This is a genomic window from Leisingera sp. XS_AS12, from assembly GCF_041224635.1.
Classification (GTDB): Bacteria; Pseudomonadota; Alphaproteobacteria; order Rhodobacterales; family Rhodobacteraceae; genus Leisingera.
Genome location: NZ_JBGFGM010000121.1, coordinates 1 through 56827 on the forward strand (window position 1 = coordinate 1; position 56827 = coordinate 56827).

General features: G+C 63.6%; 51 protein-coding genes, 2 tRNA genes, 1 pseudogene and 1 riboswitch (1 of these 55 cut by a window edge). Of the genes and pseudogenes, 24 read left to right on the plus strand and 30 right to left on the minus strand.

All coding sequences use genetic code 11. The annotated features are described in order from the left end of the window. Nucleotides 1-112, minus strand: a pseudogene (locus tag AB9K35_RS19350) (EamA/RhaT family transporter); the annotation flags it as partial. Between the two features lie 86 nt (nucleotides 113-198). Next, nucleotides 199-759, minus strand: coding sequence for a helix-turn-helix domain-containing protein (locus tag AB9K35_RS19355; RefSeq protein ID WP_369928652.1), 561 nt, complete (start codon nucleotides 757-759; stop codon nucleotides 199-201). Between the two features lie 121 nt (nucleotides 760-880). On the opposite strand from AB9K35_RS19355, the gene AB9K35_RS19360 reads away from it, so the two are divergent. Together AB9K35_RS19360 and ilvD are read left to right on the plus strand one after the other, a co-directional pair. Further along, nucleotides 881-2059: a benzoate/H(+) symporter BenE family transporter gene (locus tag AB9K35_RS19360; protein WP_369928654.1), complete on the plus strand. Its 1179-nt coding sequence runs from the start codon at nucleotides 881-883 to the stop codon at nucleotides 2057-2059. Between the two features lie 145 nt (nucleotides 2060-2204). Next, nucleotides 2205-4049 (plus strand): dihydroxy-acid dehydratase, encoded by a 1845-nt coding sequence (gene ilvD, locus AB9K35_RS19365; protein WP_369928656.1) that lies wholly within the window; start codon nucleotides 2205-2207, stop codon nucleotides 4047-4049. Between the two features lie 451 nt (nucleotides 4050-4500). Here the strand turns inward: ilvD and AB9K35_RS19370 are convergent, their stop codons facing one another. Then, entirely contained in the window at nucleotides 4501-5319 is an 819-nt protein-coding gene (locus tag AB9K35_RS19370) for a sulfotransferase family protein (RefSeq protein ID WP_369928658.1), read from the minus strand. Nucleotides 5320-5461: 142 nt separating this feature from the next. Between AB9K35_RS19370 and AB9K35_RS19375 the strand changes: the two genes are divergently transcribed. Further along, nucleotides 5462-7039 (plus strand): DUF5928 domain-containing protein, encoded by a 1578-nt coding sequence (locus tag AB9K35_RS19375; RefSeq protein WP_369928660.1) that lies wholly within the window; start codon nucleotides 5462-5464, stop codon nucleotides 7037-7039. 69 nt (nucleotides 7040-7108) lie between these two features. On the opposite strand, the gene AB9K35_RS19380 is transcribed toward AB9K35_RS19375, so the two are convergent. Together AB9K35_RS19380 and AB9K35_RS19385 are read right to left on the minus strand one after the other, a co-directional pair. Further along, nucleotides 7109-8194 carry a 2Fe-2S iron-sulfur cluster-binding protein gene (locus tag AB9K35_RS19380; RefSeq protein ID WP_369928662.1) on the minus strand — a complete coding sequence of 362 codons (1086 nt, stop codon included), beginning with the start codon at nucleotides 8192-8194 and terminating at the stop codon, nucleotides 7109-7111. Nucleotides 8195-8198: 4 nt separating this feature from the next. Further along, nucleotides 8199-9434 (minus strand): aromatic ring-hydroxylating dioxygenase subunit alpha, encoded by a 1236-nt coding sequence (locus tag AB9K35_RS19385; RefSeq protein ID WP_369928664.1) that lies wholly within the window; start codon nucleotides 9432-9434, stop codon nucleotides 8199-8201. A 103-nt stretch (nucleotides 9435-9537) separates the two neighbouring features. After that, nucleotides 9538-9736: riboswitch (cobalamin riboswitch) on the minus strand. Between AB9K35_RS19385 and AB9K35_RS19390 the strand changes: the two genes are divergently transcribed. After that, nucleotides 9719-9991: a hypothetical protein gene (locus tag AB9K35_RS19390; RefSeq protein WP_369928666.1), complete on the plus strand. Its 273-nt coding sequence runs from the start codon at nucleotides 9719-9721 to the stop codon at nucleotides 9989-9991. (Overlaps the previous riboswitch by 18 nt.) On the opposite strand, the gene AB9K35_RS19395 is transcribed toward AB9K35_RS19390, so the two are convergent. From AB9K35_RS19395 to AB9K35_RS19410, 4 genes are all read right to left on the minus strand, one after another. Next, a complete protein-coding gene (locus AB9K35_RS19395) occupies nucleotides 9983-10627 on the minus strand; it encodes a DUF1523 family protein (RefSeq protein ID WP_369928668.1) in 645 nt (214 codons plus the stop codon). The two genes, AB9K35_RS19390 and AB9K35_RS19395, sit on opposite strands and share 9 nt — an antisense overlap. A 10-nt stretch (nucleotides 10628-10637) precedes the next feature. After that, a complete protein-coding gene (locus tag AB9K35_RS19400) occupies nucleotides 10638-10904 on the minus strand; it encodes a hypothetical protein (RefSeq protein ID WP_222454820.1) in 267 nt (88 codons plus the stop codon). Nucleotides 10905-11188: 284 nt separating this feature from the next. Beyond that, complete coding sequence (locus tag AB9K35_RS19405) at nucleotides 11189-11812, minus strand: methyltransferase domain-containing protein (RefSeq protein WP_222454819.1); 624 nt, start codon at nucleotides 11810-11812, stop codon at nucleotides 11189-11191. 21 nt (nucleotides 11813-11833) lie between these two features. Then, nucleotides 11834-12574, minus strand: a complete 741-nt coding sequence (locus tag AB9K35_RS19410; RefSeq protein ID WP_222454818.1) for a phosphatidylcholine/phosphatidylserine synthase — start codon at nucleotides 12572-12574, stop codon at nucleotides 11834-11836. A gap of 232 nt (nucleotides 12575-12806) precedes the next feature. On the opposite strand from AB9K35_RS19410, the gene AB9K35_RS19415 reads away from it, so the two are divergent. Then, on the plus strand, nucleotides 12807-14018 hold the full coding sequence (locus tag AB9K35_RS19415) for a 50S ribosomal protein L11 methyltransferase (RefSeq protein ID WP_369928672.1): 1212 nt from the start codon (nucleotides 12807-12809) through the stop codon (nucleotides 14016-14018). Between the two features lie 73 nt (nucleotides 14019-14091). Here the strand turns inward: AB9K35_RS19415 and AB9K35_RS19420 are convergent, their stop codons facing one another. Beyond that, on the minus strand, nucleotides 14092-15300 hold the full coding sequence (locus tag AB9K35_RS19420) for a M24 family metallopeptidase (RefSeq protein WP_369928674.1): 1209 nt from the start codon (nucleotides 15298-15300) through the stop codon (nucleotides 14092-14094). A gap of 269 nt (nucleotides 15301-15569) precedes the next feature. Further along, nucleotides 15570-16355, minus strand: a complete 786-nt coding sequence (locus tag AB9K35_RS19425; RefSeq protein WP_369928676.1) for an alpha/beta hydrolase — start codon at nucleotides 16353-16355, stop codon at nucleotides 15570-15572. Between the two features lie 181 nt (nucleotides 16356-16536). Here AB9K35_RS19425 and AB9K35_RS19430 point away from each other — a divergent pair, with 181 nt between their 5' ends. Then, complete coding sequence (locus AB9K35_RS19430) at nucleotides 16537-18009, plus strand: NAD-dependent succinate-semialdehyde dehydrogenase (RefSeq protein WP_222454815.1); 1473 nt, start codon at nucleotides 16537-16539, stop codon at nucleotides 18007-18009. Nucleotides 18010-18138: 129 nt separating this feature from the next. After that, nucleotides 18139-20322 (plus strand): esterase-like activity of phytase family protein, encoded by a 2184-nt coding sequence (locus AB9K35_RS19435; RefSeq protein ID WP_369928678.1) that lies wholly within the window; start codon nucleotides 18139-18141, stop codon nucleotides 20320-20322. A 73-nt stretch (nucleotides 20323-20395) separates the two neighbouring features. Here AB9K35_RS19435 and AB9K35_RS19440 read toward each other — a convergent pair whose 3' ends face one another. The 6 genes from AB9K35_RS19440 to AB9K35_RS19465 all read right to left on the minus strand — a co-directional run bounded on the left by AB9K35_RS19440 (nucleotide 20396) and on the right by AB9K35_RS19465 (nucleotide 26651). Beyond that, nucleotides 20396-20863, minus strand: coding sequence for an Hsp20 family protein (locus AB9K35_RS19440; RefSeq protein ID WP_222454813.1), 468 nt, complete (start codon nucleotides 20861-20863; stop codon nucleotides 20396-20398). 134 nt (nucleotides 20864-20997) lie between these two features. Further along, complete coding sequence (locus AB9K35_RS19445) at nucleotides 20998-21798, minus strand: serine protease (RefSeq protein WP_369928680.1); 801 nt, start codon at nucleotides 21796-21798, stop codon at nucleotides 20998-21000. A 14-nt stretch (nucleotides 21799-21812) separates the two neighbouring features. Next, entirely contained in the window at nucleotides 21813-22622 is an 810-nt protein-coding gene (locus AB9K35_RS19450; RefSeq protein ID WP_222454811.1) for a trypsin-like serine protease, read from the minus strand. 108 nt (nucleotides 22623-22730) lie between these two features. Continuing rightward, the gene (glcF, locus tag AB9K35_RS19455) at nucleotides 22731-24053 is read right to left on the minus strand and encodes a glycolate oxidase subunit GlcF (RefSeq protein ID WP_369928682.1); all 1323 of its coding nucleotides are present in this window, start codon (nucleotides 24051-24053) and stop codon (nucleotides 22731-22733) included. A gap of 3 nt (nucleotides 24054-24056) precedes the next feature. Next, nucleotides 24057-25154, minus strand: coding sequence for an FAD-binding protein (locus AB9K35_RS19460; RefSeq protein ID WP_369928684.1), 1098 nt, complete (start codon nucleotides 25152-25154; stop codon nucleotides 24057-24059). A 48-nt stretch (nucleotides 25155-25202) separates the two neighbouring features. Beyond that, complete coding sequence (locus AB9K35_RS19465) at nucleotides 25203-26651, minus strand: FAD-linked oxidase C-terminal domain-containing protein (protein ID WP_369928686.1); 1449 nt, start codon at nucleotides 26649-26651, stop codon at nucleotides 25203-25205. An 80-nt stretch (nucleotides 26652-26731) separates the two neighbouring features. On the opposite strand from AB9K35_RS19465, the gene AB9K35_RS19470 reads away from it, so the two are divergent. Then, nucleotides 26732-27454, plus strand: coding sequence for a DUF599 domain-containing protein (locus tag AB9K35_RS19470; RefSeq protein ID WP_369928688.1), 723 nt, complete (start codon nucleotides 26732-26734; stop codon nucleotides 27452-27454). Nucleotides 27455-27491: 37 nt separating this feature from the next. After that, nucleotides 27492-27857 carry a hypothetical protein gene (locus AB9K35_RS19475; protein WP_369928865.1) on the plus strand — a complete coding sequence of 122 codons (366 nt, stop codon included), beginning with the start codon at nucleotides 27492-27494 and terminating at the stop codon, nucleotides 27855-27857. 51 nt (nucleotides 27858-27908) lie between these two features. Here the strand turns inward: AB9K35_RS19475 and rlmH are convergent, their stop codons facing one another. The 3 genes from rlmH to AB9K35_RS19490 all read right to left on the minus strand — a co-directional run bounded on the left by rlmH (nucleotide 27909) and on the right by AB9K35_RS19490 (nucleotide 30362). Continuing rightward, nucleotides 27909-28379 (minus strand): 23S rRNA (pseudouridine(1915)-N(3))-methyltransferase RlmH, encoded by a 471-nt coding sequence (gene rlmH, locus AB9K35_RS19480; RefSeq protein ID WP_369928690.1) that lies wholly within the window; start codon nucleotides 28377-28379, stop codon nucleotides 27909-27911. A 65-nt stretch (nucleotides 28380-28444) separates the two neighbouring features. Continuing rightward, nucleotides 28445-28819 carry a ribosome silencing factor gene (gene rsfS, locus AB9K35_RS19485; protein WP_222454804.1) on the minus strand — a complete coding sequence of 125 codons (375 nt, stop codon included), beginning with the start codon at nucleotides 28817-28819 and terminating at the stop codon, nucleotides 28445-28447. A gap of 166 nt (nucleotides 28820-28985) precedes the next feature. Next, complete coding sequence (locus AB9K35_RS19490) at nucleotides 28986-30362, minus strand: mechanosensitive ion channel family protein (protein ID WP_369928867.1); 1377 nt, start codon at nucleotides 30360-30362, stop codon at nucleotides 28986-28988. A gap of 300 nt (nucleotides 30363-30662) precedes the next feature. Between AB9K35_RS19490 and leuC the strand changes: the two genes are divergently transcribed. The 7 genes from leuC to AB9K35_RS19525 all read left to right on the plus strand — a co-directional run bounded on the left by leuC (nucleotide 30663) and on the right by AB9K35_RS19525 (nucleotide 37238). Continuing rightward, nucleotides 30663-32066 (plus strand): 3-isopropylmalate dehydratase large subunit, encoded by a 1404-nt coding sequence (gene leuC / locus AB9K35_RS19495; protein ID WP_369928692.1) that lies wholly within the window; start codon nucleotides 30663-30665, stop codon nucleotides 32064-32066. Between the two features lie 17 nt (nucleotides 32067-32083). Next, nucleotides 32084-32911: a hypothetical protein gene (locus AB9K35_RS19500; protein ID WP_369928694.1), complete on the plus strand. Its 828-nt coding sequence runs from the start codon at nucleotides 32084-32086 to the stop codon at nucleotides 32909-32911. After that, nucleotides 32911-33516, plus strand: coding sequence for a 3-isopropylmalate dehydratase small subunit (gene leuD / locus AB9K35_RS19505; RefSeq protein WP_222454800.1), 606 nt, complete (start codon nucleotides 32911-32913; stop codon nucleotides 33514-33516). The genes AB9K35_RS19500 and leuD overlap by 1 nt, the downstream gene beginning before the upstream one ends. A gap of 364 nt (nucleotides 33517-33880) precedes the next feature. Next, nucleotides 33881-34723 (plus strand): hypothetical protein, encoded by an 843-nt coding sequence (locus AB9K35_RS19510; protein ID WP_369928695.1) that lies wholly within the window; start codon nucleotides 33881-33883, stop codon nucleotides 34721-34723. Further along, nucleotides 34720-35763, plus strand: coding sequence for an endonuclease/exonuclease/phosphatase family protein (locus tag AB9K35_RS19515; protein ID WP_369928697.1), 1044 nt, complete (start codon nucleotides 34720-34722; stop codon nucleotides 35761-35763). The genes AB9K35_RS19510 and AB9K35_RS19515 overlap by 4 nt, the downstream gene beginning before the upstream one ends. Before the next feature lie 120 nt (nucleotides 35764-35883). Then, nucleotides 35884-36987, plus strand: a complete 1104-nt coding sequence (gene leuB, locus AB9K35_RS19520; RefSeq protein WP_369928699.1) for a 3-isopropylmalate dehydrogenase — start codon at nucleotides 35884-35886, stop codon at nucleotides 36985-36987. A 174-nt stretch (nucleotides 36988-37161) separates the two neighbouring features. Further along, a tRNA-Pro gene (locus tag AB9K35_RS19525) sits at nucleotides 37162-37238 on the plus strand. Between the two features lie 96 nt (nucleotides 37239-37334). On the opposite strand, the gene AB9K35_RS19530 is transcribed toward AB9K35_RS19525, so the two are convergent. The 8 genes from AB9K35_RS19530 to AB9K35_RS19565 all read right to left on the minus strand — a co-directional run bounded on the left by AB9K35_RS19530 (nucleotide 37335) and on the right by AB9K35_RS19565 (nucleotide 45722). After that, entirely contained in the window at nucleotides 37335-38543 is a 1209-nt protein-coding gene (locus AB9K35_RS19530; protein WP_369928701.1) for an ATP-binding protein, read from the minus strand. A gap of 188 nt (nucleotides 38544-38731) precedes the next feature. Then, nucleotides 38732-39652 (minus strand): LysR family transcriptional regulator, encoded by a 921-nt coding sequence (locus AB9K35_RS19535; protein ID WP_222454795.1) that lies wholly within the window; start codon nucleotides 39650-39652, stop codon nucleotides 38732-38734. 14 nt (nucleotides 39653-39666) lie between these two features. Then, nucleotides 39667-40710: an ABC transporter ATP-binding protein gene (locus tag AB9K35_RS19540; protein WP_369928703.1), complete on the minus strand. Its 1044-nt coding sequence runs from the start codon at nucleotides 40708-40710 to the stop codon at nucleotides 39667-39669. Beyond that, on the minus strand, nucleotides 40707-41702 hold the full coding sequence (locus AB9K35_RS19545) for an ABC transporter ATP-binding protein (RefSeq protein WP_222454793.1): 996 nt from the start codon (nucleotides 41700-41702) through the stop codon (nucleotides 40707-40709). The genes AB9K35_RS19540 and AB9K35_RS19545 overlap by 4 nt, the downstream gene beginning before the upstream one ends. 4 nt (nucleotides 41703-41706) lie before the next feature. Continuing rightward, a complete protein-coding gene (locus AB9K35_RS19550; RefSeq protein WP_222454792.1) occupies nucleotides 41707-42654 on the minus strand; it encodes an ABC transporter permease in 948 nt (315 codons plus the stop codon). Next, on the minus strand, nucleotides 42651-43631 hold the full coding sequence (locus AB9K35_RS19555) for an ABC transporter permease (RefSeq protein WP_222454791.1): 981 nt from the start codon (nucleotides 43629-43631) through the stop codon (nucleotides 42651-42653). The genes AB9K35_RS19550 and AB9K35_RS19555 overlap by 4 nt, the downstream gene beginning before the upstream one ends. Nucleotides 43632-43778: 147 nt before the next feature. Next, nucleotides 43779-45341 carry an ABC transporter substrate-binding protein gene (locus AB9K35_RS19560; protein WP_222454790.1) on the minus strand — a complete coding sequence of 521 codons (1563 nt, stop codon included), beginning with the start codon at nucleotides 45339-45341 and terminating at the stop codon, nucleotides 43779-43781. A gap of 304 nt (nucleotides 45342-45645) precedes the next feature. Next, nucleotides 45646-45722: transfer RNA gene (locus tag AB9K35_RS19565), tRNA-Arg, on the minus strand. A gap of 466 nt (nucleotides 45723-46188) precedes the next feature. Here AB9K35_RS19565 and AB9K35_RS19570 point away from each other — a divergent pair. The 8 genes from AB9K35_RS19570 to AB9K35_RS19605 all read left to right on the plus strand — a co-directional run bounded on the left by AB9K35_RS19570 (nucleotide 46189) and on the right by AB9K35_RS19605 (nucleotide 55576). Next, a complete protein-coding gene (locus tag AB9K35_RS19570) occupies nucleotides 46189-47235 on the plus strand; it encodes a dipeptidase (protein ID WP_369928706.1) in 1047 nt (348 codons plus the stop codon). Between the two features lie 81 nt (nucleotides 47236-47316). Further along, on the plus strand, nucleotides 47317-48912 hold the full coding sequence (locus tag AB9K35_RS19575) for an ABC transporter substrate-binding protein (RefSeq protein ID WP_369928708.1): 1596 nt from the start codon (nucleotides 47317-47319) through the stop codon (nucleotides 48910-48912). Between the two features lies 1 nt (nucleotide 48913). Beyond that, on the plus strand, nucleotides 48914-49972 hold the full coding sequence (locus tag AB9K35_RS19580; protein ID WP_369928710.1) for an ABC transporter permease: 1059 nt from the start codon (nucleotides 48914-48916) through the stop codon (nucleotides 49970-49972). Then, nucleotides 49969-50886, plus strand: coding sequence for an ABC transporter permease (locus tag AB9K35_RS19585; RefSeq protein ID WP_369928712.1), 918 nt, complete (start codon nucleotides 49969-49971; stop codon nucleotides 50884-50886). The genes AB9K35_RS19580 and AB9K35_RS19585 overlap by 4 nt, the downstream gene beginning before the upstream one ends. Further along, nucleotides 50883-51740, plus strand: a complete 858-nt coding sequence (locus AB9K35_RS19590) for an ABC transporter ATP-binding protein (protein WP_369928714.1) — start codon at nucleotides 50883-50885, stop codon at nucleotides 51738-51740. The genes AB9K35_RS19585 and AB9K35_RS19590 overlap by 4 nt, the downstream gene beginning before the upstream one ends. Continuing rightward, nucleotides 51737-52492, plus strand: coding sequence for an ABC transporter ATP-binding protein (locus AB9K35_RS19595; protein ID WP_369928716.1), 756 nt, complete (start codon nucleotides 51737-51739; stop codon nucleotides 52490-52492). Before AB9K35_RS19590 ends, AB9K35_RS19595 begins: the two co-directional genes overlap by 4 nt. A 261-nt stretch (nucleotides 52493-52753) precedes the next feature. Continuing rightward, nucleotides 52754-53713, plus strand: a complete 960-nt coding sequence (locus tag AB9K35_RS19600) for a TAXI family TRAP transporter solute-binding subunit (protein ID WP_369928718.1) — start codon at nucleotides 52754-52756, stop codon at nucleotides 53711-53713. Nucleotides 53714-53791: 78 nt separating this feature from the next. Continuing rightward, nucleotides 53792-55576 carry a TRAP transporter permease gene (locus tag AB9K35_RS19605; RefSeq protein ID WP_369928720.1) on the plus strand — a complete coding sequence of 595 codons (1785 nt, stop codon included), beginning with the start codon at nucleotides 53792-53794 and terminating at the stop codon, nucleotides 55574-55576. Nucleotides 55577-55657: 81 nt separating this feature from the next. On the opposite strand, the gene AB9K35_RS19610 is transcribed toward AB9K35_RS19605, so the two are convergent. Further along, on the minus strand, nucleotides 55658-56329 hold the full coding sequence (locus AB9K35_RS19610) for a M15 family metallopeptidase (RefSeq protein WP_369928722.1): 672 nt from the start codon (nucleotides 56327-56329) through the stop codon (nucleotides 55658-55660). Between the two features lies 1 nt (nucleotide 56330). Next, on the minus strand, nucleotides 56331-56827 hold the 3' end of the coding sequence (locus tag AB9K35_RS19615; protein ID WP_222454780.1) for a TRAP transporter large permease. The gene runs 781 nt beyond the window's last position; only the last 497 of its 1278 coding nucleotides appear in the window; its start codon lies off the right edge, out of view; the stop codon is at nucleotides 56331-56333.

Consider the following 56827-nt stretch of genomic DNA (forward strand, 5'->3'; position numbering starts at 1 on the left):
TCAGGATCTGCCCCACCGGCAGCGCGGCGGCGGCGGATTTGAGGAACATGTCCTCCAGCGCGAAGGCCCCCATCGCCAGCACCATCAACAGGCTTCCGCGCAGCGTATCCATGCAAGACCTTTCCGCAAAAATCACTTCAACTGAATGTCTGCACCGATTGGTAGGCCCCGCGCAGAAAATTCACAAGTGAAGCGATGTCAGCCCGGCTGCGGCAAACCCGCCTGGCGGTAGTGGTGCATGTTCAAAAACACCGCGCCGGTGGTTCCGCTGCGGTAGCCATGCGGCTGGTCGGCGGCAAAGCGCAGCCCCTGGCCGGTGTCCAGCGCCACCCAGGCGCCATCGCGCAGCAGTTCCATCCGGCCTTGCAGCACGAACACCTCTTCGGTGACGCCCGCGTCATGCGGCTGCGACTGGTGGCACTGGCCCGGCTTCAGCGTCACCTGAAAGGTCTCGGCCCCCAGCAAGGGGTCGAAGGGGAACACCATCTTGACCGCGATGCTGCCGGGGAACTGCACCGTCTCGTAGACCCCGTCGCCCTCGCCCGCGGGCCGGGTCGCCTGGCCGATCAGCGCGGTCAGCGGCAGGTGAAACCCCTTGGCGATCTTCCACAGGGTGGCGATGGTCGGGCTCGATTCGCCGCGCTCGATCTGGCCCAGCATCGCCTTGCTGACGCCCGTCACCTCTGCCGCCTTTGACAGGCTCAGCCCCGCTGCCGTGCGAATATCCCGCAAATTCAGGGTAATGCTGTCGTCACTCATGGTCCTTGCCTGCCCCCAACCGCCGCCGCCAGAAAACGCTTGTGCGTTATAACGCACGTGTGCCAGTGTGCGCTATAACGTACGGCCACCCTATGCCACCCGGCAGCCAAGGAAAACCCACATGCTCAAGGATCTGAAACTCTCGCATCTTGTCTCCGGCACGGTGGCGGTGCTGGTGGGATATACCGGATCTGTCGCGATCATTTTCCAGGCGATCGAGGCGGCGGGCGCCAGCCAGGCGCAGGCCAACAGCTGGATGCTCGCGCTGGGGCTGGGCATGGGGATCACCTGCCTGATCCTGTCGCTGCTCTCCCGGATGCCGATCCTGACGGCCTGGTCGACACCGGGCGCGGCGCTGCTGGCGGTCAGCCTGCCCGGAGTGCCGATGGAGCAGGCCGTGGGCGCGTTCCTGCTGTGCGCCGCGCTGCTGGTGCTGACCGGCGTGACCGGCTGGTTCGCCGCCCTGTCGCGGCTGATCCCCGACAGCCTGGCCAGCGCGATGCTGGCGGGCATCCTGTTCCAGTTCGGCCTCTCGGCCTTTACCGCGCTGCAGACCGACACGGCGCTGGTGGCGGTGATGGGTCTGACCTTTCTGGCAGGCCGCCGCCTGTTTGCCCGCTACTGCATCCCCGCCGTTCTGGCCGCGGGCGTGCTGTACTGCGCCGCCACCGGCAGCTTTGGCAGCCTGGAGGCGCTGGACCTGACGCTGGCGCGTCCCGAGTTCGTGATGCCCGCCTTTTCACTGCCGGTGCTGATCGGCATCGGGCTGCCGCTGTATATCGTCACCATGTCCTCGCAGAACATGCCCGGCGTCGTGGCGCTGCGGGCCGCGGGCTACCAGCCGCCGGTCTCGGCCTGCCTGACCGTGACCGGGCTGGCCTCGCTGCTGCTGGCACCGTTCGGGGGCTTTGCCTTCAACCTTGCCGCCATCACCGCTGCGATCTGCGCCGGGCCCGAGGCGGATGAAAACCCGCGGACGCGCTATCTGGCCGGGGTGATGACAGGGCTGGTCTACAGTCTGGTCGGGCTGGGCGGTGCCACCGTCATCAGCCTGTTCCTGATCGCGCCCGCGGCGCTGGTGGCGACGGTCGCCGGGCTGGCCCTGCTGTCGACCATCGGCAACAGCCTCTCCGCAGCACTGGCAGAGCCGGACGGGCGCGAGGCCGCGCTGGTGACCTTCATGGTCACGGTGTCCGGCATCAGCTTTGCCGGTATCGGCGCGCCGCTCTGGGCGTTGCTGCTGGGGCTGGCGGTGAATCACTGGCTACGCCGCCCCGTCCCTGCGCCAGCACGGGCCTGAGCCGCCAAAATCACCCTGAAGAGAAACCATCAGACCCTCCAAATCCGGCGCAAAATACGCCATAAATTACCCAACCCACCCCTGGCCGGTTGCCTTTATTGCGCAAATCGTGTCCCTAGGGCCAAATTCAAAGGGAAGCGCTACCATGCCGATGTACCGATCCAGAACCTCCACCCATGGCCGCAATATGGCGGGCGCGCGCGGACTGTGGCGCGCGACCGGCATGAAGGACGATGATTTCGGCAAGCCGATCATCGCCATCGTCAACTCCTTCACCCAGTTCGTACCCGGCCACGTCCACCTCAAGGACCTCGGCCAGATGGTCGCCCGCGAGGTCGAAGCCGCCGGCGGCGTGGCGAAGGAGTTCAACACCATCGCGGTGGATGACGGCATCGCCATGGGCCATGACGGCATGCTCTACTCCCTGCCCTCGCGCGAGGTGATCGCCGACAGCGTCGAATACATGGTCAACGCGCATTGTGCCGACGCGATGGTCTGCATCTCCAACTGCGACAAGATCACGCCGGGCATGCTGATGGCCGCCATGCGCCTCAACATCCCGGCGATCTTCGTCTCCGGTGGCCCGATGGAAGCGGGCAAGATCGACATCGCCGATCTCGACATGAAGAAGATCGACCTGGTGGATGCGATGGTTGCCGCCGCGGACGACAAGTTCACCGACGAGCAGGTGAAGCACATCGAGGAAAACGCCTGCCCCACCTGCGGGTCGTGCTCGGGCATGTTCACCGCCAACTCGATGAACTGCCTGGCCGAGGCGCTGGGTCTGGCGCTGCCGGGCAACGGCTCGACGCTGGCCACCCACGCCGACCGCAAGGAGCTGTTCCTGGAAGCCGGGCGCAAGATCGTCGAGATCACCAAGCGCCACTACCAGGACGAGGAAAAGGGCTTCCTGCCGCGCGAGATCGCCACGTTCGAAGCTTTCGAGAACGCGATGAGCCTGGACATCGCCATGGGCGGCTCCACCAACACCGTGCTGCACCTCCTGGCGATTGCCAACGAGGGCGAAGTCAACTTTACCATGGCCGACATGGACCGGCTGAGCCGCCGCGTGCCCTGCCTGTGCAAGGTCGCGCCGAACATCCACAACGTTCACATGGAAGACGTGCACCGTGCCGGCGGTATCTTCTCCATCCTCGGCGAGCTGAGCCGTGCGGGCCTCCTGCACGAGGACTGCCACACCGTCCACACCCCGACCATCGGCGAAGCGATCGCCAAATGGGACATCAAGGTGACCGACAACCCCAAGGCGCTGGAGCTGTTCAAGGCCGCCCCCGGCGGCGTGCGCACCACGCAGGCGTTCAGCCAGGCCAACCGCTACAAGGAGCTGGACACCGACCGCGAGAACGGCGTGATCCGCGCCAAGGAACACGCCTTCAGCCAGGACGGCGGCCTGGCGGTGCTGTTCGGCAACATTGCCCGGGACGGCTGCATCGTGAAGACCGCGGGCGTCGATGAGAACATCCTGAAGTTCACCGGCTCGGCCTATGTCTGCGAGAGCCAGGACCAAGCGGTGAACGACATCCTGACCGGCAAGGTCAAGGAAGGCGACGTGGTGGTGATCCGCTACGAAGGCCCGCGCGGCGGTCCGGGCATGCAGGAGATGCTGTATCCGACCTCCTACCTGAAGTCGAAGGGGCTGGGCAAAGCCTGCGCGCTGCTGACCGACGGCCGCTTCTCCGGCGGCACCTCGGGCCTGTCGATCGGCCACGTCTCGCCCGAGGCGGCCGAGGGCGGCGAGATCGGCCTGGTGCGCAACGGCGACACCATCGAGATCGATATCCCGAACCGCACCATCCACCTCGCGGTCTCCGACGAGGAGCTGGCGGCGCGGCGCAAGGAGCAGGACGCCAAGGGCTGGAAACCCGCCGAGCCGCGCAAGCGCAAGGTCTCCAAGGCGCTGAAAGCCTACGCCATGCTGGCCACCTCCGCCGCCAAGGGGGCCGTACGCGCGCTGCCCGACGAGGACTGAGGCCGGACACGCCCAGAAAAATGCCAAACCCGCCGCCCTCACGCGGCGGGTTTTCTTGTAGCGCCCGAGCCTGAAACCGGGTCAAGGGCCGCGCAGGGCGCGGCGGCGCAGCCGCTTGCCCTTGAGGCGGTTTCAGGCGCCATACAATGGACCAGGCGCGTTCAGGGCAGACCTGCCCCTGAACCGCTTCTCAGCAAACTTCCTTCATCTGCGCAGCTCTCCCGCCCCCGCTTCGGCCCGCTGGCTGGCGCCAGCACGCCACGCGGCGTTGGGCGTGGCGCCGTGCCGAGGCACGGCGCGCCTCCGGCGGGAGTATTTCAGGAAAGGAGAAGCTGCTCTGCCAGATGACACACCCACCCGCGCCGCGCCAGCGGCGCCCGGCCCAAGGCTTTACGCTGCATCTTTGATGCTGCGCAAAGGCGCGGGAGCTCTCCCCGGTGCGCCGATCCACCTACTCCCCCAGTTTGGCGTGGACCTCGTCCAGGTCGATCTCTCCGACCGGCATCTTGTTGCCCGGGTTTTCGAAATCATATTTGAACAGCTCGAAATCGCGCTTGTAGATCTCATAGACCAGGTGCATCGACAGGTCGTCGAAATAGTCCTCTACGGCGTGCGCGCGCTTGGGGCCGTGGCCTTCGCTTTCGTTGAAGCGGGGGATCGCGGCCAGGTCCACCGGATGCGGCGTGTCGATGGCGTCCAGCACCTGCTGCATCCCGTCATTGAATGCCTCTGTCCAGAAGATCTTGTTGTACCGGCCGCCGTTCAGGATAAAGGTCGAAACATGTCCCGACATGGCCGACCAATGGATGTCAGGGTCCATCGGGCGGCGCCAGCGGATGGTGTCGCGCGCGAACAGCAGGAATCGACGGAAGCTGGCGATCTGGTCGAAGTCCTGCTTGCCGTCCTCGCCACCGACTTCAATGCCATAGTCATAGGCCAGCTTTGGAACCAGGTTGCCCCGATAGCGTTTGCCGTTGCGCTGGATGCCGCAGATCTTGTCGAAAAACGACGACAGGATACGGGTGTAAGGGTTGCGCACGCAGGTGAAGGCATAAGACCGTTGCGCCTGCACGTTCCGGGTGATCGGCTCCTGGCTGTGCTCCTGCGCCCATTTGTGCAACCCGGTCGTCGAGTCGTGAATGTCACCTTCGTAGAACCTGCCATGGTCCGAGTAGTAGAGGATCTGCCCGATCGTCGAGCAGGCGCATTTTGGCACCACCCGATACACCACGCTCTCACTTTCCGTCATCCAGGTGCCCGGGAACCCCATGTGCTGTCTTCTCTCTGTTGCACTGTCATCGGCCCCAGTAATGGCACAAGTTTACGAAAACCGGAACTATCTGGTTTATTCGCAGGGATTGCATGCGTATCAAGAGATACAATCAGGCAAGACAAGGCGGACCGTCACGAGTATGGCAAAAATCGCGTACATCCTGCTGTGCCATAAAGACCCGGAGGCCATCATTCAGCAGGCGGAACGGCTGACGGCCGTCGGCGACTGCGTGGCCATCCATTTTGACGGCCGCGCCGCGGCGCAGGACTATCTACAGATCCGCGCAGCCCTGGACGACAACCCCAACGTGACCTTCGCCAATCGGCGAGTCAAATGCGGCTGGGGCGAGTGGTCGCTTGTCGAAGCCACGCTACACGCCCTCCGCAGCGCTGTTGCCGCCTTCCCGCGCGCCACGCATTTCTACATGCTGTCGGGCGACTGCATGCCAATCAAAACCGCCGAATACGCCCACCGTTTTCTGGACAGCCACGACTGCGACTTCATCGAGAGTTTCGATTTCTTCGAAAGCGACTGGATCAAGACCGGCATGAAGGAAGACCGGCTGATCTACCGCCATTATTTCAACGAGCGCAAACACAAGCGTCTGTTCTACCTGTGCCACGAGGTTCAAAAGCGGCTGGGGTTGCAACGCCGACTGCCAGCCGACATCCAGGTACAGATCGGCAGCCAATGGTGGTGCCTGCGCCGCAGAACCGTCGAAACCCTTCTGAAGTTCATTCGGCAGCGCGAAGATGTGCTGCGCTTCTTTCGCACCACCTGGATACCGGACGAGACGTTTTTCCAGACCCTGGTGCGCCACCTGATCCCGGAAGCCGAGATCGAGTCTCGGACGCTTACCTTTCTGATGTTCACCGACTACGGCATGCCGGTGAATTTCTACAACGACCACTATGATCTGCTGCTCGGCCAGGATTTCCTCTTTGCCCGCAAGATCAGCCCGGAAGCCCGCGAGCTGAAATCGCGTCTGGGACGGCTTTATGCGGCCGAGGACGTGGACTTCCAGATTTCCAACGAGGGAAGCAACCTCTACAAATTCCTCACCCAGCGGGGCCGTGTCGGGCGCAGGTTTGCGCCCCGGTTCTGGGAGACCGAAAGCAGCCTGGGTCGCGAGCGCGAATTGCTGGTCGTGACCTGCAAGAAATGGCATGTCGCCAAGCGCCTGCTGGAACAAATCCGCCACGCGACGAACATCCCCGCCATCGACTACCTGTTTCACGAGGAACACACGCCGCTCCCGGACCTGGGCGGCATCGAAGCCGCGTTGTTCAAGCGCACACGCCACCGCCGGGCCCTGCTGCGCATGCTGTATGACTACTACCAGTCAGACAGGTTGCTGATCTGCCTCGACCCTTCGGCGATCGAGTTGATGCACGACTTCCATTCCGACCGCTGCACCACCCGTTTCCTGCATATCGAGTGCAATTTCAGCGACGACTATCTGGTCGGCCATGCGCAACGGGTCGGGCTTGCCGGTGAGCGCACGCCGAAATCTGCCTTGAACAATCTGCTGCCGACCATTCGCAACGACATTACATACGAGGCCGACAGCATCCGCGATGCCGGGTTCGATCATCTTTCGCAATTGAACGAGAATGCGACGACAGAGCAGAACGCTGCCCAGCTTGCCCGGTTTCTGAGTGTTCCGCAGGAACAGGCGACAGAGATACTTCGCGTCGATCACCTGTTCTGCGACTGATCGGCATCTGACAGCCACAGGCCAGGACAAGTCGACGGCGCGCAACCACTTGGATGCGCGCCGCTCAGCTCAGATGTCCACTTCGACGCGGCCGATGGGGTTGGAGCAGCACGCCAGGATATAGCCTGCCTCCACGTCCTCCTCCGAGATGCCGCCATTGTGCACCATATGCACATCGCCCGCGGTCTTCTTGACCTTGCAGGTGCCGCAGATGCCAAAGGTGCAGCCGGAGGGGATGTTGAGGCCGGACGCCTTGGCCACGGCCAGAACCGTATCGGTCTCGGTGCAGGCGGAGGTGACGCCGGAAGCGGCAAACAGGATTTCTGCGGCGGCGGTTTCCTCCGGCACCACATCGTCCAGTTCGGGCGCATCCGCAGCGGTTTCCACCGGCGCGCCAAAGCTTTCCTGGTTGTAGTTTTCCATGTCGAAGCCGAGGCCGTTCAACATGTCGCGCACAGCCTGCATGAAAGGTTCCGGCCCGCAGCAATAGACCTCGCGCTCCAGGTAATCCTGCGCGATGAGGCCCAGCATGATCTGGTTCAGCTGCCCGCGATACCCCGTCCAGACCTGATAGGGGTCGTCCTCCTCGACCACGAAGTGCAGCTTGATGCCCGGCACCCGCGAGGCCATGCTTTCCAACTGTTGGCGCGCGATGATCTCGCTCGGGCGCTTGGCACAGTTGATAAAGCAGATGTCGGGCGACTGGCCACGGTCAAACAGGTACTGTGTCATCGACAGGCTGGGCGTGATGCCGGAGCCGGCCGAGATGAACAGGAACTTCCCGCTGGGGCGTTTGGGCAGGGTGAAGACCCCCGCCGGTCCGGAGGCACGCAGCTTCATGCCGGGGCGCAGATGGTCCAGCATCCAGCGGGTGCCGATGCTGTCTGCCTGCGCCTTCACGGTGACCGAGATCGACAGCGGCCGCGACGGCGAGGAGCTGATCGTATAGGTGCGCCAGACGGTTTCCCCCGGCACCGGCAGTTCCAGCGTCAGGAACTGGCCGGGCTGGTACTTGAACCAAGCGCCCGAAGGCGCGCGGAAGCTGAAGGTCGCGGTGTTCGGCGCTTCCGGCACCACCGAGACGCATTCCAGCATCTCGTCGTCCTTCCACGCGAGGGTTTCATCGAGGGTCTCGAAGTTGGCCTGCAGTCCCATCGGTTTACTCCGCCGCCACCAGATGGCGCCCGGTCAGGGCGCGGGTCAGATGCTCGGCATACCAGTTGGAGAACTGGATCACGCCGCTTTCCTGCACCTTGGAATACGGGCCAGGCTGGTACGCGGGCGAGTTGATGCCACGCTGGTTGTCTTCGACCACGATGCGGTCCTCGTCATTGGTGGCGATCCAGACCTCGGTCAACCGCTTCAGGTCGTAATCCTGACCTTCCACCGCATCCTTGTGGACCAGCCACTTGGTGCTGACTTCGGTTTGCGTCGGGCTAATCGGCGTGACGCGGAAGACGATGGAGTGATCCGGCAGGAAGTGGTTCCAGGTGGTCGGATAGTGGAATTTCAGCAGCGTGCCCGCGTCCGCAAAGGGCACCCGGCCCAGCGGCTTGGCGACGGCGGCCTTGCCGTCCATGGTGTAGCTCTCGGCGCCCTCGTTCAGCGGCATCCGTGCCAGCCGGTGCTGGCCGCGCGCATCGATGCGGAACTGCGCCGGGCAGCCTGCGGCCTCGATCCGGTCGAAATGCTTTTGCAGATGCGGCGGGGTCTCGCCGCCCTCCACCCCGGTGACCGAGGGATCCTCGGGGAAGGTGCGGCACAGCGACGGGTGGTTGCCACCGCAGTGATAGCACTCGCGGTTGTTTTCCCAGACCAGCTTCCAGTTGCCGTTCTCGATGATCGCGCTTTCATGGGCGATCTTGGCATTGGCCAGGTCGTGCGGCTCCAGATAGGGGCGTGCCACGTCGGCGAAGGCGTCGAAATCCGGAGCCTCATCCGCGAGACAGATGTAGATCAGCCCTGCGAGGTCGCGGCAATGCACCGGCTTCAGCCCGTGCTTGGAGGCGTCGAAATCCGGCCCCATGTCGCGCGCCCACAGCAGTGAGCCGTCCAGTTCATAGGTCCACTGGTGGTAGGGGCAGACCAGTTTCGGCGAATTGCCCTTCTTGGCCTTGCAGACCACCGAACCGCGGTGGCGGCAGGAGTTGTGGAAGGCCCGCACCTCGCCGTCGGTGCCGCGCACGATGATAACGTTGTAGCTGCCGACCTGGTGGGTGACGTAATTCCCGGGTTTCGGGACTTCACAGGCGGGGATGGCAAACAGCCACTCGCGGTAGAAAATCTGCCGCATGTCCAGATCCAGAACACCCGGATCGGTGTAGAACGCCTGTTCCAGGGAATGATTTTCCTGCCGGGCCATCAGCTTGGCCAGAATTTCGCTGTCCTGAAGCATCTGTCTCTCTCCTTCGCCGCGGCCCCGCGGCGGGTTGGCTTGGGTGCGGGCACGACTGGAGAGATTGCTGGCCACACGCCCGCAACCGCCCTGCCGCATCCGCGGTTGACGTTTCTGGCAAGGCTGGAGGTCGGACGGCCCGCAGCGTTTCGACCGATGGCGCATGGCAGCTGCCTGAAGGCTCCTTCAGCGGCTTTCAGCCATGCCCCAAACAGGGTCTCCGTTGCGCAGGCAGTGTCGTTGTTCCACCAGCTTCCCAATTTTCCGCCCCGGAGGACGGCACCTTGCTGAAGCGGAAATTGCCCGATTTGCGACTATCCAGCGGAACCAAAACCGACCCGCAAAAACCGGAAAAAGACATGCATGCCAGAACCCTTGGCGCGGACAAACCTGTCCAATGCCGCAAAACGTGCGACGCGTTCGAAATGCGTCAGGACCTGTATCTGGCCAAGGGGACAGCCGCCTGCCCTGCAGCGAATCCCGACTGCACGGCGCGTTGCATTACCGGCCCGGAAACCAAAAAGGGCCGCCTCGACGGCGGCCCTTGGTCAATTTGATCTCCAGCTTTGCAGCCAGCGCCGGAACCGACCGCGCCGCTCGGCGATGGCATCGCCCGCGGCATACAGGCTGTCCTCTGCGCTCTCGAGCATCGGATCGATGCGCGCCCGGCGGAAGCGCCGCCAACGCACCCATATCGCCCAGAGGAACCCCGCCAGGAACACAAGGAAGATGATTGTGAACCAATTGGTTGGCTTGTCATCCGGACCGGCCACCGGTTTGATCGAGACCGCATTGGGAAAGGCCGACAGGAACTCGTTGCGCCAACCATAATGCAGCACCGCCACCCATTCCGGGTTGGCCTTGGTCGAAATACTGTCGTTGGCGTCGGTGTAGAGGTTGGCGGTGTCGAACTTGAAATACGGCGGCCAGTTCCAGCCGGTATCCTCGTTGCGGTAGACGATGGCGCGGCCATTCGGCCGCACGCCCTGGATAAACTGCACGTCGCGATTGATCAGCTGCGCCGAGCGATCATCCGGGCTGGACCAGAAAATGCGTGTCCAGTCGTTCAGCTCCTGACGTTCCTCGTAGGTGTTGACGATGCGCACCACATCATACTGCGGCAAGGTATAATGCAGGAAGGCGCCAAACAGCCCCCAGAAGGTGATCAGAAATGCCCATTTGATGAAACGCATGGGAGGAGCCTCACATGAAGTTAATGACGTAGATCAGGAGCGCCAGCGCCCCCAGCGGAACGATGTAAACCAGCAGGATCAGTCGGCGACGAAAGGACCGGTCGTATTGTTTCAGCCCTCGCTGGATGAAGGCCGCGCGGTCTCCGGTCAACCCCTTGTCTTTCCAGCGACGCTTCAGCTTCGCCCGCCGCGCTTCGCGGGAGTAGAGCGACACCGCCCCGTAGACCAGGGTCAGAACCACCAGCAAAATCAGGACCAGGCGCAGAAAACCGAACATTCAAAAGCCTCCCAGCGTGCAGGCATCACAGTGCCCTGACGCGGGCGCGCGCGTCGGCCCGCCCAGGGTCAGCCGTGTCCGTTCAAACCTGGTAACGCTCATATGCCCGTCCCATCATGCCAAGATGCCATATAATGATATGGGCATGTGAACGCGACTTACATCCCCTCCCCGCCCAATCTTCGGCACCACGAACCGCCCTTCGGCAAAATCGCCGGGGGCTTTTCGAGGACAGAGACAAAGCTCGCCGCCCGCAACCGACAGGCTGGGGCGGCGACGAGAGGTCAGTTGTTCTGATGCTTTTCCAGCACCAGAAAGGTCATCATGCCCAGCGGCGGCAAGCTTTCCTGCTGCTCGATGCGCAGCCGGTCGTCCTTCAGGATGGTTTCCAGCTCGAAATCGGAATGCCAGCCGATCACATTGGCCAGCGGGGCCGACAGCCGCTCCAGCGATGCACGCACCCCCTTGCCGCTCTTGAAATGGTTGGTGACGACCAGTTTGCCGCCGGGCTTCAGAACGCGGGCGATCTCGCGCATGACCTGTTCCGGCTCCGGCACCACCGACAGCACGTGCATTGCTGCAACCGTGTCGAAGGCATTGTCCGGGAAATCCAGTTGGCGCGCGTCCATCTGGCGCAGCGCCTCGACGTGGCTCAGGTTCATCTCCTGTACCTTTGCCTCGGCTTTTTTCAGCATGTCATGGCTGAAATCGATGCCGGTGACCTTCAGATGCGGCGCATAATGTTGCAGCGACAGTCCGGTACCGACGCCGACCTCCAGCACATTGCCTTCGCGCGCGTTGATGAACTGCACTGCGCGCCGACGACCAGCGCGGGTCACCGCGCCGAATGTTCTGTCATATACCGGCGCCCAGCGCGCGTAGGATTCCTCGACAGCCTTGATATCCAAAAGTACCTCCTCGAAAAATTGTCATTCGCGCGACTGAAAGATCAGCCCCCAAATCACGATGGCAACATACCCAAGACACAGAACCACCAGCACGGTCCACGCATAGGTCAGCAAGGCCGCAGCCATGAACGCGAAGCCCACCAGCAGATATTTGACATGTTCGCGCGAAATTTTCATGGCCTTGGGCGACCAGGTCGGAATGTGGCTGATCATCAACAGACCGATCACCACCATGTTCAGGCAAATCAGCAGCCCCGGCAGGACCATTTCCCCGTCGAAGGCAAAAGAGATGAACATCGGCAGCAGCGCCAGCAGCGCGCCGGCCGGGGACGGGATGCCCTCGAAGAAGCCACTGCGCACCTTGGCTTCCTCTTCGGACTTGGCGCTGACATTGAACCGGGCCAGGCGCACCACGCAGCAGACCGAGAACACCAGCACCGAGATCCACCCTGCGCCGCGCACGTCCTGCAACGCCCACAGGTAGATAACCATCGGCGTCGCCACCCCGAAATTGAGGAAATCCGCCAGCGAATCCAGCTCCGCGCCCATCTTGCTCTGGCTGCGCAGCGCGCGGGCCAGCCGCCCGTCCAGACCGTCCAGAAGCGCGGCCAGAATGATCATCAGCACCGCTGGCATGAAACTGCCGAAGATCGCAAAGCGGATCGCCGTCAGACCGGCGCAAATGGCGCCGATGGTCATCATGTTCGGCATCAGCTGGATCAGCGCGAACTCCGATTTCTTTTTTTCCTGGGCGTCATACATGGCGGTGGCTCTCTCTTGCTCGCCGAGCATTTCCTGCCGGGCGCAGGGCACGGTGCGGCCAGTGACAAGCAGGAAGCAGACTTTCGGCCTATGGGCACATATGCCCCAAGACCCGCTCCGGCGCAACGTCCCGAACACCGCCTGCGCGCTGGCCTGTCCTTTACCAATTCTTAGAGCCGTCCGGTGAATAGTCCAATCAGCAGCATTTGCTTCAAATGAGGAAAACTAAAAATTGCCTGACCGCCAATCTCCCGTCTCCGACCGCACATCCCAGCCTCAGGCAGCGCCGGAGGCCGAAGGCTTTGTCACCCTGGCCAAGTCCGAATCCCTGGCCGATGGCGGCATCCGCACCGCCCGCCTGCTGTCGCGGGCGTTGCAGCAGGACCCACACCACCACGAAGCGCAGGTGCTGCGCGAGCGCCTGCACCAGACCTTCGTGCCGCGGTGGCATTTCCCGATGCTCGCCGACACCGCCCGCAATCGCGCCTATGCCGAGGCAATCGCCGCCAAAGTGCGGCCCGGCGACATCGTTCTGGACATTGGCTGCGGGGCCGGGCTGACCGCAATGCTGGCCGCGCGCGCCGGCGCGAAACATGTCTATACCTGCGAACAACAGCCGCTGATTGCCGAAGCGGCACGGCGGGTGATCGCCGACAATGGCCTTGCCGACCGGGTTACCGTCATCTCGAAGTGGTCCCATGACATCGTCATCGGCGAAGATATGCCGGAACCCGCCGACGTGGTGATCTCGGAGATCGTGGACACGGTCCTGCTGGGCGAAGGCGCGCTGGCCACGTTGGCCCACGCGATGGCGGCCCTGGCCAAGCCGGGGGCCCGCGCGGTGCCGGAACATGGCACGCTCCGCGCACGCCTGGTGCAATGCGACGGGCTGATGAACCAATGGCGCCCGGCGCAGGCAGAGGGGTTCGACCTCAGCGCATTTCACCAGTTTGCGCGGGTGGCTCAGATCACGCCGGGCGACTTTGCCGCCAGCGGCATGCGGGCGATCGGGCCAGACTGTGACCTGTTCCGCTTTGATTTCACCCGCCCGACCATCGATCCCGGTCGCATCACCCGCGAGCTGGTCTGCGACCTCGGCGGTACACTGCAGGCGGTGCTGGTCAGTTTCGAAATGCAGCTGGCCGCGGGCATTGCGGTGGACAATGGCCTCACCTCAGACGGCCATTGGGGGCGCACGGCGTTCCTGCTGGACCAGCCGCGTCAGGCCCTCCCCGGCGACCGCGTTACGGTCACCGCGCAGCATGACGCCGCGAATCTCAGCCTTTCGGTACATCCCGAAATCGCAAATGCGCAGTCCACGGCAATGCGCATGAACCATGCCTGGCTCACCCGCCAGCCGCACCCAACGCCCGCAGCGCCGGAGGCCCCCGTTTGGCTGCCTTCAGGCGAGACGGTCACACCCCCGGTGCAACCCTACCACTAGGTGCATGTTCGCGGCGCGGTATTCGCGCAGCAGCAGGGGGACGCGTCCCCCTGCTCTTGACCGTACACAGCCATCACCCCACCACGTTGAACGCCGGGCCGTAGGGATACTTGGTGATGTTCTCGTTTCCGTCTTCCTGAATCAGCAGGATGTCGTGCTCCCGATAGCCACCGGCCCCCGGCTGCCCTTCCGCCAGTGTCAGCATCGGCTCCATCGAGATTACCATGCCCGGCTCCAGCACCGTGTCGATGTCCTCGCGCAGTTCCAAACCAGCCTCGCGCCCATAGTAGTGCGACAGCACGCCAAAGGAGTGGCCATAGCCGAAGGTGCGGTACTGCAGCAGATCGCGTTCTTCGAAGAAGGCGTTGATCTTGTGGGTGATCTCGGCACAGCTGGCGCCCGGCTGCAGCAGCGATATGCCATATTCATGCGCCGCCACATTGGCCTCCCAGATCTCGAGGCTGGCATCATCGACTTCGCCGACGAACATGGTCCGCTCCAGGGCGGTGTAGTAGCCCGAGATCATCGGGAAGGTGTTCAGAGACAGGATGTCGCCGCGCTGCAGGCGGCGGCTCGTCACCGGGTTGTGCGCCCCATCGGTGTTGATACCGGACTGGAACCAGACCCAGGTGTCGCGGTATTCCGCATCGGGGAAGCGTTTGGCGATTTCCAGTTCCATCGCGTCGCGCCCGGCCATCGCCACGTCGATCTCGCGCACGCCTTCCCTGACCGCATCACGGATCGCAAAACCGCCGACGTCGGCCACCGCGGCACCGGCGCGGATCAGCTCGATCTCGGCCGCCGACTTGCGCATCCGCTGCTCCATCGTCGGCAGGTAGAGGTCAACCAGTCTCGAAGGTTTCAGGAAACTCTCCAGCTTGTCCTTTTGCAGCAGCGTCAGGTGATCGCTCTCGTATCCGACGACGGCATTTTCACCGCTGACCGATTTGATCGCACGCCAGAAATTGTCGCGCTGCCAGTCGGTATAGGTGATGTTGTCGCAGAACGACCGCCGCCAGGGCTGGCCCGCATCGATGCCGGCACTGATCGTCACCGCCTCGGTCTCGGTCACCACCAGGCCGTAGGGGCGGCCAAAGGCGCAGTAGGTGAAGCCCGAGTAATACGAAATGTTGTGCATCGAGGTGAAGACCGCAGCCGTCACCCCAGCGTCCGCCATGATCTTGCGCAGGCCCGCGATGCGCGCCTCATACTCCGAAACGGAAAACTGCAACGGCGCCTTTTCGCCATTGTGAAAACGGTACATGTCAGGACGTGAAGTCATATCAGACCCTTCCTTCTTACAAGAAAGGTCCCGGCGTTCAGGACAGTTTTTGGAATGTCAGGGCACCATGAATCCCATGCGGCGACGCCATCGCCCGGCCCATGCCGCGAAGATGGGGCGGAATCGCGTGGCTGGCAAGAAAAAAGACGGACGGCTTCTGCAGATCTTCGCCAAGGACCGCGCCGCAGTCTACGCCGTGAAACGAAAACGCCCTCCCCCATGCGAGGGAGGGGCGCGTGCTGTCCGGTCTGACGGGTGGAGGGGGCGGCTCAGTTCACGATCAGCGCCACCAGATCGCTTTCGGGGTCCGCCAGCGGCTCGATCACGTTGAAATGATGCTTGCCGAAGGCGATGACGTGATCCGCGTCCCAGGCCTCAACCAGCCAGATCGCCTGGTCCAGAAACGCAGGCCGTTCCTCGCCGCCGACCCAGACGGTGACCTCCGCCGGGTAGCGGTCCTGCATCTCCACCGGGCTTTCCGCGATCGCTGCGGCGGAATCCATCTTGAACTTCTGGTTCATCGAGGTGCGCAGCAGGGGGCGCAGGTCGGACAGCGGCGAAATCGGGATTACCGTCTTGATCCGCGCGCCCACCTCCGCCGGCAGCAGGGTCTTGTCCAGCATCCGCGCCACCAGATGGCCGCCGGCAGAATGCCCGGCCAGGGCGATTGGCCCCTCGACCTCAGCTGCGATGCGGGTCACTGCAGCAGCAATTTGCCGGGTGATGTCGGCGATCCGCACCGAAGGGCACAGGTCATAGGACGGCATCGCCACCGCCCAGCCGTGCTTCAGCGCGCCGCGGGCCAGGTGCGACCAGCTGCTTTTGTCGAAGGCCAGCCAATAGCCACCATGCACAAAGATGAGCAGCCCCTTCGGCGTCCCCTCGGGCAGGAACAGGTCGAACTTGTGCCGCTCGCCTTCGCCATAGGCTATGTCCAGCCGGGCCCGTTCATGCAGGCTGTTGCGGAAATCCTCGGCCGACGCCGCCCAGCGCGGCGGGTAGTCCGCCGCATTTTCGATATACGCGCCATTGGCATAGGCATCATCCAATTCCATGCCCGGTCTCCCTGAAGTTTTTATTTGCGGCTACCTGACAGTGTCGCACAGCCCGTGTCAAATTCCGCATGGTTTTCGCGCGCCCATCATTTGATCAAATTCTGGACTTATGGTTCCCTCTGGACATAACTGGGCGCAGCTGATTTGCATTCCAGCGACACAGAAACCCGGGAGGCCTGCCATGCTTGACGCAACCACTGACCTGAAATCCCTGCTGAACGATCCCAGCCTGCTGGAAACCCGCGCCTATGTCGGCGGCAAGTTCGTCGAGGGCGGCAGCACCTTTGACGTGACCAACCCCGCCCGCGGCGACGTGATCGCGCAGGTTGCCGATCTGGACCGCGCCGCGGTGGCCGGCGCCATCGCCCAGGCCGAAGCCGCGCAGAAGGACTGGGCCAAATGGACCGGCAAGGAGCGCGCGGGCGTGCTGCGCAAGTGGTTCGACCTGATGATGGAGAACCAGGAAGACCTGGCGGTGATCCTGACCGCCGAGATGGGCAAGCCACTGGCCGAGGCACGCGGCGAAATCGCCTATGGTGCCTCCTTCATCGAATTCTTCGCCGAAGAGGCCAAGCGCGTCTACGGCGAGACCATCCCCGGCCATCAGCGTGACAAACGCATCACCGTGCTGAAGCAGCCCATCGGGGTTGCCGCCTCGATCACGCCCTGGAACTTCCCCAACGCGATGATCACCCGCAAGGCGGGCCCGGCGCTGGCGGCGGGCTGTTCCTTTGTGGCGCGCCCGGCGGAGCTGACGCCGTTGTCGGCCACCGCGCTGGCGGTTCTGGCGGACCGCGCGGGCATTCCCGCAGGCGTGTTCAACGTGGTGCCCTCCTCCAACGCGTCGGAGATCGGCAAGGAATTCTGCGAGAACGGCGCGGTGCGCAAGCTGACCTTCACCGGCTCCACCGAGGTCGGCCGCATCCTGATGCGGCAGGCGGCGGACACTGTCATGAAATGCTCGATGGAGCTGGGCGGCAACGCGCCTTTCATCGTGTTCGACGATGCCGATCTGGACGCTGCGGTCGAGGGCGCGATCATGTGCAAGTTCCGCAACAACGGCCAGACCTGCGTCTGCGCCAACCGGATCTACGTGCAGGCCGGGGTCTATGACGAATTCGCCGCCAAGCTGAAGGCCGCGGTCGAGAAGATGACCGTTGGCGACGGGCTGAAAGAGGGGGTGCAATTCGGCCCGCTGATCAACCAGAAAGCGGTGGAAAAGGTGCAGGCCCATATTGCGGACGCCAAGGAAAAGGGCGCAGAGGTTATCCTCGGCGGCAACCCGTCCGAGCTGGGCGGCACCTTCTTTGAGCCCACGATCATCACTGGCGCGACCACTGACATGGTCTTCGCCACCGATGAGACCTTTGGCCCGATGGCGCCCCTGTTCAAGTTCGAGGACGAGGACGAGGTGATCGCGATGGCCAACGACACCATCTTCGGCCTCGCCTCTTACTTCTATGCCAAGGATCTGAGCCGCGTCTACAAGGTGGCGGAAGCGCTGGAATACGGGATCGTCGGGGTCAACACCGGCATCATCTCGACCGAGCTGGCGCCGTTTGGCGGCGTGAAACAGTCGGGCCTCGGCCGCGAAGGCAGCCACCACGGCATCGAGGACTACCTGGAGATGAAATACATCTGCATGTCGGTCTGACCGCGCTTGCACGGGGGGGGGCGGGCCACGGCACCGCCCCCGGTGTCATAAAACCGCAACGCCGCCGTCATGCGCCTGTGACGCGCAGCGGGTCTGTTCCGCCCATCAATTTTGACTGGGAGACACCCGATGCCGCTGCGCATGATCTGCCTGACCTCCGCCCTCGCCCTGAGCGCCGGTCAGGCCTTGGCCGAGATGAATTTCAACCGTATCGCCTCATTCCCCGTGGTCGCCAACATGGCCGCTGGGGAAGACACCAGCCGCGAGACCTCGCCCGAGATCATCGCCGCCACCGCGGACGGGCTGACGCTGGCCTATACCGACAGCCCGCTGAAGGCACTGGGCCGCATCGACATCACCGATCCCGCCAATCCCAAGCCGCTGGGCAACATCACCCTGCCGGGAGAGCCGACCTCGGTTGCCATCAAGGGCCAGACCGCATTTGTCGGGGTAAACACATCGGAAAGCTATACCGCGCCGTCGGGGTTGCTGATGGCCATTGATATTGCCAGCGGCGACACGCTGGGCAGCTGTGATCTGGGCGGTCAGCCGGACAGCGTGGCACAGGCGCCGGACGGCAGCTTCATCGCCGTGGCGATCGAGAATGAGCGCGACGAGGATCTGAACGGCGGCCAGATCCCGCAGATGCCTGCGGGCAATCTGGTGATGCTGGATCTGACCGGGGACAGCCTCGACTGCGCGTCGATGAAGGTGGTCGGCCTGACCGGGCTGGCCGAGATTGCGGGTTCCGACCCGGAGCCGGAATATGTCTCGATCAACGCTCTGGGTGAAACCGTTGTCACCCTGCAGGAAAACAACCACATTGTCGTGGTCTCGCGCGATGGCAGCGTCGTCAGCCATTTCTCCGCCGGGGCGGTGGACCTGGAGGGCATCGACGCCACGGACGAGCGCGGCGCGCTGATCTTTGACGAGAGCCAGAAGGGCCGCCTGCGCGAGCCCGATGCGGTTGCCTGGATCGATGACGACCATTTCGCCACCGCCAATGAAGGCGACTACCAGGGCGGCTCGCGCGGCTGGACGATCTTCCGCAAGGACGGCACCGTGGTCTACGACAGCGGCACCAGCTTTGAACATGCCATCGTGCAGATCGGCCACTACCCGGACAAACGCTCGGACGCCAAGGGCGTGGAGCCGGAATCGGTCACCTTCGGCAAGTTTGACGGCACGCCCTATGTGTTTGTCGGCGCCGAGCGTGCCTCGGTCGTCGGCGTCTATGACGTGAGCGATCCTGCCGCGCCGGTGCTGAAGCAGCTGCTCCCTTCGGGCGTCGGTCCCGAAGGCTATGCGGTGATCCCCGAGCGCAACCTGTTGGTTTCGGCCAATGAAAAGGACCTGATCGAGGACGGCGGCGCGCGGGCGCATGTCAGCCTGTTCGAGCTGCAAAACGCACCGGCCGCCTATCCGCATCTGACCTCCGCCGGCGCGGACGAGCTGATCGGCTGGGGCGCGATCTCCGGCATGGTGGCCGATCAGGACGGCATGATCTGGGCGGTGAACGACAGCTTCTACGGCTTCCAACCCTCGATCTTCAAAATTGATCCCAGCCAGACCCCGGCCCGCATTGTGGATGTGATCCGCATCCACCGCGCCGACGGCAACCCGGCGCAGAAACTGGACCTGGAAGGCATCACCCTTGATGGCGAAGGTGGTTTCTACGTGGCCTCGGAGGGGCGCAGCGACCGGCTTGTCCCGCATGCGATCTACCACGTGGACGCAAACGGCCTGATCAAGGCGAAATCGGGCGAAATCGCCCTGCCGCCGGAGCTGCAGGCGGTGGAGCGGCGCTTTGGCTTCGAGGGCATCACAAAGGTCGGCAACACCCTGTGGATGGCCGTCCAGCGCGAATGGAAGGATGATCCGAAGAACCACGTCAAACTGGTGGCCTACAACCTCGACACCAAGGAATGGGGCGCGGTGCATTACCAGAAAGCCGAGCCGCAGACCGGCTGGGTCGGCCTGTCGGAAATCGCCGCCCATGACGGCTATGCCTATGTGGTGGAACGCGACAACCAGCATGACGTGCGCGCCGTGACCAAGAAGGTCTACCGCATCCCGCTGTCGGAGATGGTGCCCGCACCGCTGGGCGGCGAGCTGCCCGTGGTTTCCAAGGAGCTGGTGCGCGATCTGCTGCCCGATCTGAAATCCACCGGCGGCTATGTGCTGGACAAGGTCGAAGGCCTGGCGATCCTGCCCTCGGGCGAGATCTATGTCTCTACCGACAATGACGGCGTCGATGACAGCTCGGGCGAGACCATGTTCTTTTCCATCGGCGCGGCGGGCCAGCCCAGCTAAGCCCGCGCAGAAACCGCAAAAAGCAACAAAGCCCGCCATCTCTGGCGGGCTTTTCCGTGCTGCATCGACCGGATCAGTTGACCGATTTGGCCTCGATCTCGGGATGCTTGGTGCGGGACGAGGCAATTTCGATCCGCCGCGGTTTCAGTGCTTCGGGCACCTCGCGATACAGGTCGATATGCAGCATGCCGTTTTCATGGGTGGCGCCTGTCACCCGCACGTGGTCGGCAAGGGTGAAGCGACGCTCGAAGGCACGGGTGGCAATGCCACGGTGCAGGAACGTCCGCTCTTCGTCGTCCGTGTCAGCCTTCTTGGCCGAAACAACCAGCGCGTTTTCCTTGACCTCGACGCTCAGGTCATCTTCGGAGAAACCGGCAACGGCCACCGAAATGCGATAGCTGTCGGCATCGGTCTTTTCGATGTTGTAGGGCGGGTAGCTGGACTGGGTGGAATCGGCGCTCAAGGCGCGGTCCATCAGATTTGCGATCTGGTCAAAGCCGATGGTGGCCCGGTGCAGCGGGGTAAAATCGAAGGTACGCATGTGTCATCCTCATAAGTTGAGCGATTTCAACGGTGCCTTCCCTTTTGGGACAGGCGGGTCACGTCCGGGCCCCGATTAGCGGCGGCCCCGACAATGCTGAGATAGGAAAGCAGAAGAGGGGTTCAAGGGGGGTGTCAGCCTTCGGGGCGGACAAATTTTGCGCCGCCCGCGGATAAACTTCCATTGCCGACCCGGATACGCTTGATCGGTGGGCCTGGCGGTTTAACCGGGTTGCGGCGCAGCTGCGCCTTCAATTCCGCCACGCGCTCTGGCAGCTTCATGCCAAAGGCAACCTTTCGGCCATTGTAGCTGCCGCCGCCCGAAACCAGCGCCAGGATGCGTCCCCGCCCGCCCACCTGCGAGAACACCGGCGCACCAGACGACCCGAAGGTCACGTTGCAATCGACCACCATCACGTCGTCCTGCTCCCCCAAGAGGTTGCAGTGACGCTGCCGTGACGGCGCTTCGGCCCGCCCCATGCCATAGGAGGTAACGGATATGTCCTGGCCATAATCTCGCGCCGCATGCAGCGCAAAGGCATCGGCCTCGTGGCTGTGAATGGGCTGCACCAGACGGATCAATGCAACATCGTGGCGAATGTTGTTCATGTCCAACCGACGCTGTGGGTCAAACCCCGGATGCGCGGCGATCTGCAACGCCTGCCGCTCGGCAATGGCCACACCGTCGCGCAGCCCGGCGCGAAAGATGATCTGCTCGGCCGGTCGCAGCATCCCGTCGCGCCCGTAAACGCAATGCGCCGCGGTCAGCACCAGTTCCGGCGCAATCAGGGTCCCGGTGCAAAACCCCTGCCCCTTCAGCTCCAGCCGCCCCACGGCTTCCCAGCCCAACACGTCCTCGCGGTCTGTCAATCGCCGCAGGCCGGTGTCCTGGGCCATCGCTGCCGCGCTGACGCCGCAGGCGACAAGCGCCAGCATCAGCCCCCGCCAGCTCATTGCCGGATGAACTTGGCGCCGGAGGTGCCACGCCCCTCACCGACCCGTACCCGACCGACGCCGGGCGGCATGCGGCTGCTAGTGGCAACGCCGGTCAGCTGTGCCTGCAACAGGGCCAGCTCCTCCGCCAGCGCAGAGCCAAGCGAGACCCGCTTGCCACTGACCTCGGCCTTGGCCGACACCACCGAAACGATCCGCGGCTTATCCCCGTCAAAGGAAAACACCGGCGCCCCGGAGGAGCCAAAGTCCACATCACAGGACATCACCAGCACCCCCTCCTGGCGCGCCATCACCGCGCAGACCTCTTGCAGGGAGGGCGCTTCCGAGCGGTCGTGGGCATAGGACACCACGCCGATCCGGGCCCCCTTGCGCGGGCGGGCGTCGGTTTCAAAGGGGGTGACGGTGGTATTTCGAATCGGGCGTTGCAATTGCAGCAGTGCCAGGTCATTGCGCACGCGATCCGTCGAAAGGGCACCGTCAAACACGTAGGAAGGATGCTCGACCGCCCGGCGCACCGAGCGGTACGCCGAGGCGCGACCGTTGCGCCAGCCTGCGAGAAATTCGATCGTCGAGGGGTCGATCCGTTCCTTGGTGCGGCTGTCGTAAAGGCAATGCGCCGCGGTGAGCACCAGATCGGGCGCGATCAACGCGCCAGTGCAAAAACCTTCGCCATTGACGTCCAGCCGTCCGACGGCTTCCCACTTTCGGCCTGCGTCCAGCGTATCCATCCGCTGCAGACGGCTGTCCTGCGCCAAAGACACGGCTGGCAGCACCGCTGCCAGAACCGCCAGAACCCACTGCCTCACTCGCGTCTCCTCTTGTCCACCAACCGGGAGATTACCTGTCTCTTCAGGCGAAATTACGGCAAGCGGCGGACAAAGGCAGCCCCGTATGGGGGGATTCTTTTCATTTGTTCAGCGCAAGATCGGCACCTCCGGCACGATCTTGCCGGGCGCAGTCAACGCGGGTGGTTGCGGCCCGCCGGTGGCCCAGTCCAGCAGCTCGACCGTGTGGACAATCGGCAGCTGCGTGCCGGAGCCGATCTGCATCATGCAGCCGATATTGCCCGCGGCGATCAGGTCGGGCTGCTTTGCCTCCAGCGTCTTCACCTTGCGCGCCTTCAACTGGGCCGAGATTTCCGGCTGCATCAGGTTGTAGGTGCCCGCCGAGCCGCAGCACAGGTGACTGTCAGCCGGCTCCACCACCGTAAAACCGGCGCGTTTCAGCAGCGTCTTGGGGTGGGTCTTGATCTGCTGGCCGTGCTGCAGCGAGCACGCCGCGTGATAGGCCACCGTCAGCCCCTTCTCCGTGCCCTCCGGCAGTTCCAGCTGCATCAGCAGCTCGGAAATGTCCATGGCAATCCCCGACACCCGCGCGGCATCCGCCGCCAGCGCGTCATTGCGGAACATATGGCCGTAGTCCTTGACCGTGGTGCCGCAGCCGGAGGTGTTGATGACGATGGCGTCCAGCCCCTGCCCGTCCATCTCGGCGGTCCAGGCGCGAATGTTTTTCGCCGCCGTTGCGTGGCTTTCCTCCTCGCGCCCCATGTGGTGGGTCAGCGCTCCGCAGCAGCCCGCGCCTTCGGCCACCACCACCTCGCAGCCCAGCCGGGTTAGCAGGCGGATGGTGGCGTCATTAATGTCGGTGTTCAGCGCCTTCTGGGCGCAGCCGGTCATCAGGGCGACCCGTTTCCTGCGCGGCGCGGCGGCGGCAAAGCTTTGCGGATCGTCATTGCGGCTGACCGGCGGGATCTGTTTCGGCGCCATGTCCAGCATCGCCCGCAGTCGCGCATCCGGCATCAACCCGCGCAGGGGCCGCGCCAGCTTTGCCCCCAGAAGCGCCAGCCGGAAGCGGGTCGGATAGGGCAGTATCCGCGCCAGCAGCCAGCGCAGCGCGCGGTCGCTCCAGGGGCGGTCGTAATGCTTCTCGATATAGGCGCGGGCGTGATCCACCAGATGCATGTAATGCACGCCAGAGGGGCAGGTGGTCATGCAGGCAAGGCAGGACAGGCAGCGGTCGATATGCTTGACGGTCTTGGCGTCCGGCACCCGCTCGTTTTCCAGCATGTCCTTGATCAGGTAGATCCGCCCGCGGGGGCTATCCAGCTCATCCCCCAGCACCTGGTAGGTGGGGCATGTGGCGGTGCAGAACCCGCAATGCACGCAGGAGCGCAGGATTTCATTGGACCGCGCGATGCCGGGATCCTGCAGCTGTTCTTCGGTGAAAGTGGTCTGCATGTCCTACTCCATCAGGCCTGAGTTCAGAATGCCGCGCGGATCGAACTGCTGCCGCAGTCCCGCCGACAGTGCCGCCAGCGGCGCGGGCTGCGGCTGGAAGACCCCAAGCCGGGCGCGGGTCTCGGCGCTGGCGCGCACCAGCGTTGCATGGCCCGGCACGGTGATGCGGGCGCGCAGATCGGTGCCTTCCGGCACCAGCGCCCAGATCAGCCCGCCGCCCCAGTCGAACTGCAGCGCCTCGGCCTGCAACTGCGGGGCCAGCGCCACGGCATCCGACGGTTTGACAGAAATCCGCCAGACATCGCCCGCGCGCCCGTGGAACGCCACCACGTCACGGATGCCCTGCCACACTGCCTCGCTGTCCTCCACCAGCCTTGTCGAGCCGAACCGGCCCAGTTCCGCCACCAGCCGTTCGGCCCGGTAGGCCGCCGAGGAGGAAAAGCCTTCGACGCGGACGTAAGCGACCGACCGATCAGGATCATAGGCCGCCCCGGTCACATCATAAGGCGACCCCAAGGCCGCCGACATGGCCGCCACGGCAGACGGCAGATCGCCGCCCTCGACAGCCACAGTGACGACAGCTTCGGGCCGCGGCAGCACCTTCAGGGACACCTCGCTCAGCACCCCCAGCGTGCCATGGGCACCACACATCAGTTTGACCAGGTCATAACCGGTGACATTCTTCATCACCCGGCCGCCGTTCTTGAGGACCTGCCCGCTTCCGTCGACAAACCGCACCCCCAGAAGATGGTCCCGTGCAGCCCCCGCCTGAATGCGGCGCGGACCCGACACATTCGCGGCAATCACCCCGCCAATCGTCGGCGTACCGGCCTTGCCCAGAAGACCACGATGATCCATCGGCTCAAACGCAAGTTGCTGGTTCTCCGCAGAAAGCAGCGCCTCGACCTCGGCCACCGGCGTTCCCGCCCGCACCACGAGCGTCAGCGCGCCCGGCTCATACAGCTCCACGCCGGTCAGCCCTTGGGTGCTGAGCACATCGCCCGCCACCGACAGCCCGCGGCTGCCACCGCCCTGAATGGCCAAAGGCCCCTCGGCGTTGGCGATCGCTTCGGCCAGCTCCGCCTCTGTCTCTGGTGTCATCATCTTCATCTTTGTCCAAATACTCTGGGGTTTGGGGCAAAGCCCCAATTATGCAGCGGACATCACCACGCCGCGGCGGCTTTCTGTCACCGACAGGGGGAAGACCTTGGCCGGGTTCAGCAACCACTTCGGATCGAACACGTCCTTGACCCTCAGCTGCGCCTCCAGATCGGCAGCGCTGTACTGATGCAGCATCAGGTCGCGTTTCTCGATACCGACACCGTGCTCGCCGGTCAGGCAGCCACCAACCTCGACACAAAGCTTCAGGATCTCGGCACCAAAGGCCTCGCAGGTTTCCAGATCACCCGGTTTGTTGGCGTCAAAGAGGATCAACGGGTGCATGTTGCCGTCGCCTGCATGAAAGACGTTGGCCACATCCAGCCCGAACTCCTTGCTCAACTCTCCAATCCGGCGCAGCACCGTCGGCAAGGCCGAAACCGGAATCGTGCCGTCGAGGCACATGTAATCGTTGATCTGCCCCATCGCTCCGAAGGCCGACTTGCGGCCCAGCCAGATGCGGGCGGCCTCATCGGCATCGCGGGCTTCGCGCAGCTCCACCGGGTTGTGCGCGCGAGCGATCTCCGCGATCAACGCCAGCTGGTGGTCGATCTCCGCCGCGCTGCCCTCCACCTCGATCACCAGAAGCGCCTCGCACATCGGATAGCCCGCCTTGGCAAAGGCCTCGCAAGCCTCGATGCAGGGGCGGTCCATGAATTCGATCGCAACCGGCAGGACACCCGCCTTGATGATATCGCTGACACAGGCTCCGGCCACTTCGTTGCTGTCAAACGCGATCAGAACCGGCCGCGCGCCCTCGGGCTTGTGCAGGATGCGCAGGGTGGCTTCGGTGACCACACCCAGCTGCCCTTCGCTGCCACAGATCACGCCCAGCAAATCGAGACCGCCTGCATCAAGATGCGCACCGCCGATCTCGACCACCGAACCGTCCATCATCACCATGGTCACACCCAGCAGGTTATTGGTGGTCACGCCGTATTTCAGACAATGTGCCCCGCCGGAGTTCATCGCAATATTGCCAGAAATCGCGCAAGCCAGCTGCGAGGACGGGTCCGGGGCGTAGAAGAACCCCTCTTCCTCAACGGTGCCGGACACGCTGAGGTTGGTGCGGCCCGTCTGGACCCGGATGAACCGGTTGTCATAGTCCGTCTCCAGCACCTCGTTCATGCGGGCAACGCCGAGGATCACGCAGTCGGCCGTCGGCAAGGCCCCACCCGCCAGCGAGGTGCCTGCCCCGCGCGGCACCACCGGCACCCCCTCCTCGTGGCAGATCCGCAGCACGTCCGAAACCTCCCGAGTACTGCGCGGCAGCACCGCCAGCAACGGCGGACACTTGTAGGCCGTCAGCGCATCACATTCGTAGACGCGGGTCTCGGCCTCATCCTGGATGATCGCATCGGCAGGCAGCACCTCTGCCAACCGCGCCACAAGCGCGTCCTTGCGGGCCAGAATGGCGGGGTTCGGGGATGGCATCTGCATGGGGCTCTCCTCTTTGGTCAATTAATATTACCAATTTACCCCATCTGGCAAGTGGCGGATTGCCGCGCTAGGGTGCGCTCATGACCTGGATCGACCGTTTGACACTTTTTTCGCTCTTTGACCTGGCCGCGCTGGCGCTGCTGGTCTGCGGCTGGCTGTGGATCGGCTGGCGGATCGAAAACCCGCCCAAGGGGCGACCTTCGGTGTCGTGGCTGATGGCGGATTTCCGGCGCGACTGGATGAAACGCATGGTCGAGCGCGACCCGCGGATCTTTGACGCCCAGCTGGTGGGCAACCTGCGCCAGGCCACCGCATTTTTCGCGTCTGCCGCGATGATCGCCATCGGTGGCGGGCTGGCGCTGATCGGCAATACAGAGCAGCTCGCCGGGGTGGCCGAAGACCTGATGCAGGACAGCGCCCCCGCTTTCGTCTGGGAGATCAAGGTGCTGCTGGTGGTCCTGTTCCTTTCCAACGCCTTCCTGAAGTTCGTCTGGTCACACCGTCTGTTCGGCTATTGCGCGGTGCTGATGGCGGCGGTGCCGAACGACCGGGCGGATCCGCAGGCCTATCCGCGGGCGGCACAGGCCGCCGAGATCAACATCACCGCCGCGCGCAGTTTCAATCGCGGCATGCGGGCCACCTACTTTGCGCTGGCAGCCGTGGCCTGGCTGGCCGGTGCAGCCGCGCTGGCAGCCGCGGCTGTCATCACCATGGCAGTGTTGTACCGGCGCGAGTTTGCCTCGCAATCGCGCAGCATCCTTTTGCGCACCCCGCCCGAAAGCAAGGGTGACACGGCATCGTGACTATACCAATGCGCTGAGCCAGTGTCAGACTGGCACCATGATCCTGCGACTCGCCACCCTTGCCATCTGCCCGCTCTGTCTGGCGCCCCCTGCCGCCAAGGCGGATCCCCCGGTGATTGAGGACGCAAGCGCGCGCCCATCGGCAGATGGCTGGACAATCAGCGTGACCCTGTCCCATCCCGACACTGGCTGGGACCATTATGCCGATGGCTGGCGCGTGCTTGACATGGATGGCAACGAACTGGGCCTGCGGGTTCTGGCCCATCCGCACGTGCGCGAACAACCCTTCACCCGTTCGCTGAGCAACATTCAGATCCCGGCCCAGACCACTCAGGTACAAGTCCAGGCGCGCTGCCTGATCGACGGCTGGGCGCAGGCGACCTATCTCCTCAGCCTGCCCTAGGCCGCTGGCACGTAGTGTGAAAAAGGTCGAAACGACGCGATCCGGGTGGCGTCACACCCGATGGTACGGGCTACCGCTCAGGATTGTCGCGGCACGGTAGACCTGTTCGGCTAGCATGACCCGAACCAGCATATGCGGCCAGACCATCTTGCCAAAGGAGATCGAGAAATCGGCCTCGGCGCGCAGGCCGGGATCGATGCCGTCGGCACCGCCAATGATCAGCGCCAGATCCTGCCGCCCGCTGTCGCGCCAACCGGCCAGCCTGTCGGCAAAATCCGGGGAGGAAATCATCTTGCCACGCTCATCCAGGGTGCAGATCACCGCGCCGCGCGGCAAGGCCTTGCGCAACAGCGCCGCCTCGGCCGCCATGCCGCCGTTCTTCTTGTCCTCGACTTCAACCACACGGGCCGGGCCCAGGCCAAGGGCGCGGCCGGTCCGGTCGAACCGGGTAAGGTAATCATCGATCAGGGATTTTTCGGGGCCAGCGCGCAGGCGGCCAACCGCACAGATATGCAGACGCATAGAGGCTCCACACCATATGGCCCGCACCCTTTGCGCGGGCCGCAATCAGAGGCAAGTGCCCCGGCTCAGTCGTCGCCGGTCTGAGCGGCGGCGGCAGTGCCTGCGGGCATCCACATCTTTTCCAGCTGATAGAACTCGCGCACTTCCGGGCGGAAGATATGCACGATGACATCGCCGGTGTCGATCAGAACCCAGTCGCCGGCATCTTTGCCTTCGACCTTGCTGACAATCCGGTACTCCTGCTTGAGCCGGTCGGTCAGTTTTTCAGCCATGGCCGCAACCTGACGGGTGGAGCGGCCCGAGGCCAGCACCATGTAATCCCCGATCGAAGTCTTGCCGCGCAGGTCGATCTGCACAACATCTTCGGCTTTGTCATCGCTGAGTGAGGAGAGAATCCGCTCCAGCAGCTGTTCGCTGGTGGGCTGGGACTGGGCGGCCATCACGGCTGCCCCAGAAACAGCGGCATCCGCCGCTTGAGGTACGGGTGACAGGACATAGTCCTCCTTACAACGCGCCGCCAAGCCCCGGCGCCGGGCCTGTTAATAATGTAGCAACCAGTGGGTAAAATTTCAATGAATCCCCCACCTGTGATGCAAGCCATGTGCTTTATCCCTCCTTGCCCGCAGGCGCAACCCTGACCGGAAGTTCGTCGTTCAGCATCCGCACCTCGCGCTGCGGGAAGGGGATGGAAATGCCCTCGGCCTGGAAGGCGTCCCACAGCGCCAGGTAGACATTGCCGCGAATATTCGTCAGCCCGCCGGTGGGATCGTCGATCCAGAAGCGCAGCACGTAGTCGACGCTGCTGTCGCCGAAGCCCGTGATATGGCAGACCGGGCGGCGGTTGCCCGCCTGCAGCACCCGGTCCACTCCGAGCGCGGCCTCGATCGCGATGTTGCGCACCCTGTGCGGATCGTCGCCATAGCCGGTGCCGAAATGCAGGTCGAGCCGCACGAACTTGTTGGAATGCGACCAGTTCACCACTTGCGAAGTGATCAGATCCTCGTTCGGAATCAGGTATTCGCGCCCATCGCGAGTGACCACGGAGACATAGCGCGCGCCCAAAGCGTTGATCCAGCCGAAGGTGTCGCCCAGCGAGATCACGTCGCCGGGCTTGATCGACTTGTCCAACAGGATGATCAGGCCCGACACCAGGTTCGAGACCACCTTCTGAAGGCCAAAGCCAAGCCCCACGCCGATGGCCCCCGACAGCACCGCCAGCCCTGTCAGGTCGATACCGATCGCCTTCAGCCCGATGAAGAACGCCGCACCGAACAGCAGGATCTGCGCCAGCTTGGCCCCCAGAACCTGCATGGACGGCGAAATGTCGGGGTTGCCACGGATGCGGTTCGCCGCCACCGAGGATATCACCCGTGCCAGCGTCAACATGACCCCCAGGATCACCGCCGCCTGCACCACCAGATACAGCGAGATCCTCAGGTCTCCGAAATCGATGGCGACGCCATCCAGCAGGGCAGTCGCCTCCTCCGTGACCCCGAGGATGCGCAAGGTGATCCAGATCCAGGCGCCGTATTTGACGAGGTTCCGTAGCAGTGGATTGGCCACAAGCCGGGTGGCGAAAGACACGATCAGCCAGGCCAGGGACAGGTTGGCGATCACCGTCAGCAACCGCGAGCGGCTGGGCCAGGTGACCTCCTGCATGATCAGCACCACCAGCCAGATCAGCACCACGAAAACGATGCCGCGGATCCGCTTGTGCAGCACCAGCCCTGCCCGCATCCGCCAGCGCGGCCAGCCTTCGCGGCTGCGCAGCCAGTTGTGGAACGCCGCGCTCAGCGGGCGCGCGACCAGTGTGGCGAGGACAAACAGCCCCACCGCGATACCGATCTGGTAGGCATTCCACGGCCGCAGCAGGTGCTCGATCGTGTCGATGGCGAAGGTCCACAGCTGCTGACCAAGCGCAATCGCCTCTGCTGCCCCCTCTGCCAGGGCATCCTTGGGTTGGACCTGCTCCTCGGGCTCCATCATGCCTCCCCTTTTCAGACAGTCTGCCGTTGTGACCGGTCGGGATCAAGAAAAGACGGGGACAGGCCGCGATGGAACGGAACCGCCGAACGGGCGTCAGAGAGAACGAATCTTGATTGCCGGCCCGCGCGGATGTATCTGACAGCCATGACCCTCGTATTGGCCCAAAAGATTGAACTGCAAGACCGCGCCCGGCTGCGCGAACGGTTCTTTGGCGCCGCCCGCACGGTCCTGGCGCGCCTATAAGGCGTTTGCCCAGCCCAACAGCCAGCATACCCAATACATTACGGGAGTGGACCCATGTCCCCCAAAACACTCTATGACAAGATCTGGGATGCGCATGTCGCGCATGAAGCAGAGGACGGCACCTGCCTGCTCTATATCGACCGCCACCTGGTCCATGAGGTGACCAGCCCGCAGGCCTTCGAGGGTCTGCGCATGGCCGGCCGCAAGGTGCATGCCCCGGACAAGACCATCGCGGTGCCGGACCACAACGTGCCTACCACGCTCGACCGCGCCAAGGGCATCGAGAACGAGGAAAGCCGCATCCAGGTCGAAGCGCTCGACCGAAACGCCAAGGAGTTCGGCGTGCACTACTACCCGGTGGATGACATCCGCCAGGGCATCGTGCACATCGTCGGCCCGGAACAGGGCTGGACCCTGCCCGGCATGACCGTGGTCTGCGGCGACAGCCACACCGCCACCCACGGCGCCTTCGGCGCGCTGGCGCATGGCATCGGCACCTCCGAGGTGGAGCACGTGCTCGCTACCCAGACGCTGATCCAGAAGAAGTCCAAGAACATGAAGGTGGAGATCACCGGCAAGCTGAAGCCGGGCGTCACCGCCAAGGACGTGACGCTGGCCGTGATCGGCGCCACCGGCACCGCCGGCGGCACCGGCTATGTCATCGAATACTGCGGTGAAGTGATCCGCAACATGTCGATGGAAGGCCGCATGACCGTCTGCAACATGGCAATCGAAGGCGGCGCCCGCGCGGGCCTGATCGCCCCGGACGAGACCACCTTTGAATACGTCAAGGGCCGCCCGCACGCGCCGAAGGGCGCGCAGTGGGAAGCCGCGCTGAACTGGTGGAAGACGCTCTACACCGACGAAGGTGCCCATTTCGACAAGGTCGTCACCCTGAAGGGCGAAGACATCGAGCCGGTCGTGACCTGGGGCACCAGCCCCGAGGACGTTCTGCCGATCACCGGCGTGGTGCCGAACCCCGAGGACTTTACCGGTGGCAAGGTCGAGGCGGCGCGCCGCTCGATCGAATACATGGGTCTGACCCCGGGCCAGAAGCTGACCGACATCGAGATCGACACCGTGTTCATCGGCTCCTGCACCAACGGTCGCATCGAAGACCTGCGGGCCGTGGCCGAAGTGGTGAAGGGCAAGAAGATCAAGGACGGCATGCGCGCCATGATCGTTCCCGGCTCCGGCCTGGTGCGGGCGCAGGCCGAGGAAGAAGGCCTGGCCGAGATTTTTGAGGCCGCCGGCTTCGAATGGCGCCTCGCGGGCTGCTCCATGTGCCTCGCGATGAACCCCGACCAGCTGGCCCCCGGCGAGCGCTGCGCGGCCACTTCGAACCGCAACTTCGAGGGCCGCCAGGGCTACAAGGGGCGCACCCATCTGGTCAGCCCGGCAATGGCAGCCGCAGCAGCTCTCACCGGCAAGCTGACGGACGTACGTGAGCTGATCTGAGCAGGAGAGGCCAGACCATGGCGTCCAGCACCTCTCTTCCTGCGGTAGCCAGCCTGTGGATCGGGGATCGCCTCAACTGGCTGCACGAACTGTCTCTGGCCAGTTTCGTGCAGCGCGGCCACGAGGTTGTCCTGTTCCACACCGCCCCTTCCCCGCCGCCGGTTCCGGCAGGTGTCCGCACCTGTCCGGCGCCAGAGATCTGGGATGCGGCTGCCGCGGGCCATGGAGAGGCGCCTGCCTCGATGCTGTCGGATCTGTTCCGGCTCTATCTGCTGAAGCAGACAGAGATGATCTGGATCGACACCGACATGCTCTGCTACCGGCCACTGCCGGACGCGGACTACCACGTGGGGTATGAGCCCACGCGGTCGATCAACGGCGCGGTGCTGCGTCTGCCCAAGGGGTCGGCGACGCTGAACCATCTGCTGGACTGGTTCGAGGATCCCGAGTTCGTGCCGCCATGGCTTCCCCGCAAGATCCGCAAGGAAGTGGAGGCCGCCCCGCCCGGCAAGCGGCTGCTCAAGGCCTTTGAGCTGCAACGCCCTTCGCTGGGGCCACGGGCGCTGGATCACACGCTGAACCTGACCGGCGAGGTCCAGCACGTCCGCCAGCCGGACGTGTTCTACCCGATCCGCGGCGTACTGACGGACGTCTTCTTCAGCGGCCATTGCCAGGAAGACGGCTGGCTGACGCAGAATACCCTGGCCATCCACCTCTATGCCTCAATGGTGCGCCGCTATCACAAGGCGCACCGGCCCGAAAAACACAGCTTCATTTACCGCTTCGCACAGGAAATCGGTTTTGACCTCAGCGGATTGAAGCACCAGAAACAAGGAAACGAGTAATGGAAAAGTTCCAGAAACTTCACGGCATCGCCGCGCCCATGCCGCTGGTGAACATCGACACCGACATGATCATCCCCAAGGTGTTCCTGAAGTCCATTCAGCGCACCGGCTTTGGCAAGCACCTGTTCGACGAGATGCGCTATAACCGCGACGGGACCGAGATCGAGGATTTCGTCCTGAACAAGCCGCAGTACCGCAACGCGGAGATCCTGATCGCGGGCGACAACTTCGGCTGCGGCTCCTCGCGCGAGCACGCGCCCTGGGCGATCGCCGATTTCGGCATCAAGTGCATCGTGTCCACCTCCTTTGCCGACATCTTCTTCAACAACAGCTTCAAGAACGGCATCCTGCCGATCGTGCTGCCGCAGGAGCAGGTCGACATCCTGATGGCCGACGCTGAAAAAGGCGCCAACGCCCGCATGACCGTGGACCTCGAAGCACAGGAGATCACCACCTCAGACGGCGTGGTCATCACGTTTGACGTCGACCCCTTCAAGAAGCACTGCCTGCTGAATGGCCTCGACGATATCGGTCTCACGATGGAGAAGGCCGACGCGATCAAGACCTTCGAAGAACAGGCGTCGCAGGCGCGTCCCTGGGTCTGAGAACAGAGGTGGCCGCCCTGTTGATCGGGGCGGCTGCCCGCCATCGCAGTTGATTCTGCCGCAGTTCTGACACAATCCGGTCGCCGCGCCCCGGCATCTGGTCCATTGTGGCGGAAGCCCGACCACCCACACTATCTAGTATCATAGCCGACGCAGCCGCGGGGCTGACGCTGGATATTGATGCAATCTCGCACCAGTGCTGACACCAACCTGCGCCCTCCATCCCGTCCGCCTCTTGAGCGGAAAGCCGCCAAACGGCAGATTGGGGCAAAAATGAGGCAGAGCCCCCGGCAAGTTGGACCGGGAGCTTCACAGCCGGACACAGAGGTACAAATGCCCGTTCCGGTTTGAAGGGATGACAACGGTGATTGCACGTATCACAGGCGCGGTTCTCCGCGGATCAATGGTGGCACTGCTGTTTGCCACGCCGGCACTGATCCTGCCTGCCAGCGTTACCACGTCTCCGGAAATCACCCTCTTTATCGCCTTGCTCGCGGCGGCGCTGGTCGTGACGGAATATGCCGCCCATTTCCCCAGCTTCGTGGAATTCCGCAACGCGCCTCCCATAAACCGGCTGCGGTTTGCCATGGCGGTCGCCGTCATCGGCGGGCTCAGCCTGCTGATGGCCCATCCGCTGGCCCCGACCGGCCTGACCGCGCTGGTCCAGCAGCTTGCCCATTGGCTCGGCGGGCAGCTGGATTTTGCCTATTCCCCGGTGCAGCTGACCATGTTGATGCTGCCACAACAGGTGCACCTCGACACGGTTGTGATGGTGCGGAACGCGGCGGCGCTGGCGGCGACGCTGGCCGCAACGGCAACAGGCATCTTCGCCCTGGTCATCCGCTTCGGTCACTGGCCGATCGGCAACGGCCCGTTCAATGTCTGGGTCAATCTGCCCCTGTTCGACCCCACAACGGGCGGCGACGTGGTGCAGCGGCTGCAACGGGATGGGCGGATCAACATCATCGGCGGCGTCCTGCTGCCCTTTGCCCTGCCTGCTGCGGCGCAGATGACAACCGGTTGGGTCGGTCCGGCCCTGTTGACCTCGCCCCAGATGCTGATCTGGATTGCGGGCGGCTGGGCGCTGGTGCCGGCGTCCATGGTGATGCGCGGCATGGCAATGCTGAGGATCGCCGGCCTGATCGCCCAGAAGCGCCGGGCCGCCTGCCGGGACGAGGCCGAAGAAGACGCGCTGCAAACCGCATGAAGGAGGTGGCGGCGGCTCTGGTTCTGCTCCTGGCCGCTGCACCGGGCCTTGCCCAACAGCTGCGCATCGCAACTTTCAACACCGAGCTTTCCCGCGACGGCCCCGGTTTGCTGCTGCGGGATATCGACCGCGGCGAGGATCCCCAAATCGCCGCAGTGATCGACGTCATCTCCGCGAACAATGCCGACGTGTTGCTGTTGCAAGGCATCGACTGGGACCTGGAGAACCGGGCCGTGCAGGCGCTGCGCCGCCGCCTGTCCGAGGCTGGCACGGATTACCCTCATATTTTGTCCCTGCAACCCAATGCGGGTCGCCCCCCCGCTCAGCCGCTTGATCTGGACGGCGACGGAAAACGCGGGGGACCGGGGGACAACCAGGGCTATGGCCGCTTCCGCGGACAAGGCGGCATGGCACTTCTGTCGAAACTGCCGATTGATGTCACGGCGGTGCGCGACTTGTCGGATCTCTTGTGGCGCGAACTGCCCCAAGCACAGCTGCCGCGTCACCCCGATGGAAGCCCCTACCCCAGTCGCGACGCCCAGCAGATTCAGCGGTTGTCGGACACCGGACATTGGGTGGTGCCGATCATGCTGCCGGACGGCTCGCGGCTGCATGTGCTGGGCTTTCACGCGACACCTCCGGTTTTTGATGGGCCAGAAGACCGGAACGGCAGGCGGAACCACGATGAGATCCGCCTCTGGCAACTGCTTCTGAATGGAGAGTTGGGGCCGGTGCCGCCCGCCCCCTTCGTGATCGTTGGCGATGCCAACCTGGACCCGGACCGCGGCGCGGGAAGACGCTCCGCGATCCGGGACCTGCTGAGCGACCCGCGCCTGCAGGATCCGGTGCCCGAAAGCGCCGAGGCGGGCACAGCGACCGTGGACTGGGCCAGCGTCGGGAAGATGCGGGTGAGCTACGTGCTGCCTTCGGCCGGGCTGCGTATTACTGGCTCTGGTGTCGACTGGCCACGCGACGCGCAGGACGCGGCAGACCGAGCCAGCCGTCACCGGCTGGTCTGGACCGACATCACCCTGCCCTGAGTGCTGCCCGGCGGGCCTGCCGCCTGAAAATCGCGCGAAGGCCAATCCCCAAGCCCCATATTCTTGACCCCGCCCCCCGCTGCCGCTACGCCCGTGACAGCTGATTTTAGGAGGATATCCATGCCCAACCCATCTATTCTGATTCTGCCCGGCGACGGGATCGGTCCCGAAGTCATGACCGAAGTCCGTAAGGTCATCTCCTGGTTCGGCGACAAGCGCGGCGTGGAGTTCGACGTCAGCGAAGACCTGGTCGGTGGTGCAGCTTACGACAAACACGGGGTGCCGCTGGCGGACGAAACGATGGCCAAGGCACAGGAAGTGGATGCGGTTCTGCTGGGCGCCGTCGGCGGCCCGAAGTATGACGCGCTGGACTTCTCTGTAAAGCCCGAGCGCGGCCTCCTGCGCCTGCGCAAGGAAATGGACCTCTACTCCAACCTGCGCCCGGCACAGTGCTTTGACGCGCTGGCGGATTTCTCCTCCCTGAAAAAAGACGTGGTTGCCGGGCTCGACATCGTCATCGTGCGCGAACTGACCTCGGGCGTCTACTTCGGCGAGCCGCGCGGCATCTTCGAGGAAGGCAACGAGCGCGTTGGCATCAACACCCAGCGCTACACCGAGAGCGAAATCGAGCGCGCCGCGCGCTCGGCCTTTGAGCTGGCGATGCGCCGCAACAAGAAGCTCTGCTCGATGGAGAAGGCCAACGTGATGGAATCCGGCATCCTGTGGCGCGAGGTGGTGACCCGCGTCAGCAAGGAATACCCGGAGGTCGAACTGTCGCACATGTATGCCGACAACGGCGCCATGCAGCTGGTGCGCGCGCCCAAGCAGTTCGACGTGATCCTGACCGACAACCTGTTCGGCGACATTCTATCCGACTGCGCCGCGATGCTGACCGGCTCGCTTGGCATGCTGCCCTCCGCCTCGCTTGGCGCACCGATGGCCAACGGCCGTCCGAAAGCGCTGTACGAGCCGGTGCACGGCTCTGCCCCCGACATCGCGGGCCAGGGCAAGGCCAACCCGATTGCCTGCATCCTGAGCTTTGCCATGGCGCTGCGCTACAGCTTCGATCTGGGCGATGAGGCCGCGCGTCTCGAAGCCGCGGTCGAAAAGGTTCTGGCCGACGGCGTGCGCACGGCCGACCTTCTGGGAGAAGAAGGCGTGGAGCCGGTCTCCACCAGCCAGATGGGTGACGCAATCGTCGCAGCGCTGGACGCAAGCCTCTGATATCAGAGAGCTAATCACTACCTCATGAAAGCCCCGCCCGATCGCCGGTGCGGGGCTTTTGCGTTGGCCCACTTCCCTGATGGCGCGCGGCGAAATCTTTTGCCGAAATCGGCATCTTTCTGTCAAATCACCCTTGTCAAATCGCCCGCCCTGAGCTATTTCGCCCTCCACGGTCGGAGCGTAGCTCAGCCTGGTAGAGCACTGTCTTCGGGAGGCAGGGGCCGGAGGTTCGAATCCTCTCGCTCCGACCAATAAAACAAGGCGCCTTCGGGCGCCTTTTTTTGTTTTCACGAAATGCGCTTGGCACCTTCCCGGCTGCGAGCTGGCTGAAACGCTGATGCGCCTCGTCAGGCGGTGGGCGGCGTCCTGTCGGGCTCCGGCAGCAACAGGCTGACCGCGAGGTTGAACTCCCCCGTTGGATCATCGCGTATCTCCAGGCTGCCCCCCATCAGCGCCGCCAGTTCGCGACAGATGGACAGCCCCAGCCCGGAGCCACCCCGATGCTGAACACGGGCTGTTTCCAACTGGGTGAAACGCTCGAAGACACGCTCGCGGTCGTCGACGGCAATGCCCAGGCCGGTGTCCAGCACGGTGACACGGATCGGCAGGCGGTCGCCCGCTTCATATTGCACGCGAATACAGACCCGTCCCTGATCGGAAAATTTCACCGCGTTGTCGGCAAGATTGTTGACGATCTGCGACACCTTCCCATGATCCACGACCAGCTGCGTCGGAACCCCTGCGACCACGTCCACCGTGGTTTCCAGCGGTTTGCCGTATCGACTGACGTTCGCGGTCAGCATCTCGCGCCATTGCCGTGCCAGATCCGCGACCATGGTCGGGCGCGGGTTCCACTTCAGCGCATCGGAGTCGAGACGCGCAGCCTCTAGCACGTTGACGAGTTGCGACAGCAGCAGCTCCGCCGCGCGATGTCCGACATCCGCCCGCTCCCGCGTTTTGTCCGAGGCGCTTTCGTCAGTCTTGATCAGGTGGAACAGCCCGAGAATCACGTTCAGCGGCGTGCGGATTTCATGGCTCATGGTTGCCAGGAAGGCGGTTCGGGCCTCCACCGCCGTATTCGCCCGCACCACCTCGGACGCGAGCATCGCATTCAACTCGGCAAACCGGGCCTCGCTGGCCTCGCTGGCCCGCAACTGGGTCAGATCGTTATGGGCACCAAGCATCCGCACGGGTTTGCCGGTCTCGTCGCGGATCGCCAGACCGCGGCAGCGAACCGTGACCATATGGCCCTCGGCATGGCGATAGCGCACGATCTGGTCATAGGGGTGATCCGGGTCTGCCAGATGTTTGTTGAAATTGTCCAACGCGAGGGCAAGGTCGTCCGGGTGGATCAGGTCCTGCCACTCCTCTGCCCGGTGCTCCCGGGTGGCCGGATCAATGCCAAACAGGCGCCAGAACTCCGGGCTCATCCACTCGTTCTCGGGGTTTTCCAGGTCCCAGTACCACAAGCCGTCAAGCGAACCGAGTTGCAGGAACTCGAAGATCGTGTCCTCGCGTTTGACCAGATCATACAACTCTTGCTTGAGATAATGCATTCAGCTCCATCCTTGCAAACGCCCCACGGGAGCGGGTGAAAGGCGTGCCCGCCTTGGCAGCACGAACCACTGCCTCACTCAGCAATGCCAGATTTGGCTAAATTACTCCAGATCAATCCTAGGTAGAAATGTCGCGGAGTTTAAGGATGTTCGACAGGCCCCGACTCATCGCATTTGTGCAAGGATCGTCAGGCGGCGTCCACTGCCGCCTGACGCAGCTGTTTCCACAGGACGTCCAGCGTCGACTTGGTGCTGCGCGGATCGCGGTAGAGCCGGATTTCAAGGTCCGTGGACAGCCGATCATCAACCACCGCAAAACGGCCGGTGCCGATCTCGCGGCGACACAGGCTCAGCGGGAGCCACCCCATGCCAAAGCCCTCTTCGATCATCGCCTTTACACTGTTCGCCAACGCGTTCTGATTGACCACGAAGACCTTTTGCCGCGGAAGCAGCTGTTCCAGGGCAAACTCTTGAACCGACCGCAACGCCGACACGGCGCCATAGGACAGCAACGGCACCGCGTCCTTGCCCGAAGCCGTGAAATTGAATTCCGGGGTGCCGTCCGGCAGGGTGCGGGACACGGGGACAAACCGGTCGGTGGACAGCGTCAGATATTCGAAATTGGCAACTTCGAGCGGGCCGAGGAAGTCCATCGACGGATGCCAGTAGGTCAGGATCACGTCGCAATAGCCCTGTTGCAGCGCGCTGACGAACTGGTCCGCCGCCCAGGACGTCGAGTTCAGATCCGTCTCCAGCCCATCTTCGCTGACCAGCGGCGCGATCAGGGTCTTGTAGTGCGTCATGTACAGCGACTGCGAGGCGGCAAATCGGATCACGTTTTCGCTTGCCGCATCGATGGTCTGACAACGCTCGATGGTTTCCTCGTAGGTGCGCAGCATGATACGCGACTGCGACAGGAACACCTCCCCCGCCGGCGTCAGGGTCAGCGGCAGGGTCTCGCGGTTGATCAACCGCACGCCGATTTCATTTTCCAGCGCCCGGATCCGGCGTGAGAAGGCAGGCTGGCTTACATTGCGCTCTTCGGCCGCGCGCGAGAAATTCTTGCACGCGACCAAAGCTTCAAAATCTCTGAGCCAGATGATGTCCAAATGGGCGTCCCGTCTTAACCGGCCACCATCTCGTCCAGCCTGTTTTCCTCGACGGCATGGCATGCGACCATGCTGCCGTCGGGCTGGTGAATGGCGTTGGGCTTTTCACTTTTACAACGTGCATCCGCAAAGGCGCAGCGGCTTTGGAACGGGCAACCCTTGGGCAGGTTGATCGGCGTCGGGATCTCGCCCTTGAGGCGGATATGGTTCGGCCGGTCGTCCTTCAGCTGCGGCACCGCGGACAGCAACGCCCGAGTATAAGGGTGTTTGGGATTGGAGAATAGGGTCGCCGTGTCGGCAACCTCGCAGACCGACCCGAGGTAAAGCACCGCAACGCGGGTGCCGAAATGCTCGACCACGCTGAGGTCGTGGGTGATGAACAGATAGGTGAGGCCGCGGCTTTCCTTGGCCTCCAGCATCAGGTTAAGCACCTGCGCCTGGATCGACACGTCCAGCGCGCTGATCGGCTCATCCGCGATGATGAACTCCGGGTCCACCGTCAGCGCGCGGGCGATGGCGATCCGCTGGCGCTGGCCGCCGGAGAATTCATGCGGGTAGCGCTTGGCCCAGCTGGGGTCGACACCCACCGACAGCATCACCTCGGTCACCTTGTCGCGCACTTCCGCCGCCGAGGCGTTGGGGTTGTGGTGGCGCACCGGCTCTTCCAGCGCCTGCCGGATGGTCATGCGCGGGTTGAGCGAGGCATAGGGGTTCTGGAAGATCATCTGGATCTTCTTGCGCAGGGGCTGGATGCCCGCGCGCGACAGGTTGTCGATGCGCTGGCCATCATAGTGGATTTCCCCCGCGGTCGGGGTCAGCAGGCCGGCCACCAGCCGCGCCACGGTGGATTTGCCGCAGCCGGATTCGCCCACCACGCACAGCGCCTCCCCCTTGCGGGCCTGCAGCGAGATGTTGTTGACCGCGTGAACCGAGCGGGTCTCGCGGACGAATTTGCCCTTGCGGAACTTCAGCGTCTCCAGCAGCCCGTGGTCCAGGTCGAACCGTTTCTCGAGGTTGCGGATGTCCAGCAGCGGGGTCTCTGTCTTGGCGTCCGTCATGCGCGAACCTCCTGGCGGTCTTCATCTGCTTGCAGGCGCTGCACCTCGTGGCAGGCGACCTTGAGGTCGCCGTATTGCACCACCTCGGGGATCTGGCTGCGGCACAGATCGGTGGCGTATTTGCAGCGCGGGTGGAAGGCGCAGCCGGTGGGGATGCTGGCCAGGCCCGGCATGTTGCCGGGGATCTGCTTCAGCCGCTGACCCGGCACCGTCTGCTGCGGCAGCGCGTTGATCAACCCCTGCGTATAAGGGTGCTGCGGATCGTTGATGATCTCGCGGGTGCGGCCCTGTTCGATGATGCGGCCGGCATACATCACGAGCGTGCGCTCGGTCATCTGGCTGACCACGCCGAGGTCGTGGGTGATCAGGATCAGCCCCACCTGGTTGGACTGGCACAGTTCCAGCAGCAGCTCCATGATGTCGGCCTGAATGGTCACATCCAGCGCCGTCGTGGGTTCATCCGCGATGATCAGCTGCGGATCGAGCAGCAGTGCAATCGCGATGATGATCCGCTGACGCATGCCGCCCGACAGTTCGTGCGGGTATTGCTCCAGACGTTCCTCGGGCGACGGGATATAGACCTCGCGCAGCTTGACGATGGCGATCTGGCGCGCCTCTTCACGGCTGAGCTTGCGGTGCGCCATGAGGGTCTCGATCATCTGCTGGCCGATGGTCAGCACCGGGTTCAGCGTCACCATCGGGTCCTGAAAGATCATCGCCATGCGGTTTCCGCGCAGATCGCGCAGGCGCTTGTCGGACATCTTGACGACATCCTCGCCCTCGAACTCGATCTTGCCGCTGTCGATATAGCCGGGGCGACTGAGCAGGTTCATCAGCGAAAAGCCGGTGATCGACTTGCCCGCGCCGCTTTCGCCGACGATGCCTAGGCGCTCGCCCTTGGCGAGATCAAAGGAGATGCCGTTCAGCGCGGTCACCGTCTGGTCGCGCATGGCGAATTTGACGGTCAGGTCACGTACGGAAAGAAGGCTCATCACGTCACCCCTTGTAAAGTTTCGGGTTCAGGACGTCGCGCATCCAGTCGCCCAGCAGGTTGATGACAAGGACCAGCACCACCAGCACCACGCCGGGAATGGCGGTGATCCACCAGCTGCCCGAGAAGATATAGTCAAAGCCCGAGGAGATCAGCGAGCCCAGCGACGGCTGGCTCGGCGGCATGCCCAGACCAAGGAAGGACAGCGATGCCTCGGAGATGATCGCATTGGCGACCTGCACGGTGGAGATCACGAAAATCGGCGACAGCGAGTTCGGCAGGATGTGGCGCACCATGATGCGCAGCGGGCCAAAGCCCAGCACACGGGCGCTGTCGACATATTCCTTCTTCTTCTCCGCCAGAACGGTGGCGCGCACGGTGCGGGCGTACTGCGGCCACTCAGCGACGCCGATCACCGCGATCAGGAACACCACCGCGTAGCGGTTGAAGGTATCCGAGCCGAACATCGCCTGCGTGACGGCCAGAAAGATGATCGCCACCATCAGCGTCGAGAAGGACAGCTGAATGTCGGCCAGCCGCATCAGCAGGCTGTCGAGGCGCCCCCCCACGTAGCCCGCAATCAGACCAATCGAGATACCGAGGAAGGCCTGAAGCGCAACCGCGCAGATGCCGATCAGCAATGACAGCCGCGTGCCATACAGGATGGTGGACCACAGATCGCGCCCTTGGTCGTCAGTGCCCAGCATGAACTCCGGCAGCGCGCCATCCACCCAGATCGGCGGGTATTCCGAGTTCATGATGTCGATGTTGGCGGGATCATAAGGATCATAAGGTGCAATCACCGGCGCCAGGAAGGCGGCGAAGGCGATCATCAGGAAGACAATCATGCTGACCACCGCCACCGGGTTGCGACGGAAGCTGTAGCCCATGTTGGAGTTCCACATCCGCGACCAGCGCGACGGGCGGTCGTTGGGGATCACTGTCTCGCTCATGCGCCCATCCTCGCAATGTTCACGGTCGGGTTGACCAGGCCATAGATCAGGTCGACCACGGTGTTGGTGACCACAAAGATGAAGCCGACGACGATCAGGTAGGCCACGATCAGCGGGGTATCGACGCGGTTCACCGCCTCAAGGAACATGAAGCCCATGCCCGGCCACTGGAACACGGTCTCGGTCAGGATGGTGTAGGCCACCATGGTGCCGATCTGCACGCCGCCCACGGTGATCACCGGTAGCAGCGTGTTCTTCAGCGCGTGCACGAAATAGATCCGCCACGGCTTGATGCCCTTGGCCTTGGCGTATTTCACGTATTCCGACTGCAGCACTTCCATCATCTCGGCCCGGATCAGGCGGACGAACAGCGGCAGCATGATCGACGCCAGCGCAAAGGAGGGCAGGATGATATGGGTCCAGCCGTCAGCGGTGGCAAAATTGGTCTCCCAATAGCCCCAGACATGCACGGTATCGCCGCGCCCGTAGGACGGCAGCCAGCCGTATTCGACCGAAAACACAAAGATCATCAGGATCGCGGTCAGGAACACCGGGATCGAAATGCCGACGATCGACAGGCCCATGATGATGCGGCTGATGATCGTGTCCGGCTTGATCGCGGTATAGACGCCGAGCGGCACCGAGAAGCCGATGATGATCAGCGTCGCGCCGAACACCAGCTCCAGCGTGGCGGGCAGTTTCTTCAGGATCACGTCCAGGGCCGGTTCCTTGAAGAAATACGAGGTGCCGAGGTCGCCCTGCAGGGCGTTGCCGGCAAAGCGCAGGTATTGGGTCACGAAGCTGTCATTCAGCCCCAACTCATCGCGCAGCTGCTGGCGCACTTCCTCAGAGACGGACTGGCCGACCAGCTCACGCAGCGGGTCGCCCAGGTTGCCCTGGATGGCAAAGGCGATCAGCGAGATGACGAACATCACGGCAATCGCCTGAATCACTCGCTTGGCGAGATAGGCAAACATCTTCCTGACCTTTGTAGAATTTGTTCAGCACGCAGGATGCGCCATCCGGCACGGCTCCCGCATACGCAGCCCGGTGGCTGCAGTTCTTCTGGCTGGGTGGCCGGGGCGGCAGCGGCGCCGCCCCGGTGTGTCTTTTGCAGGGCTGGCTTAGCTGCCGGTCTCGACGACCAGGTCGCCGAAGTAGGGGAAGTTCAGCGCGTTCACGATCTCTGCCGCGTTCATGCCGGACTTCGCGCCCCAGGCCAGGTTCTGCCAGTGCAGCGGGATGAAGGCGGCCTCGTCGTACAGGATGCCTTCCAGCTTCTGCAGCAGCTCGGCGCGCTTGTCCGGGTCGGTTTCCGCGTTCGCCTGGTTCATCAGCGCATCAGCTTCCTCGTTGCAGTAGTTGCCCGAGTTGTACTGGCCGTTGCCGGTTTCCTTGTCCGGGCAGGCGGTCAGGAACTGGTGGAAGTTGGCCGAATCCTCGGTGTCCGCGTGCCAGCCGATCATCATCATGTCCGCCGCGCGCTCGTCGAACGTGGGCCAGTATTGCGCCTTGGGCATGGTCTGCAGGTCAACCTTGATGTTGATCTGCGCCAGCATCGAAGCCACCGCCTGCGCGATCTTGTCGTCGTTCACGTAGCGGTTGTTCGGCGCCATCATGGTGATGGAGAACCCGTCGGCATAGCCTGCCTCGGCCATCAGGGCCTTGGCTTTCTCGAGGTCGTAGCGCGGAGCATAGGCTTCGTTGTAGCCCAGGTAGCCATCCGGGCTGGCCTGGCCTGCCACGGTTCCGAAGCCACGCATGATGCGGTCAACGATGCCGGCATTGTTGACGGCGTAGTCGATCGCCTTGCGCACGCGCGCGTCCTTGAAGGCTTCGACCCGTTCCTGGTTCATCTGGAAGGTGATGATGCGCGTACCGGGCATGGTGATCAGCTCGACGCCATCGGCCCCTTCAACCCGCTTGAGGTCGGTCGGCGGAACCGGCGCGATGAAGTCGACGTCGCCGGACAGCAGGGCCGCCACGCGGGTCGGGTCTTCCTTGATCGGGGTCAGCACGATCTTGTCGACGTTCCCCGCATCCGCGTCCCAGTAACCGTCAAAACGCTCGAACACGACGCGCACGCCCTGTTCACGCTCGGTAACCACGAACGGACCGGTGCCGGAAACGTTGCGCGACGCAAAGCTGTCGCCATGTTTGACCAGCTCGGACTTGTCTTTGCCGTCTTCGCTGGTGCCGGTGTAGAAGGCGCTGTCCATCGGGAAGATGTAGGTCGCGGTATGCAGGACCAGCGGATAGGGTTCCGAGGTCTTGAGATCGAAAGTCAGATCGTCGACCACTTCCACGTCGGTGAAGGGGGCAAAAATACCCTTGAAGTCGTCGCTACGCTTCAGGCGGTCAAAGGTCCAGTCGACGTCCTTGGCCGTCAGCGTGTTGCCGCTGTGGAACGTCACGCCTTCGCGCAGCTTGAAGCGCATGGTGGTTTCGTCGATCTGCTCCCAGCTCTCGGCCAGGCGCGCCTCGAACTGCAAGTCCTGCGTCCAGCGCACCAGCGGATCAAACACCATGTGCGACATCTGCAATGTACCGCCAGACAGCTGCTCGTGCGGGTCAAGCGAGACCGGGTCCGCGTCATAGGCAACGCGAACGGTGGTCTCGGCATAAGCCATAGGTACCATCGCCGCCACAGCGACCGCGGCCGCCAGGCTTCTGACAAGTTTCGTCATTAGGCATACTCCCTGTGATTATGACGGCACGCTACTGCGCAGAAGAAATTATGTGAAATGCCGATATCGCATAGGGTATGCAGCGCAGGCATTGGAGCTATGCAGCAGGTAAATAACCCTGCGTGAGCAGTCGCTTACCCGACCGTCAATCCCACATGTGGCGAAATCCAGCGGTAGCCAAGCCCCAGGCCCCTGCCCTTCCGGCAGCAGAAGGCATCACTGCAAAGCGCAACAAACGCGCATGCCCGGAACACCGGACGGCACGTGGCGTGCATCTGTCACTAAATTTTCGGAGGGGAGGTAGTGGCGGACCGAGGAGGATTCGAACCCCCGACCCCTTGATTCGTAGTCAAGTACTCTATCCAGCTGAGCTATCGGTCCACTGCGGCGGGGTTTACGCGCAGCGCGAGGGAGTCGCAAGCCCAAAAGACACCAAAATTCGCATTTATTCTCTCGCACCGAAAAACAAGCGAATTGCAGGATCTGACGTCCGGCAGGCCGTTCGCGATAGGCGTGCGATCACGCACCGGCCACAACCTGCCCGGATATTGAACTCATACGGGTAAACTTGAATACCTCGCCCCGTCACAGGCTGTTGCGAAGCCCCCCCCCCCCGCCCTGATGACACCTGACACGGTGCTCCTGTGTCGTATTGCGCCGGAGCAAGGCAAATCGTTTCGCGCTGGTCTGTCGCCCCTTTCGATACTTAACAAGTTTCATCTCTCTCTTGCTCCGTTTGCCGATCTGCGTAAGACTTTATGTCGCAATTAGAGAATGACTGTTCGCTTTACCGGGCCGCACCGGTCCGAGGGCGCGACCGACAGTTTGAATGGAATGGATAGATTTGATGCAAGCTCCCCTGATTTTCGACGGGCACAATGATCTTCTGCTGCGCATTCACAACGGGGACGTCTCCGGCGAAACAGACGGGTTTCTTGGTGACGGCGGCAACCAGATCGATCTGGTGAAAGCACGGGCGGGCGGATTTGGCGGCGGGTTCTTCGCAATCTATGTCCCCAGCCCGGACAAGGCGCTGGACGATTCAGAAATGATGTCCGAAAGCTATGACCTGCCCCTGCCCCCGATGGTCGAGCCGTCAGCCGCCACAAGAGCCGCGCTCTCGCAGGCCGCAATCCTGCACCGGCTGGAGCGCAGCGGCGCGCTTCGCATCTGCTGCAGCTCCGATGCCATCCGCACCACCATGGCCAAAGGCACCCTCGCCGCCGTCATGCACATGGAGGGGGCCGAAGCGATTGATCGCGATTTCGACATGCTGGAAGTGCTTTACGCCGCCGGTTTGCGCTCGCTCGGCCCGGTCTGGAGCCGCCCGACGATCTTTGGCCACGGGGTGCCGTTCCGCTATCCGTCGACCGGCGACACCGGGCCGGGGCTGACCGAGGATGGCATCCGGCTGGTCAAGGCCTGCAACCAGATGAAGATCTTGGTGGACCTGTCGCATCTGAACGAGGCAGGCTTCTGGAGCGTTGCCGAACACAGCGATGCGCCGCTGGTGGCCACCCATTCCAACGCCCATGCCCTCTGCCCGCACAGCCGCAACCTGACCGACCGCCAGCTGCACGCGATCCGCGACAGCGATGGCATGGTCGGGCTGAACTTCGCCGTAGCCTTCCTCCGTCAGGACGGACGAATGGAGGCGGACACACCGATCGAGCAGATGATCCGGCATCTCGATTACCTGATCGCCGTGCTGGGGGAGGACCGGGTCGGCATGGGGTCCGATTTCGATGGGGCCACCGTGCCCGCCGAAATCGGCACCGTCGCGGGGCTGCCGAAGCTGCGGCAGGCGATGCGGGCGCATGGATACGACGATGCGCTTATGGCCAAGCTTTGCCACGAGAATTGGCTGCGGGTTCTGGACAAGACCTGGAGCTGACCCGCCCCTGGGCGGACAACTGCCGCGAGTCGGCAGGTTCAACATCAAACCAACAAGATAACCAAAACAGGGAGTATTGAAATGAACGCATTAAACCGTTTGCTCGGATCCGCCGCACTGGGGCTTGCCCTGGGCGTGACCGCGATGCCTGCACTGGCTGCGACGCCGGACAACATGCTGGTGATCGCCAACCGCATTGACGACATCACCACCCTGGACCCCGCGCAAAGCTTTGAATTTGCAGGTGCCGACGTGATCCGCAACATCTACGGTAAGCTGGTCAATTTTGACCCGGCCGATCTGGACGCGGGCTTCCAGCCCGATCTGGCCGAAAGCTGGACCGTCTCCGAGGATGGCCGCACCATCACCTTCACCATGCGCGAGGGCGTCAAGTTCCACTCCGGCAACCCGGTGCGCGCCGAGGACGTCGCGTTTTCGCTGAAGCGCGCGGTGCTGCTGAACAAGACCCCGTCCTTCATCATCACCCAGTTTGGCTTCACCCCGGAAAACGTGGATGAAACCATCGTGGTCGATGGCAATACCGTGTCGATCACCACCGACAAACGCTACGCGACCTCTTTCGTGCTGAACTGCCTGACCGCCACCATCGGCGCCATCGTCGACGAGAAACTGGTGATGGAGCACGAGGTCGATGGCGACATGGGCAATGCCTGGCTCGCCACAAACTCGGCCGGTTCCGGTCCCTACAGCCTGGCCAGCTGGAAGCCCAAGGAAAGCGTCACCCTGACCGCCAACGAGGACTATTACGACGGTGCGCCAGCGATGAAGCGCGTGATCGTGCGGCACGTTCAGGAATCCGCCACCCAGCGCCTGATGCTGGAACGCGGCGACATCGACGTGGCCCGTGACCTGAACCCCTCTGACGTGGAAGGCGTGCGCGCTGCCGAAGGTGTCGAGATCCTCGAAGAGATGCGCGGCCGCCTGATGTATATCTCTGCCAACCAGAAGCACCCCGATCTGTCCAAACCGCAGGTGCGTCAGGCGCTGAAGTACCTGATCGACTATGACGGGATGGAAAACAGCTTCCTCAAGGGTGCTTATGTAAAGCACCAGAACTTCCTGCCCAAGACCTACCTCGGCGCCGTGGATGAAAACCCCTTCTCGCTGGATCTGGACAAGGCCAAGGCGCTGCTGGAAGAGGCCGGCGTGGACGGCATGGAGCTGACCATCGGCGTGCGCGAGGCGCAGGAGCGGCTGGAGATCGCCCAGTCATTGCAGAACACCTTCGGCCAGGCGGGCATCAAGGTGAACCTGGAAGTCGGCACCGGCAAACAGATCCTTGGAAAATACCGCGCCCGCGAACTGGACATCTACCTTGGCGCCTGGGGCCCGGACTACCCCGACCCACAGACCAACGCCGGCACTTTCGCCTATAACCCGGACAATTCCGACGAGGCCAACGCCACCGGCCTTCTGGCCTGGCGCAACAGCTGGGACACCGGTGGTCTGACCGAAAAGACCGCCGCCGCCGTCGTTGAGGGCGATACCGAGACTCGCGCGAAGCTCTATCAGGAAATCCAGGCCGAATTCCGCGAGACCTCGCCCTTTGCCATCATGTTCCAAAAGGTAGAGCAGGTCGGCATTGCCGAGAATGTCGAGGGCCTCAACCTCGGTGGTGCGATCACCGCCGCCGCTTACTGGGACGTGACCAAGTAAGATGCAAATGCAACGCAACTTTGTGAAGAGGCAGCCCCGGCTGCCTCTTCCCCACTGGGTGCGAGGGCTGATTGTCTCCCTCTTCTCCATTTCGATTACCATGCTGGGTCTTCTGTTCGTCACCTTCCTGATCGGGCGGGTGATGCCGATTGACCCGGTGCTGGCCGTGGTCGGCGAACGCGCGAGCCAGGAGCAATATGAGGCGGTCTTCCTCGAGCTGGGTCTCGACAAGCCGCTGATCGTGCAATTTTTCTATTATGTCGCGGATGTGCTGCGCGGCGATTTCGGAACCTCGCTGCTGACCGCGCGCCCGGTGGCCGAAGACATCGCCCGCGTCTTTCCCGCGACCTTTGAACTGGCCACCATCGGCATCTTCCTTGGCTGTGTGTTGGGGGTGCCGCTGGGCGTGATGGCAGCGGTGCGCCGCGGTTCATGGATCGACCAGATCGCCCGCGTTGTGGCGCTGGTGGGCTACTCGATGCCGATCTTCTGGCTCGGGCTGATGGGCCTGCTGGTGTTCTACGGCATCCTGGGATGGGTCGGCGGACCGGGGCGGCAGGGCATCTTCTACGAGGACATGATCCCCTCCGTCACCGGCATGATCCTGCTGGATTCGCTCATCTCCGGCGACTGGGGCGCCTTTTGGGATGCGTTTTCCCACATCATCCTGCCCGCCTCGCTTCTGGGCTATTACAGCCTTGCCTATATCAGCCGGATGACGCGGTCGTTCATGCTGGAGCAGCTTTCGGCGGAATATGTCACCACCGCCCGCGTCAAGGGCATGAGCGAATGGGCGGTGATCTGGACCCATGCGTTCAGAAACATCCGGGTGCAGCTGATCACCGTCATCGCGCTGTCCTATGCCAACCTGCTCGAAGGCTCGGTGCTGACAGAGATCATCTTCTCCTGGCCGGGGATCGGCAGCTATATCACCACGGCGCTTCTGTCTGCGGACATGAACGCGGTGCTGGGCGGCACGGTTGTGGTGGGCCTTGTCTTCATCTGCCTCAACGTCTTTTCCGATCTTCTCTATAAAATCTTCGACCCGAGGTCCAAATGAGCAGTCAAGCTACATCACTGCACGCCTGGCTCACGTCGGAGACCCCGACGTCGCGCCGCCAGGCCCGCTGGGCCGCCATCTACAAGGGCTGGCTCTCGCTGAAATCCAACCACATGGCGATGGCTGGCCTTGCCATCATCCTGGCGCTGGTGCTGATCGCCCTGCTTGCGCCCTGGATTGCGCCGCATGATCCCTTTGTTCAGGATCTTGGCAACCGGCTGCAGCCGCTGGGCACCGAGGGGCATGTTCTTGGCACCGACTCGCTGGGGCGGGATATCCTCAGCCGTCTGATCCATGGCGCGCGGATCACCCTTTACATCGTCGCGCTGGTCGCGCTTATCGCGCCGGTGGCCGGGCTGCTGGTGGGGACCATTTCCGGCTATGCCGGCGGGGTGACCGATATGGTCCTGATGCGCATCACCGACATTTTCCTCGCCTTCCCGCGGCTGGTGCTGGCGCTGGCCTTTGTCGCCGCGCTGGGGGCCGGGATCGAAAACGCGGTCCTGGCGATCAGCCTGACCGCCTGGCCGCCCTATGCGCGCATGGCGCGGGCCGAGACGCTGACCATCCGTTCGTCGGATTACATCAGCGCCATCCGACTGCAGGGCGCGGGACCGCTGCGCATCATCATCAAGCACATCTGGCCCCTCTGTATCTCCTCGCTGATCGTGCGGGTGACACTGGACATGGCCGGCATCATCCTCGCCGCCGCGGGGCTCGGCTTCCTTGGCCTTGGCGCGCAGCCGCCCAGCCCGGAATGGGGCGCAATGATCTCCGAGGGGCGCCGTTTCATTCTGGACCATTGGTGGGTGGCCACCATGCCCGGACTTGCCATCTTTGCCGTTTCGCTGGCCTTCAACCTGCTGGGTGACGGGCTGCGCGACGTGCTGGATCCGAAGGACAGCACCTCATGAGCACGCTTCTGGACGTAAAGAACCTCTGGGTGAAATTCCCGACCCGCAACGGGATTTTCGACGCCGTGCGCGGGGTCAGCTTCTCGCTCGGCAAGGAGCGGCTGGGCATCGTCGGGGAAAGCGGCTCCGGCAAATCCATGACCGGCCGCGCCATCCTGCAACTGATCCGCAAGCCCGGCCTGATCGAGGCCGATCACATCTCGCTGCATGGGCAGAACCTGCTGGTTCTGTCCGAGCGGCAGATGCGAAAGGTACGCGGCAAGCAGATCTCGATGGTGATGCAGGACCCCAAGTTCTCGCTCAACCCGGTGATGACCATCGGTGATCAGATCATCGAGGCCTACCGCCTGCACAACCGCGCCAGCAAGGCCGCGGCCCGTGCCAAGGCGCTGGAGATGCTGGAGGCGGTATCGATCCGCGACCCCGAGCGGGTGATGAAAGCCTACCCGCACGAGATGTCCGGCGGCATGGGCCAGCGGATCATGATCGCCATGATGCTGATCCCGAACCCGGAAATCCTGATCGCGGATGAGCCCACCTCGGCGCTGGACGTGTCCGTACAGGGGCAGGTGCTGTCGATCATGGACAAGCTGGTCAAGGACCGCGGCATGGGGCTGATCTTCATCAGCCACGATCTGAACCTGGTGTCGCAGTTCTGCGACCGGGTGCTGATCATGTATGCCGGTCGCGTGGTCGAGGTCTGCGATGCGGACAAGCTGCATGAGGCCAGGCACCCCTACACGCAGGGGCTGCTCGGCTCCCTGCCGCAATTTGATGCGCCGCGCAAACGGCTCGAGGTGCTGAACCGAGACCCGGCCTGGCGCGACGCCCCCAGCGTGGAGGCCAGCACATGACTGCGGCTTTGGAGATCAACGACCTCAGCGTTTATTTCGGCGACCACCACGACCTGTTCCAGGCGGTGAAATCCGCCAGCTTCACGGTCAACAAGGGCGCAAGCTTTGGCCTGGTGGGGGAAAGCGGCTCTGGCAAGTCTACCATCCTGAAGGCGCTGACCGGCCTCGCCCCGCAGTGGGAGGGCCACATGAGCGTCGCGGGCAAGGAACTGGGCCACAAACGCGACCGGACTTTCTACAAGACCGTGCAGATGGTGTTCCAGGATCCCTATGCCTCGCTGCATCCGCGCCAGTCGGTGGACCAGGTGCTGACCGAGACGCTGCAACTGCATGGATTCAGCGACATCAACAGCCGGATCGAACGGCTGTTGCAGGACGTGGGCCTCGGCCCGGCGTTCCGCTTCCGCTATCCGCACCAGCTGTCCGGCGGCCAGCGCCAGCGGGTGGCCATCGCGCGCGCACTGGCGTCGGAGCCGCAGATCCTGCTGCTGGATGAACCCACCTCAGCTCTGGACGTGTCGGTGCAGGCCGAGATCCTGAACCTGCTCAGCGATCTGCGCGCCGAACACGGGCTGACCTATGTGATGGTGTCGCACGACCTCGCCGTGGTTGCGCATATGTGCGATCAGGCGGCGGTGATGCGCAACGGCGAGATCGTCGAGATCATCAGCATCGAGGACATGCGCGCAGGCCGCACCCAACACGACTACACCAGCCAGCTGCTGCAGGCTTCTGTAAACCGGGTGGCCTGACCCCTCAGTCCTCGGCAGAGGCGAAACCAGATAGATGGGGCCGCACGCGGCCCCATTTTTTGGTTGGCAACGCGCCCTTCCGGCCCGCCATTCGCGCGCATCGCGCACAAAAACACCTGCCGCCCTGCGCACCCGTGAGTGCCCCCTGTAAAGGGGGCGATTTGCCAGCCTCCACAGCGCTCTTGCGGTTGACGCGGGGAGCCGCGCGGCGTCATTTACAGCAGCAAGGAAGTCACCGGATCTGCAAGGGAGAGAACCACCATGTCCAAGTTTCAACGCATTGTCGGCGCCGCGCTGGCCGCGGGCCTGCTGATGGCCCAGGGCGCCGCGGCGGAAACGCGCGTCACCTACAAATCCGCCAAGAGTGGCTCTTCCTATTATCAGATGGGCGTGGAGCTGGCCGAAGCGATGAAAGCCGGCACCAACGGCGATATCATCGTCACCGTCGAGGAAAGCCAGGGCTCGACCCAGAACGTGATGGAAGTACGCGCCCGCGGCGGTGATTATGTGTTCACCACGCCGCCTGCGCTGATCGGCCTCGCGCAGGAGGGCAAGGGCCCGTTCAAGGACCGCAGCGCGCCGCAATTCGACGAGATCCGCGCCCTGTTCCCGATCCCCTCGCTGACGATGCATTTCGTGATGGCGGGCCAGGATGGCACCGGCACCCTGAAGGATCTGGAAGGCAAGACGATCCTGCTCGGCAAGGGCTCCTTCGGCGCACGCGAAGGCGAGAAATACCTGTCGCTCTTCGGACTGGCGGACTCGGTCAAGATCGCAGAGGCGGAACTGTCCAACGCGGTCGCGGCGCTGAAAAACGGCCAGATCGACGCCTTTGTGACCGCTGGCTCCTTCCCGGCGCCGAACGTGGTCGAGGCCGCCGCCTCCACCCCCGTTACCGTGCTGTCGCTGAGCGCGGAAGAGATCGCCGAAACCAAACGCGCAACGCTGGTGATCCCGGCGGGTACCTACGCCGGACAGGATGAGGACATCACCACCACCTCGCTGCCGGTGGCCGCCTTCACCACCACCAAGATGGATGCCGACACGGCCTATGCGCTGACCCGAACCTTCTGGGAGCAGAAGGCAAAGATGGCCGATGTCTCGCCCTGGTGGAACGGCGTCACGCCTGAGCTGATGGCCCATATCAGCACCAAGCTGCACCCCGGCGCCATCCGCTATTACGAAGAGGCCGGCATCGCGCTGAGCGGCGCCCAGAAGTAAGCCGCAACCTGAACCGGCCCCGCCCGCTGCGCCCGTCCTGGGCCGGGCGGGGCCAATTCATTTCTGGAATTCCCCCCGATGACACTCCTTTCCAAACACCGCCTCGCGGGCGGTTTCTGGCTGCTGCTGGCGGCGGCCCTTGTCGGCTACCACCTGACGCTGGTCTTTGCAGGCATCGTGCCGAATCTCGTCAGCCGTCCGCTGCATATGGCCTTCATCCTGCCCTTCGCGCTGGTGTACGGGGTCACGCACCGCGGGCAACTGTGGTCCGGCATTGTACTTGCGGTGCTGGGCTGTTCGGCGGCGATCTGGGTGGCCATGAACGCGGATGCGCTGGGGGATCAGTACGGGTTTCTTGAGGGACGCCAGCAAGAAGTGATCGCGCTGGTGCTGCTGGCGGTGGTGCTGGAAACCGCCCGCCGCGCCATCGGCTGGCCGCTGCCGGTGGTGGCGGCTCTGGCGCTGCTCTACGGGCTGTTCGGCCAGCATATCCCCGGCGAATTCGGCCATTCGGGCACGCCCCTGCAAAGCTTCCTCGGCACGCTGACCATTGCCGAGGGCGGCATCTGGGGCTCGCTCACCGGGGTTTCCGTGGGCGTCGTGTCGATCTTCGTGATCTTCGGCGCGGTGCTGAACGCGGGCGAGGCCGGACAGGGTTTCATGAATGTCGCGGGCGCGGCCGCCGGGCGGCTCAAGGGCGGTGCGGCCAAGGTGTCGGTTATCTCCTCGGCGCTGTTCGGGTCGATCTCCGGCTCGGCCTCGGCCAATGTGGCCTCGACCGGGGCGATCACCATGCCCGCGATGACACGGCTGGGCTACCCCAAGCGCCTTGCGGCAGCGGTGGAGGCGGTGGCCTCCTCCGGCGGGCAGATCATGCCGCCGCTGATGGGGGCCGGCGCTTTCGTGATGGTGGAGCTGACGGGCGTGCCCTACACCTCCATCATGGCGGCGGCGTTCCTGCCTGCCCTGCTGTATTTCCTGGCCGTCTGGGTCGGCATCAACGCCTACAACCGCCGGTTCGACCTGAAAGGCGTGCCCGAGGAGGACCGCCCCAAGCGCCGCGACGTGATCGTGACCTCGCTGTTCTTCCTGGTGCCCTTCAGCGTGCTGCTCTGGGCGATGTTCGGCATCGGCTTCACCCCCGAATACGCCGCCGCGCTGGCGGTGATCGCGGGTGCGGGCCTGCTGCTGTTCAACGGCCAGCTGACATTCGACAAGCAGCAGATCGCCGAGCGCGCCGCGAATGCGCTGCTGAACGCGGCGCGGCAGGTCTCGATGATTGCGGCCATCATCCTCTGCGCCTCGGTCATCATCGGAGTGCTGTCGATCACCGGTCTGGGGGTCAAGATCACCTCGCTGATCATCCAGGGCTCCGGCGGGCTGCTGTGGCCCTCGCTGATCCTGACCGCTATTGCCTGCCTGGTGCTGGGCATGGAGGTGCCGACCACCGCGGCTTATGTGATCTGCGTGTCGGTTGCCGGTCCTGCGCTGACCCAGCTGGGGCTGGAGCCGCTACAGGCGCATCTCTTCGTGTTCTGGTTCGCGCTTCTGTCCACCATCACCCCGCCGGTCTGCGGCGCGGTCTTCATCGCGGCGGGCATGATCGGCGAGAGCTGGTTGAAAGTGGCGCTGACGGCGATGTCGCTGGGGGTCGGCCTGTACCTGATCCCGCTGGGGATGGTCGCCAATCCGGACCTTCTGAACCTTGCAACCGCGCCACTGGCGGCGCTGAGCGACCTCGTGCGGATGGCCGTCGGGCTGACCCTGGTTTCCACCGGGCTGATTGGCGCGCGCAAACCGCTGCCGACGATCGGCTTCTGCGCTGCAGGTCTGGCGGTTATCTTCTCCGGTTTGTGGATCTGAGACCGGAGCAAAAGAACGGGCGCCCGCAACAATGCAGGCGCCCGAAAAACTCAGCAGACCAAAAGCCGGACGGTCAGGCCATCAGGCCAGTGACGCCGGACCATAAAGGGCGGCAGGCTGGTCGCTGTACCAGGCCCAGACCCAGTTGCCGTAATCGAAATGCCACCATTCGCTGGGCAGGTTGGTAAAGCCCGCCTGCCCCATCGCGTCTGCCAGCATGCGCCGACGCTGCCGCTGTGCCGCACCGACATCCGCGGCGGTCCAGCTGCGTTCGCTGGGTTCGTCGAACCGGCTGCCCATGTCCAGCATCCGCCCCTCGCGGTCCGCCAGCGTAACATCCACGGAACCGCCGGTAATATGCGGGCTGGGGCTTTGCCGGTCATCCGAGGACCGCGCCGCGAACTGCAGGGTGATGCGATCGACCTCCGCAGCCTCGAGGCCGGGGTTGTCCAGCGCCACCTGCTGGCGGATGTCCTCGAACAATTGCATCTGCACCGACTTCGGGCGCCAGCCGTCCAGCAGCACCAGCTGCACATCCCCGGGCAGCGCCCGGGCGGCGAGGAGCAGGCGATCATAGACCCCCTGCCGCAGCCAGACCTCGGGCAAGGCACCGGCCAGCCCCTGCTTGTAGTAGACCGGCCAGGTGATCCAATGCGGGCAGGGCGACGCCGGGACCAGCGGCTCCTCACTGGTCCCCGGCACGATCTGCGCCGCCGCGCTCCAGTCCAGCGCCTCTTGCTGCTTTGCAGTCATGTCAGTTCAGAACCGAAGGCAGCCAGGTGGTCATGCCCGGCACTAGGATGATGATCAGCAGCACGCCAAGCGCCACCGCGATGAACGGCCAGATCGCCACGAACAACCGCGCGATATCAACCTTGCCCACGGCCGAGGCGACGAAGACGCAGGCACCCATCGGCGGGGTGATCAGCGCGATGGTGATGTTCAGGGTGATGACGATCCCCAGATGCACCGGATCGATCCCGGTCGCCTGTGCCACCGGCAGAAAGATCGGCGTCAGCAGCATCAGGGCGGAGACCTCCTCCATGAACATGCCGGTCACGAAGGTCACTAGCGAGATCGCGACCAGCGTCAGCGCCGGGCTATGCGCAAAGGGCGCCAGCAGATCGGCAAAGGCCTCTGGCGCATCGGCATAGGCAAGCTGCCAGGAGATGATCGACGAGATTGCAATGATGACAAACACCGCCGAGGTCAGCACCGCCGTGTCGCGCAGAGAGGCCCACAGGCTGGCCA

Bases quoted from the DNA above. Each gene is read 5' to 3' on its own strand.
- AB9K35_RS19355 (WP_369928652.1), bottom strand. From the start codon at position 759: ATGAGTGACGACAGCATTACCCTGAATTTGCGGGATATTCGCACGGCA.
- AB9K35_RS19360 (WP_369928654.1), top strand. From the start codon at position 881: ATGCTCAAGGATCTGAAACTCTCGCATCTTGTCTCCGGCACGGTGGCG.
- ilvD (WP_369928656.1), top strand. From the start codon at position 2,205: ATGCCGATGTACCGATCCAGAACCTCCACCCATGGCCGCAATATGGCG.
- AB9K35_RS19370 (WP_369928658.1), bottom strand. From the start codon at position 5,319: ATGGGGTTCCCGGGCACCTGGATGACGGAAAGTGAGAGCGTGGTGTAT.
- AB9K35_RS19375 (WP_369928660.1), top strand. From the start codon at position 5,462: ATGGCAAAAATCGCGTACATCCTGCTGTGCCATAAAGACCCGGAGGCC.
- AB9K35_RS19380 (WP_369928662.1), bottom strand. From the start codon at position 8,194: ATGGGACTGCAGGCCAACTTCGAGACCCTCGATGAAACCCTCGCGTGG.
- AB9K35_RS19385 (WP_369928664.1), bottom strand. From the start codon at position 9,434: ATGCTTCAGGACAGCGAAATTCTGGCCAAGCTGATGGCCCGGCAGGAA.
- AB9K35_RS19395 (WP_369928668.1), bottom strand. From the start codon at position 10,627: ATGCGTTTCATCAAATGGGCATTTCTGATCACCTTCTGGGGGCTGTTT.
- AB9K35_RS19400 (WP_222454820.1), bottom strand. From the start codon at position 10,904: ATGTTCGGTTTTCTGCGCCTGGTCCTGATTTTGCTGGTGGTTCTGACC.
- AB9K35_RS19410 (WP_222454818.1), bottom strand. From the start codon at position 12,574: ATGTATGACGCCCAGGAAAAAAAGAAATCGGAGTTCGCGCTGATCCAG.
- AB9K35_RS19420 (WP_369928674.1), bottom strand. From the start codon at position 15,300: ATGACTTCACGTCCTGACATGTACCGTTTTCACAATGGCGAAAAGGCG.
- AB9K35_RS19425 (WP_369928676.1), bottom strand. From the start codon at position 16,355: ATGGAATTGGATGATGCCTATGCCAATGGCGCGTATATCGAAAATGCG.
- AB9K35_RS19430 (WP_222454815.1), top strand. From the start codon at position 16,537: ATGCTTGACGCAACCACTGACCTGAAATCCCTGCTGAACGATCCCAGC.
- AB9K35_RS19435 (WP_369928678.1), top strand. From the start codon at position 18,139: ATGCCGCTGCGCATGATCTGCCTGACCTCCGCCCTCGCCCTGAGCGCC.
- AB9K35_RS19440 (WP_222454813.1), bottom strand. From the start codon at position 20,863: ATGCGTACCTTCGATTTTACCCCGCTGCACCGGGCCACCATCGGCTTT.
- AB9K35_RS19445 (WP_369928680.1), bottom strand. From the start codon at position 21,798: ATGCTGGCGCTTGTCGCCTGCGGCGTCAGCGCGGCAGCGATGGCCCAG.
- glcF (WP_369928682.1), bottom strand. From the start codon at position 24,053: ATGCAGACCACTTTCACCGAAGAACAGCTGCAGGATCCCGGCATCGCG.
- AB9K35_RS19460 (WP_369928684.1), bottom strand. From the start codon at position 25,154: ATGACACCAGAGACAGAGGCGGAGCTGGCCGAAGCGATCGCCAACGCC.
- AB9K35_RS19465 (WP_369928686.1), bottom strand. From the start codon at position 26,651: ATGCAGATGCCATCCCCGAACCCCGCCATTCTGGCCCGCAAGGACGCG.
- AB9K35_RS19470 (WP_369928688.1), top strand. From the start codon at position 26,732: ATGACCTGGATCGACCGTTTGACACTTTTTTCGCTCTTTGACCTGGCC.
- AB9K35_RS19475 (WP_369928865.1), top strand. From the start codon at position 27,492: ATGATCCTGCGACTCGCCACCCTTGCCATCTGCCCGCTCTGTCTGGCG.
- rlmH (WP_369928690.1), bottom strand. From the start codon at position 28,379: ATGCGTCTGCATATCTGTGCGGTTGGCCGCCTGCGCGCTGGCCCCGAA.
- rsfS (WP_222454804.1), bottom strand. From the start codon at position 28,819: ATGGCCGCCCAGTCCCAGCCCACCAGCGAACAGCTGCTGGAGCGGATT.
- AB9K35_RS19490 (WP_369928867.1), bottom strand. From the start codon at position 30,362: ATGGAGCCCGAGGAGCAGGTCCAACCCAAGGATGCCCTGGCAGAGGGG.
- leuC (WP_369928692.1), top strand. From the start codon at position 30,663: ATGTCCCCCAAAACACTCTATGACAAGATCTGGGATGCGCATGTCGCG.
- AB9K35_RS19500 (WP_369928694.1), top strand. From the start codon at position 32,084: ATGGCGTCCAGCACCTCTCTTCCTGCGGTAGCCAGCCTGTGGATCGGG.
- leuD (WP_222454800.1), top strand. From the start codon at position 32,911: ATGGAAAAGTTCCAGAAACTTCACGGCATCGCCGCGCCCATGCCGCTG.
- AB9K35_RS19515 (WP_369928697.1), top strand. From the start codon at position 34,720: ATGAAGGAGGTGGCGGCGGCTCTGGTTCTGCTCCTGGCCGCTGCACCG.
- leuB (WP_369928699.1), top strand. From the start codon at position 35,884: ATGCCCAACCCATCTATTCTGATTCTGCCCGGCGACGGGATCGGTCCC.
- AB9K35_RS19530 (WP_369928701.1), bottom strand. From the start codon at position 38,543: ATGCATTATCTCAAGCAAGAGTTGTATGATCTGGTCAAACGCGAGGAC.
- AB9K35_RS19540 (WP_369928703.1), bottom strand. From the start codon at position 40,710: ATGACGGACGCCAAGACAGAGACCCCGCTGCTGGACATCCGCAACCTC.
- AB9K35_RS19545 (WP_222454793.1), bottom strand. From the start codon at position 41,702: ATGAGCCTTCTTTCCGTACGTGACCTGACCGTCAAATTCGCCATGCGC.
- AB9K35_RS19550 (WP_222454792.1), bottom strand. From the start codon at position 42,654: ATGAGCGAGACAGTGATCCCCAACGACCGCCCGTCGCGCTGGTCGCGG.
- AB9K35_RS19555 (WP_222454791.1), bottom strand. From the start codon at position 43,631: ATGTTTGCCTATCTCGCCAAGCGAGTGATTCAGGCGATTGCCGTGATG.
- AB9K35_RS19560 (WP_222454790.1), bottom strand. From the start codon at position 45,341: ATGACGAAACTTGTCAGAAGCCTGGCGGCCGCGGTCGCTGTGGCGGCG.
- AB9K35_RS19570 (WP_369928706.1), top strand. From the start codon at position 46,189: ATGCAAGCTCCCCTGATTTTCGACGGGCACAATGATCTTCTGCTGCGC.
- AB9K35_RS19575 (WP_369928708.1), top strand. From the start codon at position 47,317: ATGAACGCATTAAACCGTTTGCTCGGATCCGCCGCACTGGGGCTTGCC.
- AB9K35_RS19580 (WP_369928710.1), top strand. From the start codon at position 48,914: ATGCAAATGCAACGCAACTTTGTGAAGAGGCAGCCCCGGCTGCCTCTT.
- AB9K35_RS19585 (WP_369928712.1), top strand. From the start codon at position 49,969: ATGAGCAGTCAAGCTACATCACTGCACGCCTGGCTCACGTCGGAGACC.
- AB9K35_RS19590 (WP_369928714.1), top strand. From the start codon at position 50,883: ATGAGCACGCTTCTGGACGTAAAGAACCTCTGGGTGAAATTCCCGACC.
- AB9K35_RS19595 (WP_369928716.1), top strand. From the start codon at position 51,737: ATGACTGCGGCTTTGGAGATCAACGACCTCAGCGTTTATTTCGGCGAC.
- AB9K35_RS19600 (WP_369928718.1), top strand. From the start codon at position 52,754: ATGTCCAAGTTTCAACGCATTGTCGGCGCCGCGCTGGCCGCGGGCCTG.
- AB9K35_RS19605 (WP_369928720.1), top strand. From the start codon at position 53,792: ATGACACTCCTTTCCAAACACCGCCTCGCGGGCGGTTTCTGGCTGCTG.
- AB9K35_RS19610 (WP_369928722.1), bottom strand. From the start codon at position 56,329: ATGACTGCAAAGCAGCAAGAGGCGCTGGACTGGAGCGCGGCGGCGCAG.